The following is a 57,671-nucleotide window of genomic DNA, read 5'->3' as shown; positions in this document are numbered from 1 at the left end:
AAGCTATGTTCTGGACCAACACCTGGATAATCAAGTCCTGCTGAAATAGAGTGTGCTTCTTGAATTTGTCCTTCTTCGTTTTGCAGAAGATACATCATTGATCCGTGGAGAACGCCAACGCTTCCTTTCGTTAAAGTTGCTGCATGCTTTTCTGTATGAACGCCTTTTCCAGCTGCTTCTACGCCGTAAAGAGCAACTTCTTCATCGTGTACGAACGGATAAAACATCCCCATCGCATTACTACCACCGCCAATACAAGCAACGACTGCTTCTGGTAACTTTCCTTCTAACGCCTCATATTGTTTTTTCGTTTCATTTCCAATTACACTTTGGAAATCACGGACAATTTGCGGGAATGGATGTGGTCCGAGAACAGATCCCATAATGTAGTGCGTATCATGCACATGTGAAACCCAGTAACGAAGCGCCTCGTTTACCGCATCTTTTAATGTACCGCTACCTGCCGCTACACTTTCTACTTTCGCTCCGAGTAATTCCATTCGGAACACATTTAATTTTTGACGTCTTACATCTTCTTCTCCCATAAAAATGACGCATTCTAATCCGAGAAGAGCACATACAGTAGCTGTTGCAACTCCGTGTTGTCCAGCTCCTGTTTCAGCGACAACTTTTTTCTTGCCCATTCGCACTGCAAGTAGTGCCTGACCGATTGTATTGTTAATTTTATGAGCTCCTGTATGATTCAAATCTTCACGTTTTAAATAAATCTTTGCACCACCGCAATACTTCGTCATATTTTCAGCATAATATAGCGGTGTTTCTCTTCCGACGTACGTTTTTAAATAATGATTTAATTCCTTTTGAAATGCTTCATCTTGCATCGCTTCTTTATATGCTTCTTCTAGTTCTAGTACAGATTGCATTAACGTTTCTGGAACGTATCGTCCTCCGTATATACCGTAATGTCCTTTTTCATCTGGATATGCGTAGTTCATTTGGAACACTCCTTCGCTTTTATAATAAATTGTTTTATTTTCTCTACATCTTTCTTTCCTTCTGTCTCTACTCCGCTGCTCACATCGACCATATATGGCCGAACAGTTCGAATTGCTTCTTCTATATTAAGAGCGTTTAATCCACCAGCTAATATCATTTTCTTTCGCAATTCTTTTGGCATATCTCTAAGTAGTTCCCATGAAAATGTCTTTCCATTTCCTCCATGAAACTTTTCTTTCGGGCTATCAAATAATATATAATCCGCTTCATACCCTTGGGCGTTTTTCATATCACTCTCTGAAGTTACTCCTAGTGACTTTATAGACGGAATATTCAATCTTCTAATTTGATAATTGTCTTCATCCCCATGTAGTTGTACATGTGTTAACCCGCACTCATCTGCAATTTTCTGGATCACTTCTACTGATTCATTTACGAAAACACCGATTTTTAACACGTTGGCTGGAAGCTCCTGAATGATTTCTTCCGCTCTCTTTGGAGTAATCTCCCGCTTACTTTCTGCAAAAACAAATCCGAGTGCATCTGCGCCATATTCGCACGCACTTTTCGCTGTTTCCACATCAGTGATGCCGCAAATTTTCACTTTCATATATTCACCTTACAATCTTCAAAAAAACTACTAATAGAAGATGATGTCATAAGCGCCTCTCCAACTAATACACCTTTGGCTCCAGCTCTTTTAACACGAATAATATCTTCTTTTGAATGAATGCCACTTTCACTAATCCAAAGTAGTTTCTCCTCATTCAATCTTTTTCCAAGCTTTTCAGTTTGGCTTAAATCTACTTCGAACGTTTTTAAATTACGATTATTAATGCCAATAACGTGCGGATTTAATACAATCGCAGTTTCTAATTCCTGTTCATCATGAACTTCAACAATCGCTTCTAATCCTTTTTCTAACACGTAGCTATACAGCTCTTTTAACTTCTCTTTCGTTAACGCTGCTACGATTAGTAAAATAATATCTGCTCCCGCTTCATACGCTCTATCGATTTGAATCTTATCGATTATGAAATCTTTACATAAAAGCGGAATGTTACTTTCTTCTCTTGCTGTTTGTAAATCGTGAAACGATCCTTTAAAAAATTGACCATCTGTTAAAACAGATACTGCTCCTGCACCACATTTCTCATATGTTCCCACTTGTTTTCGTACGTCAACGTGTAAATTGATATCTCCTTTTGATGGTGATGCTCGCTTTACTTCTGCAATGACAGTAAACTGCTGTAACGCTTCTACAAGTGAATGTGTCTTTCTTTTTGTTTTTACTGGTGTATATATTTCATATAACTCCGCAACTTCCTTTTTCTTCTGTTCTACAATTTTATCTAAAATCGTCCCCACTTTAGTTCACCCTTTCTAATTTTTCGTTGCTTGCTACAATTAATAAGTTTAATTTGGCTAATGCTTTTCCAGAGTCAATGCTATGTGCCGCGAGTTTAATTCCTTCTTCAATCGTTTCTGTTTTTCCATTTGCGAAAAGAGCTAGACCTGCATTTAATAAAACGGTATCGCGATAAACACTCTTTTCTCCGCTCAATACGCCGACCGTAATCTTTGCATTTTCTTTTGAATTCCCTCCTCTAATCTCTTCATTTTTCACTCTTGAAAAACCATACTTTTCTGGATCAATACTCATTTCTACTATTTCATTATCTTTTAAAATGACAACATGATTCTCTCCTTGTAATGATGCTTCATCTAAAAATCCACTTCCGTTTACGACAAGCGCTTGTTTCCGGCCTAACTTTTGTAATACTTGCGCAACTGGTAATAACATATCTCGTTTATAAATACCGACAAATTGTGTTTCTAAATTCACTGGATTTGTTAAAGGACCAATTAAATTAAAGATCGTCGGCACGTTTAACTCTTTTCTTATTTTCATAATGCGCCTTAGTGCTGGATGCATCGCTGGTGCAAATAAAAATGCAATGCCGACATGCTCTAATAAATAATCAATTTCGTTTGGCGTACTGCTAATATTTACACCTAATTCTTCTAATAAGTCCGCACTTCCTGTTTTACTAGAAACAGCTCGATTACCATGTTTTGCAACCTTTACGCCAGCTCCTGCCAGTACAAATGCCGATGTTGTACTAATATTAAACGTTTGGGCACCGTCACCACCCGTTCCGCAATTGTCCATCGCTCCTTGTATATGGTTCGAAAATGGTAGTGCCTTTTCGTGAAGAGCTCGAACAAGGCCGTATATTTCTTCTGCAGTTTCACCTTTCGCTTTCAGTAAGACTAAGAAAGCTGCAATTTCACTTTCCAATATGTTTTCATTTAATAAAAGAAGCCCTGCTCTATACATTTCCTCTTCTGTTAAATGTTTCCCCTCCACTAATTTACGAAGATAGCTATTCATACTCTTTCCTCCTCCTTCACTTCTGTTAAAAAGGCACATATTAACTTTCCGCCTTCTTCTGTCGCGATTGATTCCGGATGAAACTGTAATCCGAAGAGCGGATAATAATTGTGACGGACTGCCATTATTTCTCCATCGTCCATCGCTGTCGCTAGTATGTCAAAACACTTTGGCAAGCTCGTGTGCTCTGCAACAAGGGAATGATAGCGCATCGCCGTTAGCGGCTGTGTAGCGTATGAAAAAATTGACGTTCCGTTATGTTTCACACGTGATGTTTTCCCATGTTTAATACGTTCTGCTCTAACAATGTCTCCTCCAAATGCAGCTATGATCGCTTGGTGGCCTAGACAAATCCCTAATATGGGAACGTTCTTATAAAAATGGCGGATGACATCGATACAAATGCCAGCATCCTCTGGTTTTCCTGGTCCTGGTGAAAGTACAATTCCTCTTGGATTCATCTCTTCTAGCTGTTCTATCGTTATTTGATCATTTCTTACGACTATAATATCTTCTTCGTATTCACCTAACAGTTGATACAAGTTATAAGTAAATGAATCATAATTATCAATTAGTACAATCATTTCATTACCTCCAATAGTGCTCTCGCTTTATTTAACGTTTCTTCATATTCAGCTACTGGGTCTGAATCATAAACAATTCCCGCTCCTGCCTGAACGTATGCTTTTTCACCCTTTACGACCATCGTTCGAATAGCGAGCGCCATATCAAGATTCCCTGAAAAACTAACGTATCCAACTGCACCCGCGTATACATTTCTTTTTTCATTCTCTAGCTCATTTATAATTTCCATCGCTCTAATTTTCGGAGCTCCCGACACTGTTCCTGCTGGTAGACAATACGCTAATGCATCAAATTCACTCATTTGTTTTCGCAATGTTCCGTAAACTTCAGATACAATGTGCATAACGTGAGAGTATTTTTCTACTTTCATATATTTATCTATCGTAACCGAGCCGATTTCGCTCACTCTACCAATATCGTTTCGCCCAAGATCTACAAGCATCATATGCTCTGCTCGCTCTTTCTCATTGTCTAACAGTTCTTTTGCGATTTCCTCATCTTCCCTCTTCGTTTTCCCTCTCGGTCTTGTACCAGCAATTGGATTCGTCATCACTTTATCCTCCCTTACTGATAGTAAACTTTCTGGCGAAGAACCGAGTACAACATAATCTTGAAAATCGATATAGAACATATATGGTGATGGATTTGCAATTCGAAGTTTTCGATATAACGCGAATGGATCACCAATACATTCACTTTGTAAACGCTGTGACAGTACGACTTGGAATATGTCTCCGGCTCTTATATGTTCTTTCGCCATTTCTACCATCCCACAAAACTCTTTTTCCGTTATAGAAGAAGTGAATGATAATGTGGATTGTATTGCATTTACTTCAGTTTCTTCTCCTTGTAGCACTTCCTCTTTGTATAATCGTAGCCTTTCGTATACTTCCTCATAATCTGCTGAATCATCTTCCCTGCATACATATACAAACGACAACCTTTGGCGCAAATGATCGTAAACGATAAACTCACGATATAGTAAGAGGTGTACTTCCGGAATATTTAATGGGTCGTGTAAATCCGCTCCAATGTTTTCATACTGCCGAATGACATCATATCCAATATAACCAACTGCTCCTCCGCAAAATGGAAATGGGCTGTCTACTTGTGATGATGCGATTATTTCTTCTAACACTTGTAGTACGTTACCTTGTAACTTTTCTGCCCGGCCGAAAATCGTTCGTTCTACTTCCGTACCAACGCTTTTTACTTCTCCATAAGGATTACATCCTAAGTAAGAATAACGCCCTTTATCTTGATGAAGCTGTGAACTTTCTAATAAAAATTTCTTCTTTCCTTTCATACGTCTATATAAAGAAATTGGCGTAATGCTATCTCCTTCTTCTTCAGTAATTACTAAAAATGTCTTTCTCTCTCTTTTTTGTTTTATAAATTCTTCTTTCGTCATCATGTCCTTCACCTCACTCTGAAAAATAAAAAAGTCCCCTACATATCGAAAATATGTAGAGGACGATAAATATACCGCGGTACCACCTCGTGTTGGATGCAAAAGCATCCCGCTTTGTTCAGGTACAAAATTTATACCTTATCCTTGTAACGGCGGAACCCGGGTTGCCTACTGAAAACAATTGTTCAGCATACCTCTCGTAAGCCCATTCCGTATATGGCACCGTACCGGGCTCCCACCTATTCCCGGCTCTCTGTAACGTCTCCAATATACGTACTCTTCTTACTTAAACGATTTCATTTATTTAATTTTTTATACACAAAAAGGGAGTACTCATCCTATAGAAAGGACGGGTACTCCCGTGGTGCCACCTTAATTCGTTACAAATGTAACGCACTTTACCGTATCAAAAACAATACGTGTCTCTTGTATCGATGAGATCATGTCGCCAAAGCCTACTTCTTTCGTTTCGGTTTGGAAGCTCCGAAGCCCATTCCACATCAATTCCATACTGATTCGCACCAACCATCAGCTCTCTGACATGTTCATCATGTGTACTCTTCTTCATCAACGCTTGCATTTTTTTAAGTTGCACTCATTATAGACCTGACTTTTTTCACAAGTCAATACTTTTTTAAAAATTTTATTTTTCTTTCCTTTCAATATTATATTGACAAAACAACCTCTTTTTATGTAAATATAATAAATACTCTATTAAAAATAAGGTTTTTTGTATGAATATTATATATTAAAAAAGTAAAATGACATCAAAAAACGCTTACATTTCTGAAAATTCGTATTTCTATATGGATTTTTCAGAATAATCATGATAGATTATAAAGTGAAACTTTAATAAGTAGAGGGGATTCATCCCCACTGATTATTAGTTGAACCAATCGGGCATTTTCGGACAGTTGATCTCCCACCTAACTTCCTTGCCCAGCCAATTTTAAGGTGGGGGTTTTACTGCCCGTTAATGCGGGATAAATATGCATAACGCATCAAAAGACCTGACAAAAGAAAGGGGAACTACATGAGTACGCAGATGTTAACTTTAACTTCTATCTCTATTTACATGCTCGGGATGTTAGTAATCGGCTATTTCGCCTACAAACGAACGTCCAACTTAACAGATTATATGCTTGGCGGGCGTACACTAGGCCCCGCAGTAACAGCATTAAGTGCTGGAGCATCCGATATGAGTGGTTGGCTTTTAATGGGATTACCCGGTGCAATGTTTAGCGTTGGATTAAGTAGTAGTTGGATTGCGATCGGCCTAACACTAGGCGCATATGCAAACTGGCTTTATGTCGCTCCTCGCTTACGTACCTACTCAGAAATTGCAAGCAACTCTATTACTATTCCAGAATTTTTGGAACACCGTTTCCACGACAAATCTCATATGCTACGCTTAGTATCCGGACTTGTTATTATGATTTTCTTTACTTTTTATGTAGCTTCAGGATTAGTTTCAGGCGCTGTATTATTTGAAAATTCATTTGGCATGAACTATCATGTTGGATTATTCATTGTTGCAGGCGTTGTTGTCGCTTACACATTATTTGGTGGTTTCTTAGCAGTAAGTTGGACAGACTTCGTACAAGGAATCATTATGGTAGTCGCTCTTATTCTTGTTCCTATCGTAACAATTATGAATTCGAACGGACTTGGACCTGCATTTGATACAATTCGATCTGTAGATCCAACACGTCTAGATATTTTTAAAGGTGCCTCTACTTTAGGAATGATTTCTCTATTCGCATGGGGCCTTGGTTATGTCGGACAACCTCATATTATCGTACGCTTTATGGCAATTTCTTCTGTAAAAGAACTTAAAAGTGCACGAAGAATTGGTATGAGCTGGATGATTTTCTCTGTTGTTGGAGCTATGTTTACTGGTCTTATTGGTATTGCTTACTATTCACAACAAGAGTTAACATTATCTAACCCAGAAACAATTTTCCTTGAACTTGGAAAAATTTTATTCCACCCACTTATTACTGGATTTTTATTAGCCGCTATTTTAGCAGCGATCATGAGTACAATCTCATCTCAGTTACTCGTTACTTCTAGTGCCGTAACGGAAGACTTATATCGTACATTCTTCAAACGTTCTGCATCTGATAAAGAACTTGTATTTGTCGGTCGTATGGCTGTGCTTGTTATTGCCTTAGTTGGGTGCGCTTTAGCGTTTAAACAAAATGATACGATTTTAGCTCTTGTTGGGTACGCTTGGGCTGGTTTTGGTTCTTCATTTGGACCTGCTATTTTATTAAGCTTATATTGGAAACGTATGACGAAATGGGGCGCGCTTGCTGGTATGATTTCTGGTGCCGCTACTGTTATTATATGGACTCAATTCAAATTCTTAAAAGATTTCTTATATGAAATGATTCCAGGTTTCGCTATTAGTTTACTAGCTATCGTAATTGTTAGTTTACTAACACAACCTTCAAAAGAAGTTGAAGAGCAATTTGAGGATTTCGAAAAACAACATCGTCATAATTTATAAAAAAATCTCTGCTGTTATCGTAACAGCAGAGATTTTTTACAGTTCGACAATCTTCTTATCAAATTTAACAAATTCTTTATGTTTCGTTAAATTTAACATAACACTACTCCTTTATAGTATGAGTATCAGCACTTATACAGAAAGGGGACTCCAACATGTTAGCAGCTTTCCAGCAACAACAAACACGAAAATTTTCACCTATCACAAATACTTCTGCGTCTTGTTTAAACATGCAACCTAACCCGCCTAAAATTTCAATTGCTCCTTCTGTTATTTCAGTCATCGGTGTTCATATGGAAAAACATAAATTAAAAATAAAAACGGGACAAAACATTGTGTTATCAGCTTCCATTTTGCCAATACAAGCAACGCATAAAGAGCTTATTTGGTCAAATATGAATTCTGATATCATCACCATATATCCAAAAGGCGACACCGTGACAATTACTGGAAAAAACGCAGGTAGAGCAGTCGTAATTGTCACAACTGCTGAAGGCAAATTCCGTGACCTATGTGTCATTCATGTACAACCTTATATGACAAATCCAAAGTAAAAGAGTGGCTTTGTAGCCACTCTTTTACTTGATTTCAATATTTGAGTTTTTACTTTTTACAAGATTAATGAATTGTTCTTTATTTCTTGGAGAAATAATTTCTGTTTTATGTGTATCGTAAACAATTTCAAGTCGGTCAAATGATAATGCATGGGCTGCTATTTGAAATTTGTTTTATATCTCGTATAAATATACGTTTTGTAACGAGACCCGATCTAATCGTAATTATTTCTTCCCGGGCAATATATTTTGCCAAAAAGCAACTCCAGCTAAACAACATTGCTAATGGAATTGTAAAAAGCAAAAGAAAATATTCTCTCCCTACAAAAATTGGTGCAAAACAAGCACCCAAAACAATAAAAAAATTGGATATAACCATGTATCTTTTTTGATGGAAACTCCATTTCCCTCCCCCTTCTACGCCCGTATTTCTATAAAACAAAAAGAGAAGTATCACAACTTCTCTTTTCTCCCCTAACACTATAATTCCTGTGTATACACCGGCTCGTTTACGACATTTTTTGACGTTCGCTTTTGTTGCTGTAATAAGAAAACAGATACACCAAACAATACGAGCATGCTACCGATGATTTGCATTGCATTTAATTTTTCTCCAAGTAAGAAGAACGCAAGTATAGATGCTCCAACAGGTTCTCCTAAAATACTCATTGAAATTGTCGTTGCATTTACATAATTTAACAGCCAGTTATTAATTACATGTGACACTGTCGGCACAACCGCAAGTAAAAGAAAAACGGTCCAATCCCACTTCGTATAACCTGTAAAGGGTACTTGCAATATGACATTATAAATCCCCATAAAAAGACCTGCGAATGCAAAGACTGTAAAGCTATAAATCCAGTGTGATACTTTCTTTACTGTCGTTTGCCCGATAAATAAATAACCGACAACTGCTATTACACTTAGAAAGGATAATATGTCTCCATAAATTGCTTGCTTACTTAAACCTAAATCTCCCCAACCAATGCACATTACGCCTAGAATAGCGATTCCCATCGTTGCAATGGCTGAATATGTTGTTCTTTCTTTGAACAGAAAAAAACCTCCAACTAAAGATACGATCGGTTGAAGTGCCAAAATAATTGTTGAACTAGCAACTGTTGTATGCTTTAAAGATTCAAACCATAAAAGAAAATGAAGTGCTAAAAAGAAACCAGATCCAATTAAAAAGCCCCAATCTTTCATTTGAATCCTATTAAATTCCTCTCTTTTTTTCCATACGATAGGCAGCATAATAAGTACGATAATCCATAAGCGGTACATACTTAATATTGAAGATGGTGCTGAGGACATCTTTACAAAAACTGCTGCAAAAGAAATAGCAATTATAGAAATAGCCAATGGTAGTGCGATTGATTTTTCTTGTTTCAAATCCTGTCTCCCCTCTCACCTGTCAAAAATCCCACTTCATTATATCCGTTTTCTTTCGTAACTTAAATACTAATTTTTTAGATTCTTCGTACCATTATGGTAAAATAGAAATTAAGGCACCAATTAGTGAATATTTATTTCCTTTTTCACTACAAGCGTCGCTCTTACAATCATTACAGTAAATTTTTATTTAGGGGGATCTACATGAGTCAAACAATAGGGAGAATTGAAGAAATTTCATTTTATAGCGCATCACTTCAAGAAGACGTTACGCTTCTCGTTTATTTGCCAGTAAATTACACACCACTGCACAAACATACAGTTGTAATTGCACAAGATGGTAGAGATTATTTTCAGCTTGGTAAAGCGCACCGTGTAATTGAGCGCCTTCGTGAAACTGAAGAAATTGACCGTACAATTATTGTCGGTATTCCATATAAAAATGTACAGGATCGTAAAGAAAAATATTTCCCAAATGAAGTAAAAAATGCTGCATATATTCGTTTCCTTGCTCATGAACTTGCACCATATATTGATGAAAATTATCCAACGTACCAAATGGGAAAAGGTCGTGTTTTAATTGGTGATTCTCTTGGCGGAACAGTTTCCTTTATGACTGCGCTTATGTATCCGCATACATTCGGTAAAGTCGTTATGCAATCACCATTTGTGGATGAGACAGTGATGAACTTAGCAAAAGACTTCAAAGATCCACAAGCATTAGAACTGTATCACGTCATTGGTACAGAAGAAACGGCTGTAAAGCGTACTGATGGACAAGTATCTGATTTCGTAGAACCAAACCGTGAGTTAAATACACTTCTCACAGATAGAAATTTCATTACGCATTACGAGGAGTTTGAAGGTAATCATACTTGGAAATATTGGCAAACTGATTTACCGAAAGCCTTCTCTCATATTCTATCAATGAAATAATAGAGAGCAGTATTCAGAATAATTTGATATAATAGATAAAGAGATTTATTTATCTCAAAATCTAACTAGACTTACAAAGGGAGGAATTGGAACATGAAATTAGGCATTGTAATTTTTCCATCTAAAATGATTCAAGATAAAGCGAACGGATTGCGTAAGCGTTATGACCCGCACTACGCATTAGTTCCGCCACATATTACATTGAAAACACCCTTTGAGACGCAAGATGAACAATTAGAATCGATTGTAAACGAGCTACATACAATCGCAGGTAAAACGAATCCTTTCACCCTTCATGTTGGGAAAGTTGGTTCATTCGCACCTGTTAATAACGTCCTTTATTTTAAAGTAGAAAAAACACCTGAACTTACTTTCTTAAATGAAGAAATGCATGGCGGGTTATTCACACAAGAACGCGAATATGCTTTCGTACCTCACTTAACAATCGGACAAGGCTTATCAGATGCAGAGCATGCTGATGTATTGGGTCGATTACGTATGAAAGATTTCTATTATGAACAACCAATTGATCGTTTCCATCTTCTATATCAATTAGAAAATGGAACATGGACTGTACACGAAACATTCCACCTTGGAAAGGGGAACAACTAATTTGCACGCACAGATTGTACAAACGGACGAACAACTAAGAGATGCATTCTCTGTACGTAAACAAGTGTTTGTAAATGAACAACGTGTCTCTGCTGAAGAAGAGTACGATGAGTTTGAAGAAACTTCAACACACGTTGTTATATATGACGATGATGTTCCAGTTGGTGCTGGACGTTTTCGCACTCTTGATGGTATAGGGAAAATGGAACGCATTTGCGTGCTAGGTTCCCATCGTAAAAAAGGTATCGGAAAAATTGTTATGGATGCGCTTGAAGCGTATGCAAAAGAAAATTCGCTACCAAAATTGAAACTTCATGCTCAAACACATGCTGAAGATTTCTATAAAAAACTTGGCTATGTAACGAGTTCTGATGTATTTATGGAAGCAAATATCCCGCACGTCGTAATGATAAAAGAATTGTAATTTGAAAGCAGGAGGTGACCCCTCCTGTTTTTTACATTGCTATTTTCTTTTTCTTCCGCTAAAGTTAAATGTTGATGCTATAGTTTTGAAGGTGAACATATGACACAAGAAAAATTTTCACAAAAATCGTTAACACACGCTGATATTCCGCGTGCGACATATCATATTCCGAAAACATCTACCCATTTAATTATGGAAGAAGATGTAGATGCGGCTTATTTCCGCGCTCTCGAACAACAAAATGTTTTTTTAAACGAAAAACAATTAGAAGCCGTGCGCACAACAGAAGGTCCTGTTCTCACACTAGCTGGTGCTGGAAGCGGGAAAACATCTGTTTTAACAACTCGCGTTGGTTATTTAGTAAATGTAAAACAAGTTCATCCACGAAATATTTTATTACTTACATTTACACAAAAAGCAGCTGAAGAAATCCGAAGTCGTGTTGCGAAGTTACCAGGTATGAATCATGCAGCAAGTAGCTATGTTGTTGCTGGTACATTCCACTCTGTTTTCTTAAAATTGCTTCGTAGTCAAGGGTATAATCAGCAAATTTTAGCAAATGAAAAACATAAACAAATTATGATAAAGAAAATCTTAAAAGAATTGCGTTTAAAAGACGATTATGATGCGGAAACGATACTCGCGATGATTTCACTTGAGAAAAACAAATTAAATCGTCCGAAAGATGTAAAAGCGAAAACACCAGTGGAACAAGAATTTAAAGAAGTATATGAACGTTTTGAAGAAGTAAAACAACGATACAATTATATTGATTTCGATGACATCTTATTGGAAACATATTATATGTTAGAAAATAATGCTCCTTTACTAACTCAATTACAACAACGTTTTCACTACATTGAAGTAGATGAGTTTCAAGATACATCGTATGCACAATATGAAATTGTAAAATTGTTAGCTTCGCCAAGAAATAATTTGTTCATCGCAGGTGATGATGATCAAGCTATCTATGGCTGGCGAGGGGCAAGTCACCAAATTATTTTATCTTTTCCAAAAGAATTTGATAACACAACAATTATTGCACTAAATACGAATTATCGATCCAATCCCTTTATCGTCGGGCTTGGAAATGAAGTTATAAAATTAAATCAAGAACGTTTTGATAAAGAGCTATACTCCGTTCGTGAGGAAGGTGTACAACCTTTTTATGCAAGACCTGCTACGACTCTTGATGAAGCAAATCAAATTTTACAGCTCATTCAAGAAAAAGTGGATAGCGGTGAACGAAACTATAAAGATTTTTGTTTACTGTATCGCACACATTCTGTAAGCCGTTCGTTACTTGATCAGCTTACCATTCATAAAATCCCGTTTATTAAACACGGGGCGAGCCAATCATTTTATGAACATTCTTTAATTAAGCCTGTATTAGATCATTTAAGACTCGTGATTGAGCCGTTTCGACTAGAATCACTTTCAAACATATTGCCGACGATGTATATCGGACGTGATGATTGTATTTCATTTATTGAGCGTGAACAATGGAAATATGGTGAAGGCCGTTTTCCTTCTCTTCTTCATTTCTTATTATTAAATCCGAGCTTAAAACCTTTTCAAGTGAAAAAGGTAAATGAGCGTATTGATTTTATTAAATTTATTAAAGAATTAGAACCGAAAAAAGCATTAAAAGAAATCATTCATGGTAAAGGAAAATATTTAGAGTACTTACAAAGTAACGATCGTTCTTCCTTTACGATGCATAAAGACATACAAGAAGAAATGTTGGAAGAATTAATGGAGTCTGCAACTCGTTTCACCGATATTCCAGCTTATTTACAATTTATTGACGAAGCGATTCAAGGTCAAAAAGAAATGGAAGCATTAAAAACAATGCCGCAAAAAGATGCCGTTTCACTTATGTCAATTCATAACGCAAAAGGCCTTGAATTTCCGTGTGTCTTTTTACTTGGAGCGAGTGATGGGATCCTGCCGCATACTTCTTCTTTAAAAGATGCAAATGATCGTGTTACGGAAACTTCTGAAGCGTTAGAAGAAGAACGCCGATTACTTTATGTCGCCATTACACGTGCGAAAGAAGAACTTTACATTTCTTCTCCGCAATTTTTCAGAGGAAAGAAATTAGATATATCTCGTTTTTTATATACTGTGCGAAAAGATTTACCTGAAAAGACATCCACTAAATAAGGATGTCTTTTTTTATAATGCGTTATGTACATCCCTTCTATATAAATTCCTTGTTTTTATCATAAGAATTAACGTAATATCAACCATATCCCACTCATATTGTAATAGTGTATGTCAGAACTCACGAGAAGGAGTGAACATAATGAGCTGCAATTGTAATGAAGATCATCAACATGAGTGTGATTTCAACTGTGTATCGAATGTTGTTCGTTTTATACATGAACTACAAGAATGTGCAACGACAACATGTGGATCTGGTTGCGAAGTTCCATTTTTAGGTGCACATAACAATGCATCAGTAGCGAATACACGTCCTTTTATTTTATACACAAAAACTGGAGAACCTTTTGAAGCATTCGCACCATCTTCAAGCCTTACTAGTTGCCGATCTCCTATTTTCCGCGTAGAAAGTATAGATGATGATGACTGTGCTGTATTACGTGTATTAACTGTAGTTTTAGGTGATGGTACCGCTGTACCACCTGGTGACGACCCAATCTGTACGTTTTTAGCTGTACCAAACGCAAGACTAATATCAACCTCCACTTGTCTTACTGTTGATTTAAGTTGCTTCTGCGCTATTCAATGCTTACGCGATGTTTCTATATAAAACTAAATAATGAGTTAAGCATGGATTGGGTGGCAGATAATTCTGCCACCCAATCCATGCTTAAAGAGTATTATTATGTAAATTTCTTAAAATTGGGAACTTGTCTAGAACATAGAACCTGTCCTTTTCATTAACTGAAAGTAGAAACAGATAAAGGAGTGAAAAACATGTTCTCTTCTGATTGCGAATTTACTAAAATTGATTGCGAGGCGAAGCCAGCTAGTACACTACCTGCCTTTGGTTTTGCTTTCAATGCTTCTGCACCTCAGTTCGCTTCACTATTTACACCACTACTATTACCTAGCGTAAGTCCAAATCCAAATATTACTGTTCCTGTAATCAACGATACAGTAAGTGTCGGAGATGGCATTCGAATTCTACGAGCTGGTATTTATCAAATCAGTTATACATTAACAATTAGTCTTGATAACTCACCTGTTGCACCAGAAGCTGGTCGTTTCTTCTTATCATTAGGTACACCAGCTAACATTATTCCTGGATCAGGTACAGCAGTTCGTTCTAACGTTATTGGTACTGGTGAAGTAGACGTATCCAGTGGGGTTATTCTTATTAACTTAAATCCTGGTGACTTAATTCAAATTGTGCCAGTTCAGTTAATTGGAACTGTAGACATCCGCGCAGCAGCATTAACAGTTGCACAAATTAGTTAGTAAAAAGCGGTATTTCTAATACAGAAATACCGCTTTTTATATATAATAAAAAACACTCACAGTAGCATGAGTGTTTCATTCTTCATATTGTTTTATTGCGTTCTTCTTTTTCCCACAATTGCATCCCTTTTTCTTCACAAATCCTTGTTGTTGTAATTGTTCTTGATATGCCTGTTGTTGTGCTTGGTGTTGTTGCTGTATATGATACCACTGCTGCAGGTCATATGAATTTTGCCTTGGATTATTGCTCACAGCAAACATCTCCTCTACTGTCAATTCTGTCTATTTACTATATGAACAACTCTTTATTTCCGTTCCCTCATTCTTTTAAACTCCGCTTTTTCTCGTATTATGAAAATATATTATTCTCCCATAAAATATCCTGTAATTGTTTCAATGATTGCTGCTGCTCCTGCAATGGCTAATAATGCAAGTAACGGCTCCGCAACGATAGGAATCCAATTATATAAAACTAATAAAAAAGCACTAACCCATACACCTGTACACCAATAACAGCTTAATAATTCGCCAATCCACTTTCTTAATCCATTACCTTTAACTTTTGTAAACGTTGATACACTTCCATCCGGCTCCGTAATCTCTAATTCATCAATAAATGGTCTTCGCAAAAAGGCTGTTATTTTATCATATACAATTAAACGAGTGAGCCTAAAAGCAGCTAACGCAAAAATAAAAAATAAAAGCCAGCTTGTAAACAGCATAATTCCACCTTCCCTTATCCTCTTTCGCCTATTTAAAAAAAAAGGTCTTGAGATTGTGACCAAATCTCCTCGACTCCAATATCTTATTAATGTAAATACAAACAAGAAGATAAGGAGTGACATTAATGAGTTGTAACGAAAATAAACACCATGGCTCTTCTCATTGTGTAGTTGACGTTGTAAAATTCATCAATGAATTACAAGATTGTTCTACAACAACATGTGGATCTGGTTGTGAAATCCCATTCTTAGGTGCACATAATACTGCATCAGTAGCAAATACACGCCCTTTTATTTTATACACAAAAACTGGAGAACCTTTTGAAGCATTTGCACCATCAGCAAGCCTTACTAGCTGCCGATCTCCAATTTTCCGTGTGGAAAGCGTAGATGATGATAGCTGTGCTGTGCTACGTGTATTAACTGTAGTATTAGGTGACGGTACTCCAGTACCACCTGGTGACGATCCAATTTGTACGTTTTTAGCTGTACCAAATGCAAGATTAATATCGACAACTACTTGCCTTACTGTTGACTTAAGCTGTTTCTGTGCGATTCAATGCTTACGCGACGTTTCTATCGTAAAGTAAACTAAAAAACTATTGGGGTGGTAGAAGCATTCTACCACCTTTACATATTTAAAAGCCGGCCATACTAATCGATTGGATATCATCTATAGACAACCTAATATCTCTCATACTATTTTGCGGCATAATAGATACAATGCCATTACGATACGATATGATCGATCCAACATAAGAAACTGTAGCTGTTTTTATTCTGCACCTTACTTTCGGAATGTAATGAGGGCGGTTTAATAAAAAATGAATTTTTTCATCATTATTCATATCCTTAAATGATTTATTATACGGGACAGTTCTTACTGGCTCTTGCTGTTCTTGCTCTGGCTGTTCTTCTTTTTCCTCTTCTTCTATTTTTTCTTCCACTTGCTGCTCTTCTTGTTGTTCTTGCTCTATTACCTCTTCCACAGCACTGCTTACAATATTTTCTTGTCTATTACTTTGCTCTTTTTGATCTTCATTTTCAAAGTTTGTCAGGATAATCCTTTTTATTTTCGGTGCAGCAAGTTCTAAACTCACTTGCGCAATATATAACAACGGTTTTCCAACTGTTGAACTTTTATTTTTATTCTTCACACTCGTCCCTCCCACTTCCATACGTAGCTGAATAAATCGTGTACTATTATAGTTATATTCATCACGTGGTAAGAACTTTCGTTAAAAATCGTTCTTTCTCAGAACAAATAAAAAGGACAATCTCAGCATTTAGAGATTGTCCTTTAAAAATTAATATTATATTTATCCTAGGATATGATACCCTGAATCAACGTGAATGTTTTCTCCTGTTACACCGCGTGCTAAATCACTGAATAGGAATACTGCTGTATCGCCAACTTCTTCTGGAGTTGTTGTACGACGAAGTGGTGCGCGCTCCTCAATTTCTCTTAAGATTGAGTTGAAATCGCCTACACCTTTTGCAGATAACGTACGAATTGGTCCTGCAGAAATAGCGTTGACGCGAATACCATGTTGACCTAAATCGTTCGCTAAATATTTCACGCTCGCTTCTAATGAAGCTTTCGCAACACCCATAACGTTATAATTTTTCACAACGCGCTCGCCGCCAAGGTATGTTAACGTTAAAATATTTCCGCCTTCTGTCATTACTTTCTTCGCTTCTCTTGCTACAGCTGTTAAAGAGAATGCACTAATATTTTGTGCAAGTAAAAATCCATCGCGAGAAGTATCTACAAATTCACCTTTTAAGTCATCGCGATTTGCAAAAGCAATACAATGTGCTACACCGTGAATAGTACCTACTTCTTGTTTAATTGTTTCAAAGCAAGCTGTAAGTTCCTCATCATTCGTTACATCACAAGGTAATACAAGTGATTCTTGTCCTTCTAATGTGTCCGCTAATTCACGAACATTTCTTTCTAAACGTTCTCCTGCATATGTGAATATTAATTTTGCACCTGCATTATGCAAAGAGCGAGCAATTCCCCATGCAATACTTCTTTGGTTCGCAACGCCCATAACGACAAATGTTTTCCCTTGTAATAGTTCCATGATATATCCTCCCAGAAATACTTATACTTGTTATTAGTACCTGATACTATAATTATAGTACCATAAAACCGCTTAAAGGCAAACAAAAAAGTCATTAACAGAAATTTGTTAATGACTTTTGGTTTCTATAAAAAACCGCTCTAATCCTTCTTCCCAAGACGGCATTTGTAAAAAACCATTTAATCGTAGCATGTTATGTTGAAAAATAGAATATTTTGGCCTCGCAGCCGCAGCCCCGAATTCTTCGGTTGAAACAGGTAATACATTCACTTTCATATTGGCATACGAAAATATCTTTTGTGCAAATTCAAACCAAGAGCATGAACCTCTGTTTGATACGTGGTATGTACCGTATAAAGAAGTATGAATGAGCTTATTAATAACCATATTTAAATCCGCCACATACGTAGGAGAGCCAACTTGATCCGCTACAACAGATATTTCATCTCTTTCTTTCCCTAATCGCATCATCGTTTTCACGAAATTGTTTCCATATTTACCATATAGCCACGATGTGCGAACGATAAAATATTTATTATGTAACTCTTTGACGAACTGCTCCCCCGCATACTTAGAGGCTCCATATATATTTATCGGCGCTGGACTATGAAATTCGCCGTATCCATCTGGTCTGGCGCCTTGAAATACATAATCAGTACTAATATAAACTAGCTTCGCCCCTACTAATTGTGAAGCAACCGCTACATTTCGAGCTCCGATTGCATTTATTCTATATGCAAGATCCTGCTCTTTCTCCGCATGATCTACTTTCGTATAGGCAGCACAATGAATAATTATATGTGGTTTTATTTCTTGTACTACTTGTTGTATTCGAGATATATTTGTCACATCTAATAACTTTTTATCAAATGGATATATATCATATTCTTCAGAGTTTAACTCTTCAAATAGTTGCTTTCCTAATTGACCGTTTGCTCCTGTTATGATAACCCTCTCTTTCATGTAACATGCCCCTTACTGGTCTTTTAGTGGTTTCCACCATTCCTTATTCTTTTCATACCATTTCACCGTCTCTTGTAATCCTTGTTCAAACGTATATTTCGGTTCCCAATCAAATTCATTCTTCATTTTCTCTGCATCAATCGCATAACGACGATCGTGTCCTAAACGATCTGTAACATATTCAATGTCTTTTTTTGTTTTTCCTAAAAGAGTAATAATTTGTTCCACAACTTCTACATTTGTTTTTTCATTATTTCCACCTATATTATATACTTCTCCTACACGTCCCTTATGCAAAACAACGTCAATCGCACTGCAATGATCTGTTACATGTAACCAATCTCTTACATTTAAACCATCACCATATAACGGTAGTTTTTTTCCTTCCAGTGCATTCGTAACCATTAACGGAATTAATTTTTCGGGATACTGGTACGGCCCATAATTGTTAGAACAACGCGTTACTATAACTGGTAATTGATATGTTTTATAGTAAGATAAAGCTATCATGTCCGCGCTCGCCTTACTTGAAGAATATGGACTATTTGGAGCTAACGGTGTTGTCTCTGTAAACTTCCCTGTTTTCCCTAAAGAGCCATACACTTCATCCGTTGATACTTGCACAAGTTTTATATGCGAATATTTTTTAACTAGTTCTAATAAAGTGACCGTCCCAATTACATTTGTATCATAAAAAGGAATCGGATTTTCAATACTACGGTCCACATGTGATTCAGCTGCAAAATTTACAATCACTTGTACGTCTCGCTCTTTTATAACGTATTCTAACAGCTCTCCATTTTGAATTTCTCCTTTTACAAAAGAGTAATTCGGGTGATTCTGAAGAGATTTTACGTTATTTAAATTCCCGCTATATGTTAATGCATCGTAATTAATAATTTTATATGATTCATAACTTTGTAGCATGTAATGAACGAAATTACTTCCAATAAATCCAGCCCCACCTGTTACTAATATATTCATAAACAACTCTCCTACTTAAAAACTATCTTCATATTCCTCTAGTAATGGCAATATCTGATCCTTATCGGACAATATAGGATCTGTTACTGGCCAAGGAATTGCTAAATCTTTATCTTCCCAAAGTAATCCAGAGTCGTGCTTTGCGCTATAATATTCATCTACTTTATACATAACGATAGTATGCGGGACAAGCGTGCAAAATCCATGCGCAAATCCTTTTGGCACTAGTAACTGCCGATGGTTATCTGCACTTAAAATATATCCTTTCCATTGTTTAAATGTTGGTGATTTTTTTCGTAAATCAACGATAACATCATAAATTGCCCCTTGCATAACTTGAATGAGTTTCGTTTGTGCTTTCGGTTTTTTTTGAAAGTGTAGTCCCCGAATCGTTCCTGCCTTAGCCGAATAAGATACGTTATCCTGTACAAATGAATACGTTATCCCTAATGTTTCTAGCACCTGCTTATTATAGCTCTCTGAAAAAAAGCCACGCTCGTCTCCAAACAACCTCGGTTCTAACAATTTTGCATCGGTAAAATTTGTTTCTACAACTTTCATATTCTCACCTATTCTCCGTTAAACTGTTTCCCAAAATTAATACCCCGTGCTAACGTATTCGCCTTTTGAAGCGAAGCATGAGTTCCCGCATCAGTCCACCAGCCGCTCATTTCATTATAAGTAAGTACCCCTCGTTTTAAATACCAATTATTTATATCTGTAATTTCAAGTTCTCCCCGTGCAGAAGGTTTTAATTCTTTAATATAAGAAAAGACTTTCGAATCATACAAATAAATTCCCGTAACCGCATAAGAACTTTTCGGCTCTTTCGGCTTTTCTTCAATTTCAACTATTTTTCGGTTTTGAATATTTGCTACGCCAAATCTTTCGGGATCTTCTACAGATTGCAATAGCACTTTCGCACCTTCTTTTTGATTTGCAAACTCTTTAACATACGGAAGAATATCATCTGAAAAAATATTATCCCCTAATATAACTACCATACGATCATTCCCGACGAAATCTTCACAAAGCCCTAACGCCTGTGCAATACCGCCTGCTTTATCTTGCACACGATACGTAAAGGACACGCCAAATTCATGACCGCTTCCTAAAAAGCTAACAACATCCCCCATATGCTCTTTACCTGTAATAATCATAATATCTGTAATATCACATTGTTTTAGCTTATATACCGCATGATAAATCATCGGATACCGACCAACAGGAAGTAAATGTTTATTCGTTACTTTCGTTATTGGATATAATCTAGATCCAGTACCACCTGCTAAAATAATTCCTTTCACTTTGCATCTCTCCTTTATGATGGAGATAATATATCTTTGTAATGTTCTACAAACACTTTCCGGTACTTCTCATATGTATCCGCATCAAACTCATCCCCGTTGTAATGAATACACCATAAATTTGCTTGATTTGGGATACCGATTAAATAACCAGCCCTTTGAAACTCTAAAGACTGTGACACATCATAAAAGTGAAACCCTTGAAACAAATCTTCTCGCCACGGAATATCATACTGCGTTGCCATGAATAAACCATCAATTGCCTGAACTGAAAAAAATGGTTGATTACCATAAAAAACCTGATCTAAATTTAATAATTGATAATTCTGTCTTCTGTACTCAATCACTTTCCCTACTAAATTTTTTCCTTCCCACCATATCCCGTTATTCGGTAAAAACTGAGCTCCAGCGACTCCTATTAAACCAAGCTTTTCATTTTCTTTAAAAAGAGATATAAGTGTAGAAAACATGTCTCGATTAATAAGATATGTATCTTGATGTATATACACTTTGTATTTCGCTGGATATGAAAGGGCTCGGTTGTATGCACTCGCCATACTTTGTGCATCTCGTATCGGAAAAATTTGTACGACATAACCAGGGGGAACAAAAATGTTTCTTATTTGGCTCTCACATTGTTTGAAAAGCTCCTCATTATTTACACAAACAACGACTAATATTGTATGATCTTTCATTTTTGTCCCCCCTTTTATTCTTCCTTATTTACATCTGACATATAGTGTTCCACAAATATTTTTCGATACTTTTCATAGTTCGTCATATTCACATCAAAATGATAATGGATACACCAAGCATCGCGCTGTACAGGTACACCAACTGTATATCCTGCTTTTTTAAATTCAAACGATTGAGATACATCATAAAAATCAAATCCGTCAAATAAGTCTTCTCGCCACGGAACATCATATTGTGTCGCCATTAATAAACCATCAATACATTCTACAGGAATAAATGTTTTTGATTCATGATACGGTTGTTCTAAACTTGCCATATAAAACAAATCATTCATATAACCAATGACCTTTCCTACAATTCCACGCCCTTCGTTCCATACACCAGTTGGAGGAACATATTGCGCTCCAACCATCCCAATCATACCAAGATGTTCATGTTCCTCAAATAATTGAAGTAATCCGTATAAAAAGGCTCTATTTATAATAAAAACATCTTGATGTATATACACTTTATACTTTGCTGGATGCGAAATGGCTTGATTGTATCCACTCGTCATACTTTTCGCATTTCGAATCGGCATAAATTGGACAATATATCCTGGCGGTACTAACAATTGCAATATATGTCGCACGCAGTTTGCATACAATTTCCGATCATTTATACATGTAACAAATAATATTGTTTTGTCTGCAGCACTCATAATTGTGATTTTTCAGCTTCAATAATATACTGAAATACAACTGTCTCAGCCATGAAGCCACTTCCAAGACGATATTTTTTACAAATTCCATATAACTCCTCAATAAGTGGCTCATACATTTTATGATCAACATATACACGATCTACTTTACTAATTGAATATCCTGCTTTTAAAAACATTCTTAGCATTTCATTGAATGTAAAGAAACGAATATGTGTTTTATCTAATAAACCATATTCTGTATACGTCCAATTTCCAGCAAGCAAGGGAGCTAATACTGAAATATGAGCAACGTTTGGTATACTTGCTAAAATCACACCATTTTGCTTTATATATGGCTTTACTTTTTCTATTACAGCCCATGGATTAAATAAATGCTCTAATACATCCCCAAATATGACGCAATCAAATTGCCCCTCCTCATAAGGAAGATCTATTTTTTCTATATCCCCTAACATAACATGATCTAGTCTTTCCTTCGCTTTTTCTGCCGCCTCTGGAAATGCCTCAATTCCTGATACACGTGTACCGTTTTCTTTAATAGCTGCTCCCAATGCACCGCTTGAGCAACCAATATCAAGAACTTCTTTCCATTCCTTTTTTATATGCTTTAATAAATTCGGATTCGCTGCATTATAATAATGCTCGGATTTTTCTTCATATAAAGAACTTTTTTCGCGACTCATTTCACACACTCCTTATGCAAATTGAATTAGAAATATAAATCTCATATGAATTCTATAAAGTGCAGATTTTGTTCATCCCCCACTGATTATTAGCCCAAAAATAGTAGTATAAAACCTTTTATTTATATTGGTTACGTTACTGATACTCTAATATATAACCAATCTATTAGAGTTAGAATAACGATAAATCATTTCTAAAAAACGAAACCTATTACACTTTATATGGTTTATCAAAAACTCCCCGAAAATATTTACGGTTATATTCAATTGCAGCATTATTCGGAACATAAGAAGCTGCTAATTCATTGTAATAATACGCTTTATCCTGCTCCCCTAACCTGCTATAACAAATACACATTTGTAAATAGGGTAGCCATGTGTAGCTAGCTGGACTATGGAAAGGACTCTCCGTTTCCATTGGTACTTCCGTTGCAAGTTTAAACCAAAATATCGCTTCATTATATTTTTCTTGTTCCATATATATATATCCTATTCTTGTACAATTCTCTCCTCTAGGGACGCCATACCGAAACGACTTCACACAAGATTCGATTGCCTTCTCCCACATTCCGAGCTTTGCATAGCAATCTCCTAACTTACCACATGCATAAATTTTTTCTTCATACCATCCTTCGTCTTGATTAAGAAATGTTTCATATAGAAGAACTGCATCATCATATTTTTGGTTATCCGTAGATTCATTTGCGTAATAAAATAAATCTCTTGGACTCAATTCTTCTCCTGCCGCTACAGTATTTTGAAAAATTTTCAAATTACGATTTGTTACTTTTTTTTCTTTTTTATGTGTAATAGCAACATTACTACTAAAAACCTCACCAGAAATAGCTAAATACTCATGAACCTTTCCAAACCATTGGAATTGTTTTTCACGCTTTACAAGTCGATTTCTTTTTGTACAATATAAAGGTTTCCCGTTAGAATCCATCGCAAGATGATAAGGCATCGAAACAGCATCAATTTTAGGATCTAATTCTCTTTTTAAAAGTTTCAATGCTTCTTGAGCATCTTCTAATAATACGTCATCTGCATCTAGCCACAATATATACTCTTGCGTCGCTTTTGAAAAAGAAAAATTTCTTGCTGCCGCAAAATCATCAATCCACTGGAAATCATATATGTTAGAAGTGTATTTCTCTACGATTTCTTTCGTTCGATCGACGGAACCTGTATCAACTACTATAATTTCATCCACAATTTTCTCAACTGTGTCTAAACAACGGGCTATTGTCTCCTCCTCATCTCGAACAATCATACATAAACTAATTGTAATTCCTTGCTTGTTCAACATAATCACCCTCTTCCAAATCAATCATATGTTATACATATACTAAACTTTCCATTTTTTTAAATTGTTCAAGCAGTTTAAGATTTCTTTTCAATAATTCAAATGTCCGTGTCATTTTCTTTCGGTTTTGCATCTACTATATAATGAACGCTTTATGGAGGTGAATTTATGTCAAATAATAATTATTCAAATGGATTAAATCCCGATGAATCTTTATCAGCTAGTGCATTTGACCCTAATCTTGTAGGACCTACTTTACCACCGATACCACCGTTTACCCTTCCGACTGGGCCTACTGGGCCTACTGGACCTACTGGACCTACCGGGCCTACTGGACCTACCGGGCCTACCGGGCCTACTGGACCTACCGGGCCTACCGGGCCTACTGGACCTACTGGACCTACTGGTGACACTGGGACTACTGGACCTACCGGGCCTACTGGTGACACTGGGGCTACTGGACCTACCGGGCCTACTGGTGACACTGGGGCTACTGGACCTACCGGGCCTACTGGTGACACTGGGGCTACTGGACCTACCGGGCCTACTGGTGACACTGGAGCTACTGGACCTACCGGGCCTACTGGGGCTACTGGACCGACTGGACCGACTGGACCATCCGGACTAGGACTTCCAGCAGGATTGTATGCATTTAACTCCGCTGGAATTTCTTTAGATCTTGGACTTAATGCTCCAGTACCATTTAATACTGTTGGATCTCAGTTTGGTACAGCAATTTCTCAATTAGATGCTGATACTTTCGTTATTGCTGAAACTGGATTCTATAAAATCACTGTTATCGTATATACTGCGGCAATAAGTGTATTAGGGGGGCTTACAATCCAAGTAAATGGGGTATCTGTACCAGGTACTGGGGCTACTTTAATCTCAGTTGGAGCACCTATCGTTGTTCAAGCAATTACGCAAATTACGACAACTCCATCATTAGTTGAAGTAATCGTTACAGGACTTGGGCTATCATTGGCTCTTGGTACAAATGCATCTATTATTATTGAAAAAGTTGCTTAATTTTTTACTTAGCAGTAAAACTGTTATCAGTTTTACTGCTTTTTCAATTTTAAATTCAATCATGAAACATTCGCTATCTACATAATCATATTGTTGTATGACATTTTGCAGGAGGCACAAATATGGAAAGTAAATCTGCTATTCAGCTTTATCTCGAATTGCTAAAGAAGACAATTTTATTTGAAATATGGTTGGAATATGAGGCATACTTACCCGCATCTCTACATATTTCGAAAGAACTAGAATTCGAACCAGTTACAGTCCCCCTCCCTTTATTCATTAAGCAATATGCTGAAAACCATAACTTAAAAATTGTAAAACCAAATGTTTCAAAAAGTGAACGTCATGATGGAATGGATTGGCCAAGAGCAGCACATAGCATGATTGGTCGAGAACGTATGAACCAATTACAAGAGGCAATGGAAACCGTTGTTCGTGAAAATATAGAAGGAGATTTTATTGAAACAGGTGTATGGCGCGGAGGATCATGCATTTTTATGAATGGTTTTTTACAAGCAAACAACATTACGAATCGTAACGTGTGGGTCGCAGATTCATTTGAAGGTTTGCCAGCACCGAATCTAGAACAATATCCAAAAGATTACGGTGATTATTTACACACATTCGATTACTTACGCGTCTCTTTAGAACAAGTACAAGAGAATTTCAAAAAATATGATTTACTAAATGATCAAGTGAAATTTTTAAAAGGTTGGTTTAAAGATACTTTACCAACAGCACCAATTGAAAAAATAGCAATTGCACGGCTTGATGGTGATATGTACGAATCCACAATGGATGGTCTCGTGAACTTATATGATAAAGTTTCTAAAGGTGGCTATATAATTATCGATGACTACGGGCTACCGCCATGCGCTGAGGCTGTGACAGACTTTAGAAATCAACGGAATTTAAAAGCCCCTATTACTAAAATTGATGTATTTGGCGTTTATTGGAGAAAAGAATAAAAAAAGATTTAATCTATAGGAGATTCTATTTTCACTCATCCTTCTCTCACTTCTAATCCAATTAAGTATTCTTTTTCGGAATCTCCTTACATATAACAATTGTTTTCCTGTGTTCTCTCACTACAAATTGAAAATTTTATTAATAGATTTACTGCATCTTCTCATACAAGAAAGGGGTATACTCATGAGCGAACTTAACAAAGAAATGACTTTACTCCCCCCTCCTGAACTCGTCCAATATGTAGGTGGCGACTTCAAAAAAGTTGGAAAAGAGTTCCTAAAGTATTTTATTCAAATTGGCGCTTTAAAATCAAATGAAAAAGTATTAGATGTAGGCTGCGGCGTCGGCCGAATGGCTGTACCATTATTGAATTACTTAAATGATGATGGAGCGTATTATGGATTTGATTTGTTTAAAGATGGAATTATTTGGTGTCAAAATAACATTTCAACTATGCGTAATAATTTTCACTTTGAACATGTTGACATATACAATCAATTCTATAATCCGGAAGGAAAAGAAGATGCCTCTCAATATCGTTTTCCCTATGAAGACGAAACATTCGATTTTATCTTTTTAACTTCTGTATTTACACATCTTCTCCCAAAAGAATTAGAACATTACGTATCTGAAATTGTACGTGTATTAAAAAAAGACGGGAGATGTTTCATTACATTCTTTCTTATAAACCCTGAATCGGCCTATTATTTAAATGCAGGACAAAGTACATTAGGTTTTTATCATCGAATCGAAAATTGCTACGTTGTAAATAAAGATATTCCGAATTTCGCAGTTGCTTATCCTGAGACAGATATTTGCAATCTATTGAATAAGTACGGCCTAGAAATAATTAATAAGCCGCATTACGGTTTATGGTGCGGCAGAAATGAATATACAAGTTACCAAGATATTGTTCTTACAAAAAAAAGCTTCTGAAAGGAAGTTATGTATGATGAATGAAAAAAATCCACCTCTCGTTTCCATCCTTATTCCCACTTATAATCGGCCTCATTATTTCAAAATTGCTCTAGAAAGTGCATTGGCACAAACTTATTCAAATATTGAAATCATCATCGGAGATGATAGTACAAATGATGAAACAGCAACTTTAATACGCGAACAATACTTACCAAATTATAAAAATATAACATACATTCGAAATATCCCTACTCTAGGACAATTTCACAATGACCTTATGCTCATAGAAAAATCAAATGGTGAGTATATAAATTTTTTAATGGACGATGACGTGTTTTATAAGCATAAAATACAAAAAATGATGGCCTATTTTGAGCAAGATCCCAATAAAAATCTTGCTCTTGTTACTTCTTATCGAGTACGTATTGATGATCATGGAAATCTAATCGGTGATTCCCATCCAACACAAAGGTTATATAGTGAAGACACTCCATTAAACGGGATATTTTTAGGTAATTGGATGTTAAAAGGTGGGCACAACATTATCGGTGAGCCTACAACTACTTTGTTCCGAAAAGAATTGCTCACTGATCCTTTTGGTACCCTTAAAGAGCGACAATATTCTTGTAGTGTTGATATGGCCTCATGGATTTCTTTACTTTCTAAAGGAAATGCAATATACATTTCTGAGCCTTTAAGTCAATTTCGCTACCATGCTGGACAACAAATACACAATAAGCTCCTTCAAGGTTGTGAAGATTTCACACACCTCGTTATAACAGCAAAAGAATATGGCTTTTTACAAAATACTACGGACTATAGAGCAGCTCTACTTAGTGCTTACCAATGGTGTAAAAGTTCCTTAAAATACTATCTTCATCAACTAGATATTTTTCCTGACGCACATGTACGTCTTTCCCATTGTTTGGATATAATTATTAAAGAGTTAAACAATTAAACTACTCTGCAAAATCAAAAGTGTATGGGCTATATGCGAATCATTCGTATAGTTCATACATTCTTTCTCATACTATAAAATCCATTACTATAAAGAGCAGTAGAAAGGAATACCTACATTGAAAGATCCAAATTCTCAATATCAAATAGACTACGTATTACTATTTATTTTATTTGCCATTGGGATTGTTAGTTGTTGTGCTATTGCAAGTGCGCAAGCCTCTTTACCACCATTTTTACAAAACGTCAATTTTGTACTAAAGCAAATCCAATGGTACTTCATTGGATTTATAGCCATTGGTGTTATTATGATTATCGATTTCGATCGTTATCAAAAAATTGCTTGGTATTTGTATAGCTTTGCAATGGTACTACTTATAGGACTAGAACTTCAAGTACCAGGTGCCGTTACAATTAAAGGCGCTACTGCTTGGTACAGGCTCTCAGGCATCGGAAATTTTCAGCCTTCTGAAATTATGAAATTATTTTTAATTATCGTCATTGGACGAATTATAGCAAATCATAATGAGAAATATTTTTCCAGAACAGTGCGTGACGATTTTTTATTACTTGGAAAAATATTTGCGACAAGTTTGCCACCACTACTACTTATTGCAAAAGAACCAGATTTAGGAAACACAATGGTCATTTCAGCGATGCTTGCAGCAATGATACTAGTTTCTGGCATACGATGGCGTTTTATTTTCGGATTAGTTTCAGGTACTTTCGTCGCTGGATCTACATTAATATATATTTTTTTTACTCACACAGATTTCTTTAAAGCACACATTTTAAAAGAATATCAACTAAATCGCTTCTACGGATGGTTAGCACCTTACAAATATGATGCACAAGGCTATCAATTAAGACAAGCATTCTTAGCGACTGGATCCGGAGAAATGCAAGGAAAAGGATGGGAAAATGGACAAGTATATTTTCCAGAACCACATACAGATTTTATTTTCACTAATGTCGCTGAACAATTTGGATTTCTAGGCGCAAGTGTCATTATTTCACTTTTTTTCTTACTCATTTTTCGAATGATTCATATCGCTTTAGAAAGTAATGACCCTTTCGGTAGTTACATTTGCGCTGGTACAATCGGAATGTTTACTTTCCAAGTATTCCAAAATATCGGGATGACAATCGGATTACTTCCCATTACAGGGATAACATTACCTCTTATGAGCTACGGAGGAAGTTCACTACTTACATACATGATTGCGATTGGATTCATTTTAAATGTTCGCTCAAGAACGAAAATCTTTATGTTTAAATGAACAACAAAAAAACGCTATATTTTTATCTCTATCCTTTTTTAGATATACTAATGAAAAATACGATGGAGGTTTAAATATGAAATATGACATTATAGGAGATATTCATGGATGCTTCCAAGAGTTTCAAAATTTAACAGAGAAGCTAGGATATAACTGGAGTAGCGGTCTACCGGTTCACCCTGACCAACGTAAACTTGCATTCGTTGGCGATATTACAGACCGTGGTCCTCATTCATTACGTATGATCGAAATTGTATGGGAACTTGTCATACATAAAAAAGAAGCTTATTACGCTCCTGGAAATCACTGTAATAAACTATATCGATTTTTCCTTGGACGTAATGTAACAGTTGCTCACGGACTTGAAACAACTGTTGCTGAATATGAAGCACTTCCTTCTCATAAGCAAAACATTATAAAAGAAAAGTTTACCACTCTTTATGAACAATCACCGCTCTACCACATACTAGATGAAAAAAGAGTAATCGTATGTCACGCTGGGATTCGGCAAGATTACATAGGAAGACGAGATAAAAAAGTACAAACCTTTGTATTATATGGCGATATTACAGGAGAAAAGCATGCCGATGGCTCACCTGTCCGTCGTGATTGGGCGCAAGAATACAAGGGGCAAGCTTGGATTGTATATGGACATACACCAGTAGCAGAACCTCGATTCGTCAATCAGACAGTCAATATTGATACTGGTGCTGTATTTGGTGGCAAATTAACCGGATTACGTTATCCTGAAATGGAGACTATCTCTGTCCCTTCTTCGTTACCTTTTGCCGCTGAGAAATTCCGTCCAATTTCATAACTACCTTACTTAGCATTATTTAGGCAGATCTCATATAAAACTAGGTAAAGTAATTAAAAAAAGATGCAATAAAGTGCATCTTTTTTTAATTACCCTACATATAATGTCGCAGGAGGTGACAGAATGAAGAAAAAATCTTCTAAACAAAAAAGAAAATTTCCCCCTTTATATCTGCCCATGTACGGAATTAACAACTGGTGTAGTATTCGAGCTGCAGCGATAGAAGAACTGGAAGAACAAGAGTCATCAAAAAAAAGCAAAGTAAAACCAACATATGTCTCTTTAGAAAATGCTGTGATGAGCCGCATAATCGATCGTAAAAAAATAAAGATGCAACAAAAAAATAAACAGCTCTCAAATCAAGATGAACAGGTACTACATTCTAACCAAACAGAAGAAAAGGCGGAAGAAAATATTTCTGTAGCAATAAATAAAAAAGTGGAACCAGAAATTCCAGCTGCTATTATAAACAAAGTAAAAAAAATAAAAGAAGCATTAGCTTCATCGAATGATATACAAACTGAAAAACCACTCATAATTGAGACACCTACACCTGAAAATACAAAAGTTAAAAGGGGCGGCCGATATGCATATGCGGAGGGGCTTCACTCTCATGCGGAAGGCATGGCAGCACATGCGGAAGGCTTATTAACGCACGCAAAAGGTTCTTTCTCTCATGCAGAAGGATCAAACTCAAAAGCAACTGGACATAGTTCGCATAGTGAGGGAAGTGAAACGACAGCAGGCGGTGCTTATTCTCATGCGGAGGGTAAACAGACGATTGCTTTAGGCGAAGCAGCACACGCAGAAGGAACCGCAACTATCGCTAACGGATCCTCTTCTCATGCGGAAGGTCATCATACATCAACAGCTCATTTTGCAGGTAGCCATATTATGGGGCGCTTCGGCACTGCAGAAGAAGCTTATTCTTGGTTTATTGCAAATGGTGTAAACGACACCGACCATAATATCGGTGCTAAATGGCTTGCCCATAATGGAGAAATGTACATTGAGGGCGCGTCTTACAATGCAAGCGGAACGGATTTTGCACAAATGTTTGAAACAGAAGGTCATAAACCTATTGATGTCGGTTATTTCGTTACATTTAGTAGCGAAGAAAAAATTCGGATAGCTACTTCACACGATTCGTTCATTTTAGGAATATCTAGTGCAACCCCTGCACTTATAGGAAATAGCGGGGCTTTAAGTTGGCAAAAACGCTATAAAACAGATAACTTTGGGAAACGCCAATATGTATGGACGGAAACAGAAGAAATACAACCTCTTTTAAATACAGAATGGGATCCAGCTTGCAAATATGTAGCAAGAAAAGATCGCGCCGAGTGGCTTCCTGTCGGATTAATTGGGCAAATGTTAGTACGTGATGACAGCACTTGCGAAACTCATGGATATTGTCGTCCAAATGACAATGGCATTGCTACAAAAGCCGAAAGTGGATTTTTCGTTATAAAGCGTACGGGTGAAAACCAAATTTTAATATTATTCCGCTAAGAAAAAAGGGAACAAAATTCTTTATAATATAAGAATTTTGTTCCTTTTTTAAGCATTCCTAAGTAGCTCTTGCATATCGCTTGGAATTTTTATAGTGAAAGACATTTCTTTCTCTAAAATAGGATGATAAAACGTCAAAGATTTACTATGAAGTGCTTGCCGTTTCATTTCATCCCTTCTTCCTCCATATAAGTTATCACCAAGTAATGGATGTCCTATATGAGCCATATGCACACGAATTTGATGCGTTCTTCCTGTCTCAAGCTCCAGCGCTACATGTGTCTTATCATATGTACTATCAATTACTTTAAAATGAGTAACTGCCCTTTGTCCATCCTCACAAACCGTTCGCTCAATAATGCTATCAGATTTCCGACCAATTGGTGCATCAATTATTCCTTCTCGTTCTACCATCTCACCGTGAACAATTGCTTCATACGTTCGTTTCACAGCTTTTTGTTGATGCTGCTTAGATAAAAGATGATGCACGAAACGATTTTTTGCAATAAGCATAAGCCCTGAAGTATCACGATCTAACCGTGTTACAATGTGCACTGTACTTGCAAGATGCTGCTTATCATAATGAGATAAAATCGCATTGGCAACACTCCCTGCCGGATGTTCTCTAGATGGAATCGTTGACATGTTCGCCTCTTTATCAATGATAAGAACCGCATCATCTTCATATACAATGCATAAAGGGATATCTTCTGCCATCATCCCTTCACTTCTTTCCTCGACTGGAAAAAAGACACTTAATTCTTCACCAGCGCGCAACTGATGACGAACACTCGCATGTTGACTATTTACTTCAATTGCCCCGCCGTGAAACTTTATATCCGTTAAAGCGGCTTTAGAAATACCTTTCGTTTTCAAAAATTCCCTAACTAAAGTTCCCTCTTCAGCCAGCCCTATATCCCATTTCAATGTAAATCTGTTCAAATATATAACCCTTTCTATTTATCTGCAACAAACGAGTCACGAACTCGTTTCCAGAACGGGAACGGGCGGAAACGAACAAATCGTACTTTCTCGTTTGCTACGCGATACTGGATTGATTTCACATCTTGATGGACCATTGTTAAATGATCCACTGTAATTTGTAAGTTCATTCCTGCAGCCGGCTTTAACACACATGTATGATGCTTCGGCAATACGAGTGGCGATCCTACAGTACGAAACACACGATTGTTAATGGACGCCATTTCTGCAATTTGAATCGCTTCAATAGATGGGTGAATAATTGCTCCGCCAAGCGCTTTATTATACGCAGTACTTCCTGAAGGAGTAGAAATACAAAGGCCGTCCCCGCGGAATGTTTCAAAATATTCTCCGCGTATTTCTACTTCTGTTACTAATGTACCTTCTGCACTTTTTACAGTCGCCTCATTCATCGCTAAATACTGTGACTCTTTACTTCCATTCACATAGCGAATAATAACTTCTAAAAGCGGATATTCCACCACTTGGAATGGTGTTTTTGCAATCGCAATTACTAATTTCTCTACTTCTGTCGGTAACCAATCTGCATAGAAACCTAAATGTCCTGTATGTACACCAACAAATGCTGTTTCATCCAATCGATTATAATAACGATGAAACGCATACAAAAGCGTTCCATCTCCCCCAACAGAAATTACAATATCGGGTTCCTTTTCATCCATTATAAATCCAAAATCTAGCAAGTACTCTTTCATCGTGCTTGCCAGTGTATCTGATGATTGATCTCCCTTTGACATAATTGTAAATTTCATCGCCCAACACCCTTTAGTTTATGATTCGGAATCTTTCGTTTCTTGCTTTCTTGAAAAAGCCTTTTGCGCTTCTTGAATTTCAAGACGAATAGAAGACATTTCTTCATCTAATAAAAACGCCGCTTCAGCTGCACGTTGCAAGCGTATTTTAATATCTTCAGGAAAACGTCCACTATATTTATAATTTAAAGAATGCTCAATTGTTGCCCAAAAGTTCATTGCTAGCGTGCGTATTTGGATTTCTACCAATACTTTTTGTTCACCCTGAATCGTTTGAACAGGATAACTAATGACAACATGATAAGAACGATAACCGCTATCTTTCTTTTGCGTGACATAATCACGTTCTTCCACGATTTCAAAGTCATTTCGTTTTCGAAGATATTCTACAACAGGCTTAATCTCATCAACAAATTGACACATCATTCTAAGCCCAGCAATATCCTGCATATCTTCTCTCAATCGGTCTAGCGGTACATTTCTCTTCTCCGCTTTATCAATAATACTTGCAACCGACTTTACCCTTCCTGTTACAAACTCAATTGGAGAATGCTCTGTTAACATTGCAAATTGAGTACGCATTCCTTTTAGTTTCACTTTCAGCTCTGCCACCGCTTGGTGGTAAGGTGCTAAAAATTCTTCCCAATTTCGATTCATTTCAACCACCACCAAAATCAATCCATTTGCTTATAGAAATACTTTTTCTACAGCAGTTACTAATTCTTCTCCGTAATTTGCATTACCTTCAATATTTTCAACTAAATATTCTACTTCTTCTTTTAATCCTTCTAATTCCATTTCAATGTCATTCACGCTAACGAACATAACCACATCGTTATTCATCGCTTCATGCATTGCTTCCCAGCATGTGTGCGGAATACTTACATAAATGAAAGATGATTCATTTTCTAAGATATATAAAAATGATAAATTGTCTGAGTCTACAAGTACGTGATTACGTGCACTTAACTCCTTTACCTCTATTTCACTATTTTCCGCACAAAAAATAAGAGCATTCTCTCTCTTTTCTACGCTCTTAACTTGGATTTTATTTTGCATGCTCTAACTCCTCCATCTCAACTTCCTGTCTTACTTAACAGTATTATTGTATCATAACATGGACGCAAACAAATAAAACATTGAACCAAATTTATGAAAAAGCGATAATGTGTAAAGAATTATTTTTCAAAAGGAGATTATACAATGACACAAGAAATTGAAATTGAATTCAAAAATATCGTTACAAAAGAAGAATTCGATACATTATGTAAATCGTTTTCTATTGAAGCATTTACGAAACAAGTGAATCACTACTTTGAAACACCTGACTTCTCGTTAAAAGAAGCTGGCTCTGCACTTCGTATTCGTCATAAAGGAGAAACTTATACGTTAACGTTGAAACAACCTGCAGAAATCGGTTTATTAGAAACGCATCAAGTCGTAACAGAAGACGAAGCAAAAATGATGATGGAATCAAACACAATCATTCAAGGAGCAGTAGTAGATCAATTACACAAATTACAAATTCCTGTTTCTGCTTTAACATATATGGGTAGTTTAACAACAGAAAGAGCAGAAACATTATTTAAAGGCGGAACGCTTGTCTTTGATCATAGTTTCTATTACAATCACGATGATTATGAAATTGAATTTGAAGTACAAGATGAAGAAACAGGAAAAGCTGCATTTATTCATTTATTAACGCAACATAACATACCTGTTCGCCATACAAATAACAAAGTAAAACGCTTTTTCCTTGCCAAACAAAACAAAGCACGCTAAAGTGAAAATTCCACTAGTGAATATGTTTCACTAGTGGATACATCTCACTAAAAAAGTTTACACCCGTAGAATAAGCAAAGAATCTTTGAAAAGGCTGTTTATTTGCCCTCTCGAACATTCCATTGCTACAATAGATATACATTTCATGGAAAAAGGAGTTTATAAAGGATGAGCAAGCAACCGATGACACCATTTGAAGCAATTGGCGGTGAACAATGCATTGCAATATTAGTAGATACATTTTATTCCTATGTCAGTAAACACCCTGACTTATCTCCCATCTTCCCGGAAGATTTAACAGAAACCGCTAGGAAGCAGAAGCAATTTTTAACACAATATTTAGGTGGTCCTAATTTGTACACTGAAGAACATGGTCATCCTATGTTAAGAGCACGCCATCTTCCGTTTGAGATTACTCCAAAACGAGCAGAGGCTTGGCTATCATGCATGGAGCAAGCAATGGATGATACTGGAGTGCATGGTCATATAAGAGAGTTTGTCTTTGAACGTTTAGCATTAACCGCTCAGCATATGGTTAATACTCCAAACGAAACAGGTGAAGTGTAATGGATAAGCAGGAAGCAAAGCATATAAATATGCCATCTCCTTCCGCATGTGAGCATAAGTCTGTAGAAGCATATTTATTTATTGATCCACTTTGTAAAGATTGCTGGGAAATTGAGCCTTTTATTATTAAACTATGGCTTGAATACGGGAAATACTTCTCTATTCGTCATATCGTAACAGGAAAAGTGGATGGAACGAACGCTTCCTCACACAAATGGAATAAACCTGCTAATATTCGATTTGTGTGGGAAAAGACAACAAGTTTACAAGGTTTTTCATGCGATGGAAAGGTACATATGCAAGAAGCATCGTCAACACCATATTTAGTTTCGATGGCAATTAAGGCAGCGGAGTTGCAAGGCCGAAAAGCAGGTTCGAAGTTTTTGCGAAAACTCCAAGAATACATTTTCCTTGAAAATGCATCAAGCCCTGACTGCGAACTATTACTTGCATGTGCGAAAGATAGCAATATTGATGTAGAAGAATTTAAAAAAGATCTACATTCTGCTAGTGCAAAAAAAGCTTTCCAATGTGACTTGAAATTCACGAATGAAATGCATATTACAGAAATACCCTCCCTCGTCTTTTTTCATGCGAACTCAGATGAAGAAGGTATTAAAATCGCTGGAAATTATTCCTACGATGTATACGTACAATTATTGAAAGAACTTGTAAAATGTGAAATTGAGCCAGAACCATTACCACCTTTAGAAGCGCTACTAGAAGCAACACAATTTATATCTTCAAAAGAAGTAGCATTTATTTATGACTGTTCGCAACAAGAAATTGAGCGCGAACTTAAAAAATTACAACTGAAACGAAAAGTACAAATGATAGAAGTAAAATGCCAACGTTATTGGAAATGGATAGCAAAAGAAAAAGACCTGGTGTAAACACCAGGTCTTCTTCTTTACGGCTTATAAAAATATTAAAGGGGATGGGAGAAATTTTCACGTTCAAACAAAGGGGTATATGTTTGTATGTGAATTCGTTCACGCTTATTATATTACAAGATTCGACGTCAGATGACAACCCCTTTTGTCGAATTTCACACTTTTGTCACATTCTAAACGTTTTCATTTTTGAATAAGCTATAAAAAAGGTCATTTAGGGGGTTTATTTATGAAAAAATCTTATATTGCTCTTCTCTTTCTAGCTGTCATCGTTTCTTTTTTCTTGTACATCCTCTCTCTACTACAAGCTTTTCCTAAAATTATTGCCTTACCTCTTTTATTCGGAATCATTGTTATCACTCTCTCTTATTTCAATCATAAAAAACGATTCAAAGGGTTTTAATTTCAAAAATCAGCCGTAAAACTATCCTTTCAGTTAGAAAAAACAAAGAAATCCATCTTGTTTTTTCGACATATATCGACATTTAATCTATTCAAAAAAAGACGAGGATACAATCCCTCGTCTTTTTTCATTACTTTTCTTCAAATAATAATGCTTCTAATTCATTTAATTTCTCTTCAAATACTTGTAGTGCCTCTTTTACTGGTTCAGGAGATGCCATATCTACTCCTGCTTTTTTCAGCACTTCAATTGGATAATCAGAGCTTCCTGCTTTTAAGAACTCGTTAATATAACGTTCTACTGCTGGTTGTCCTTCTTCTAAAATCTGTTTAGATAGAGCAGTCGCTGCACTAAATCCTGTTGCGTATTGATATACGTAATAGTTGTAGTAGAAGTGTGGAATACGAGACCATTCTAAACCAATCTCTTCGTCGATTACTAAAGCGTCACCGAAATATTTCTTATTTAAATCATAGTAGATTTCCGTTAGCATATCTGGCGTAACAGCATGTCCTTCTTGTACTTTCTTATGAATAATATGTTCAAACTCTGCAAACATCGTTTGACGGAATACAGTACCACGGAACCCTTCTAAATAATGATTTAATAAATATAGACGCTCTTTCTTATCTTCTGTCGTTTTTAATAAATAATCATTTAGAAGCGCTTCATTACAAGTAGATGCCACTTCTGCTACAAAGATGGAATAATCACCATATACGTGCGGTTGTGTTTTTCTTGTATAGTAACTATGCACCGAATGACCAAACTCATGAGCAAGTGTAAATAAGTTATTTACATTATCATGCCAGTTCATTAAAATATACGGATTTGTTCCATATGCACCAGATGAGTATGCCCCGCTTCGTTTTCCTTTATTCTCATACACATCTACCCAGCGATTTTCATATGCCTCTTTCAAAATATCAACATATTCATCACCAAGTACGTTTAAAGATTTTAATAAAAGGTCTTGTGCTTCTTCGTATTTCACATTCATTTTCACTTCTGGTACAAGTGGTGTATATAAATCATACATATGAAGCTCATCAAGTCCTAATGCACGCTTACGAATATCGATGTAACGGTGTAATAAATGTAAGTTGTCATTTACCGTTTCAACGAGTTGATCGTATACTGCTTCCGGAATATTATTATTGCTCAGTGCAGCTTGGCGAGCAGAATCATATTTACGAACACGCGCATTGAAATTATTACGTTTTACTGCTCCACTTAACGTACTTGCGAATGTATTTTTAAATTTCCCATACGTTTCATATACAGCTTTAAATGCATCTTCGCGAACACGAGGATCATCACTTTCTAAAAACTGAATGTAACGGCCATGTGTAATTTCTATTTCTTCTCCGTCTTCACCTTTAATAGATGGGAATTTTAAATCCGCGTTATTCAACATACCGAATGTATTGCTTGATGAACTCATTACTTCAGATGCTTCCGCTAATAAAGCCTCCTCAGCTTCTGATAATACGTGCGGGCGTTGACGTGTAATTTCTTCTAATGCATGTTCATATACACTTAAATCTCTATTTTCCTTCAAGAATGTTTGCATTGTATCTTCTGAAATCGATAAAATTTCAGGCACAATATACGCTGTGCTACTAGATACTTGTGAATATAAATTTGTTGCGCGATCATTTAATGCTTGATATACAGAGTTTGTTGTATCTTGATCGTAACGCATATGAGCATATGTATATAGCTTACCTAATCGCATTGAAATTTCATCTTCATATTGCAATGCCTCAAGTAAATTGTCCGCAGAGTCACCAAGTTTCCCTTTAAATTCAGTTAACTTCGGTAATAGCTCTTTAATAGCCTGGAATTCTTTTTCCCATTCTGCATCCGTTTGGAAAATATCTTCTAATCGCCACGTACTTGCTTCTTCAATCTCGTTGCGATCTGGTAATGCTTTCGCTTTGTTTTGTTCAGACATTCTTTAAGCCCTCCTTTAAATATCTCTACTTAAGTACAATTCGTTTTTTCTTATGTAATTCCTTCACAATCATTCTTTATTATATCCCCTTTTCCTCCTCTCATGTTAAAATTTGCCTCAAATAAAGATAGCGCATGTATTAAGCAAATCTCATCATGTTTCATAATTTCCTCCTCTGTTTTTAACATCACTACATCCCTTATTTTTCGGTACGTATAACTTCCCGCTTTATGCAATACACCTATATAGCATAAAAATGTCATATATTCAGTAACTGCCACTTTCCATGTGTGCTGTGAAAAGTACGGAAGTATCCGCCTTTTCGTATACCTTTTTACATAACTACACACATATTGAAGAGAAATACACTCTCCTACTGCAAGCCCCCCTATACACTTCATATATAAAAAAGCTTGCCATATAAATGGGTTTGTTTGAAAAGCAAATCCAGAAGGGAGTGGAACACCAATTTCAGAAGGAAAGCTCGCTGGGGTACATTTAAATTGATATAAGAGGCGTAATAATGACTTATAATTATAATTCCAAATCGGCAGGGCATTTTTGCGGAAGTAGTTCTTTCTCTTCTTCCACTCTTCCCTTAGTATCTCTTTCTCGAAAGGAACGGGAGAAAAAAGCATTTCAAAAGTAGTTTTATCGATTGGTAAATATACAGTATGCGCGAAAAAGATGTTTGTAGAAAATGGAGTGACAAATGCACATTTCATAAATGATTTCTCTTTCGAACAGAAGAAAATAAGAAATGGTTGAGGATAAGATTGTAAGGAGAAAGCCATAAGTGAGGAGAATTTCATCCAATATGCAGATTGCTTTTTCAATTGATTTCCACCAACGATCCAAATGACCTGTATACCAGCTCGCCAATATGAATAGGTTCTTTTGTACAGCTGCTCTATAGCAAGGTTTGCACATTGGTATTCAATTGCAATTTTTCTGCCCGCCCTCTCTACAAAAATATCTGGTCGTTGCTTAATTTCCGGAAGGTAGTACTCTATATCCACCTGAAAGTTTTGACGTTTGAACCATCTATATAACAATTCTTTACCGTGCATATGATACGTTGATTCCGCTTCATAAAAGGCAAGACATGAATCCACTTTTTTATGAGCAAAATGCCAACTTTTTTGTTTCCCTAATTTCATTTGCACTTCCTTTCCACAAGCTACACAAAAGAATCGTTCCTGTTGGCGCATACGGCGCAAAAGCTCTTCATTACAATTATAGAGTAAATGAATTTTTTCTCCGTTTTCTCTTTTAGCTATAAATATCGGAATCACACCCTTTCAGCTCCTTATATTCTACAATTTATTACAAATTCCTTTTAAAAAAGAGATGTCCCAATTTCGGACATCTCTTTTTATAATAATGGCGATAATAACCGGTACGTTGATTCAACAATTCGTCTATGCAGACGCCTTTTATGAAAACGATCGACGTGAATTTCACTGGATTCTTCTAAATCGTCTTTAAAGTCTTGAACAAGTCTTTTAATGCTATCTGTATCATATAAAAAGGCATTTACTTCAAAATTCAAATGAAAACTTCTCATATCCATATTAGCTGTCCCAATTGAAGCTAAATCAGAATCAACGATGACAATTTTACTATGAAGAAAACCTTTTTCGTATTCATATATCTTTACTCCTGCGTCTAAAAGCTCTGGGAAGTACGATCTCGATGCGTAAAAGACAGTACGCTTATCAGGTTTACTCGGCATTAATAAACGAACATCAATACCAGCAAGTGCAGCAACCTTTAATGCGGATAAAATATCATCATCCGGAATAAAATACGGCGTTGCAATCCAAATAGATTTCCGAGCAGACGCAATCATTGCGAAATATAAATGCTTAATCGTTTCCCACTTATTATCGGGGCCGCCTGCGACAAGCTGTACTCCTCCCCAATGATCACCCTCAACTGCTTTTGCTTGTAAATATTCCGGAGCTAGCACAGCCTCTCCAGTCATATAAAACCAATCTTGAAGGAAAATAAGCTGTAAACTTTGAACCGCTTCACCACGTAAATACAAATGCGTGTCTCGCCAAAAGCCAAAATATTTACTTTTTCCTAAATACTCATCACCGATATTTAATCCGCCTACAAACCCTTCGTTCCCATCAATCACAACAATTTTCCTATGATTTCGATAATTAATCTTATCGTTTAAAATCGGAAAGCGCACAGGAAAGAACGGAATCATTTCTACACCTGCATCGTTTAATTCTTCAATATACGATTTCGATAACTTAAAACTTCCAACCGCATCATATAAAAAGCGAACAACAACGCCCTCTTTTGATTTTTGTATTAAAATATCTTTAATTTCTGTTCCTAATTTATCATCACGCACAATGTAATATTCCATATGAATGTGATGTTTCGCTCGTTTTAACCCATTTAAAATGGCCTGAAACGTTTCATCTCCATTTGTTAATGTCCTCGTTTCAGTTTGAAATGAAATATTTAAAGCACCTAATCGATCCGCTAAACGAAATAACAGTTCTTGATGCTTATGATTGCGTAAAATTCGTTCTTCGTAATCTTCATGCCCTTTATATTGTAAAAACGCCTGTTCATCAAGTAACGCCTTCTTTTGAAACATTCTTTTTCTCCGAAAATTTTGCCCAAATAATAAATAAGCAAAGAAGCCAAATACCGGAAAAATCCCTAACACAATTAACCATGTAAGTGTTTTAGATGGATGGCGATTTTCTAAGAAAATAACGCAACCAATTAAAAACGCAGATACTGTAAATAAAATACTAATAATACCTAAAATCGAAACATCTTTTATCCCAATCACATCTGAATAAAATGCTACATCAATAAACATACGTAACGAAACAAATAATGCGAACAATAGCAGGATAAAGAAAATCAGCTTTAACGTATTTTTCATCTCTTACCTCCTAACTAAGAAAGCTTTCCTATTCTTCATATAAAAAGCCGATTTCATACTACAGAAATCGGCCTACGTTTTAGCAGGAAAATTATTGCGAATCGTTTCAAGCGCATGCTCTTTCACAATTTGTTTTCCATACTCACTTACACGATGAATTGTTAAAGTTGATTCTTCCCCATATTCTAAAACAATACTTAAAATACGATCGATTTCTTCTTCATCATGTAGCACTTCATCGAATTCCACATATACATAATAGCGGTCCTCAAATGAATACAGCTCATCTTTTATATCTTCAAAGATAAGACGATGACTTAATGAAATGACATCTTCAAAATCATTAAATTTAATTAAAAAGCCAAACGTACCATCTTCATTAAAGTTTGTTCCTGTTTGTTCTTCTACCTCTTCGACTAACTCTTGTTGGAATAATGATTCAATGCCTTCATCTAGAGGAATATCTATAATTTTGTCTACCCCTATCGGTAGTTCCAGCTTTTGCCCATCCTTTGAAAGCTCTGCTTTCGTGACAAGTACTTCAATCCCTTTATCGACTGCTTGCACTTGGATCCATAACGGCCCATCAATAAAGAAATCGTCATGATCACGAGCTTCGTCCATCATCTCCCAAAAGAGCTCTTCACTTCGTTCGCGATCATACCAAATTTCTTCACGATTAAATCCTCTATCCTCTATATCAATGTACGTAATAAAAAATTTCATCGTATGATCATTAATTCTTTCAATATCCAAAATACAACTCTCCCTTCCTGCTTAGAATTGTTATGAAGGGATTCCCCACTCATATGACAAATCAATAGATTCTTGTACTCTCATTTTATGATAAGATTCTCCAGAATGGAAATAAAATCGATTTATTTTACAAAAATAGTTATATGCCTATCTTTACTCGATCAACTACATAAATATATTATTATAGCGATTTCTTACTTACAAAAAATTTGGACATACATTTCCACATTCCCCCGTACACTGTAATAAGGTGAAACTTCTATTAGAAGAGATTATTTAACAACAACTTTCTTCATCACATACATACAGTTCGCTTATTAAAACATCATAAATGGAGGCAGACGAATGGACTTAGAGTTTTTAACATCCGTACTAATGATTGTCGGTATCGATGTTGTATTAGGTGGTGACAATGCAATCGTCATCGCACTAGCTAGCCGAAATTTACCTGAATCGAAACGAAATAAAGCTATTTTGATCGGTACTCTTTTAGCAATCGTACTAAGAATTGTCCTTACTATACTAGCTGTCTATTTACTCGACATTCCATTTCTACAATTGATTGGCGGGGTTTTACTTACATTAATTGCAGTCAATTTATTAACTGATGATAGCAACGACCTTTCTGCCATTCAAGGAAAAACAACTTTATTTCAAGCTGTACGAACAATTGTTTTCGCGGATCTCGTTATGGGGTTTGATAATGTTATTGCCATTGCAGGTGCAGCTCACGGGAGATTTTTACTCGTCATAATCGGCTTACTCATTTCTATCCCTATTATTATTTGGGGCAGTAAACTTATTTTAATACTTATGGAACGATTTCCATTCCTCATTTATTGCGGTGCAGCAATTCTTGCCTATACTGCAGGGAAAATGGTTACACATGAAGACAGACTTGCAATCTTTTTTCATAACAACCCAAGTTTCACCGCAAGCATTCCTTATTTGTTCATTTTCACTATTTTATGCATCGGCTTTATCGTAAAACAAGTTCGATTACGCAATGTGAAACATTAAAAAAAACCTTCTACTATATAATAGGTAGAAGGTTTTCATATTATTATAATTAATTCACAAGACGTTGTGCTTCACGTAATTGGAACGTTCTTACTGTACGTGGTAAGAAACGACGAATTTCGTCTTCGTTGTAACCAACTTGAAGACGTTTCTCGTCAATCATAATTGGACGACGTAAAATTCCTGGATAGTCACGAATCATCTTATATAAATCTTGAAGTGGTAAAGACTCTAAGTTTACATTCAATTCTTGGAAAACTTTCGAACGAGTAGAAATAATCTCATCCGTTCCGCTTTCTGTCATACGTAAAATCTCTTTAATTTCCTCAATCGTTAATGGATCTGAGAAGATATTACGTTCTGTATAGGGAATATGATTTTCCTCTAGCCATAATTTCGCCTTTCTACAAGACGTACAGCTTGGAGAACTATATAATGTTACCATACAAAGCTCACTCTCCTTAAAGAGTACAAATTCTGTACTACATACAGTTTTAATTTCTAACTTCAGCAATTTTTCGCGATAACTTGTCTTATTGAAAAGTACAAAAATCGCATTTCATGTAAGCAACAACTTATAATAAACAACAATTACTTTTAATAAGTAACTTCTATAATCATTATACAATAGATTTTGCAAGAAATATACAGCAAATTTCCTGCTAGTTGAGAAAACTCTTCCGTGTATTTCACTGCTATGTAACATGATTACGCTCACTTCAGCTGTACTTTAACAATAACTTTCAATCCTTTTACTACTCACTTCTCATAGATTTTTCATATAATATATAGTTATTTATCTATAATCTTCCCTATGAAAAAGAGAACGTTTTCTTACTTTTTCTTGATAAATCAATTAAGAAATGTAAGACTATACAAATGAGAATAAAAAGGAACATTTGTTCTTATTTTAACAAATATCCTTCCTCCTGTCTACACGATTTCTAAAGTAAATTAAATATTTTTCTGACATTTCTTTCTTTTTCATTTTTTATCTCATACAATAAACATACAGACAGGCAAAGGGGGAGTTTTCAAATGATTGCTTTTTTTATTGATTTTATTACGGTTGCTGCCCTCATCATCGGAATAACAGCATTGATTGGTGTCATTACAAATAGCATCGGCGAAAAGCTCTTTGGTGGAAAAGAAAAAATGAAGTTTGTTAACAAAAGTTTGGATGTACAATCTGGCTGGAACCAAGTTGGCGGAAAAGGCATTTATAAGAAACGAACGTATTAAAAAAAAGCAGGCGATCACCTGCTTTTTTTCTTATTTCTCTACTGACGCCCATTTAAAGCTTAAATCGCCGCCATATTTATGGTTATACATATTTTTAATTGAATCTCTTTGTAAATATGCTCTACCACGTTGATATACTGGAACGATCGCAGCATCATCAAGTAACATTTTTTCTGCTTCTAATAAGTTCTTCCAACGAGCATTTACATCGCTTCCATCTTTTTTCGCCTTCATAATGATTTCATCGTATTTTGGATTAGAGTACTTCATCTTATTTTGTGACCCATCTGTTACAAACATATCAAGATATGTAATTGGATCTGGGAAGTCCGCACTCCATCCAGAGAATGACATGACATAATCGCCCGCATCTTCTAATTTTAGTTTTTGTGCGAATGGTTGTTGTTTAATTTTTACTGTTAAACCTGGTAAATTCTTTTCTAATTCACCTTTTAAATATTCACCAGTTTTCTTTGATAACTCTACATCTTCATTTAATAATTCTAATTCGATTTCATTTTTACCAAGTTCTTTTTTACCAGCTTCCCAATATTTCTTCGCTTCTTTCACGTTCGGTTTTACAATATCCCCGTTTACAGCACGGAAATCTTTTTTATCTGGTCCTTTAATGAAGTTATCAGGAATTAATCCTGTCGCTGGCTTAGAACCGTTGTTTAATAATGTATCCACGAATGGCTTACGGTCAAAAGCAAGTGAAATTGCTTTACGAATATTTTTATTTGCTAAAGCTGGATCTTTTTGATTTAAACGTAGGAAGAATACAGATGTATCTTCTACTGTTTGGAAATCTGGTTTTCCTTTATATTTATCGATAAACTCCGCTAATAACGACGCTCGATCAATTGCATTTGTTTCATATAAGTTAATTGGCGTAGATGTATCTTTTACAATATTAAAGTTTACTTCTTCAATCTTCACTTCTTTATTGTCCCAATATGATGGGTTCTTTGTCATTTTAAAGCTACGTTCATGCTGCCAATCGCTTAATGTAAATGGTCCGTTATAAAGTGTAGTATTTGCTTCTAAACCAAACTTTGCACCTTGCTCTTTAACAAATTTCTCATTCACAGGATAGAAGATTGGATATACCATTAAATCTACAAGATATGGAATGGAATTGTCTAATTCAACTTCTAATGTGTAATCATCAATTGCTTTTACACCTAGTTGATCAGGACTCATCTCTTTTTTATTAATTTTCTCTGCATTTTTTATATCGTACATAATATAAGCTGATTTCGCAGCTGTATCTGGATTAATCGCTCTTTGCCATGCGTATACGAAATCTTTCGCTGTCACAGGCTCACCGTTTGACCATTTCGCGTCTTCACGTAACTTAAACGTATACTTTTTACCGTCTTCTGACTTTTTAAATTCCTTCGCTACACCTGGAACTAGCTTATCATCTTTTCCTAAACTGTATAAGCCTTCCATCGTATTGTTCATTACTCTTGAAGAAACTGCGTCAGCTGATAATGCTGTGTCCATCGTTGGAATTTCTTGTGTTTCAATTAAGTTAATAACTTGCTTCGCACCGCTTTTCCCGCTATCCCCTTTTGCGTTTGCTTGCGGTTCATCTTTTTGATAGCTACATGCCCCTAACATCATGCTCATCGCTACTGTTGATGCTACAAAAACTGGTATCTTTTTTTTCATACTTCCACCCTCCAAAAAAATGTTAGCCCTTTCATTTTCAAACAGAAAGAAATATATATATGTTCTAATAATTCATATTATACACACAAATATATTTTTTGTATATTTATATTTCTATTTCATTAAAATTTCCTGTTAAAAAATAAATCTTTGTAAACGTTTCATATTGCTGATTATTCTTACTAAAGTGTTAAAAACAATATTTTTTATACTTTTCTAAATTATCAGAGAAAAATGAATTTTATATTTTATAATACTTTATGTATAATTATCCCAACCTTTTTAACATAAAATAGCAGTCCCTTCATATTAAAAATATGTAGGCTAAAATGAGTGCAAAGGATAAGAAAGTATGTTACGATACATTTTGCTAAAAATAGATATCGGTAAAGAGGGGACGGACATGACAGCAATTCAGGAAAAAAATGGGCCGACAGAGAAATTAAGTTTATTCTTATTAACATGGCCTATTTTTCTAGAAGTTTTTCTTTTTATGTTGATGGGGATCGCTGATACTTTCATGTTAAGTGTATTATCAGACGATGCTGTATCTGGGGTTGGTGCAGCGAATCAATATCTCCATATTGCGATTTTGGTATTAGAAGTCATCGGGAACGGCGCTGCTATCGTTGTATCTCAATACCTCGGTTCCAGACGCTTTATGGAAGCATCTAAAATATCAGCATTAGCCGTCACATTAAATTTAATAGTTGGGCTCGTTATAAGCGCTGGTTTTCTTTTATTTTCGAAACATATGATGCTCGCAATGAACTTACAAGGCGATGTACTAACGTATGCGCAAAACTACTTATCTATCGTCGGAGGAGCTATCTTCCTGCAAGCTATCATTAACTCATTAGCCGCAATTATCCGTGTACATGGTTTTACAAAGCAAGCGATGTTTATTTCACTCGGAATGAATATTATTCATATCGCTGGAAACTACGTACTCATTTTCGGAAAATTTGGTTTCCCTGAGCTCGGTGTACAAGGGGCTGCAATTTCTTCCGCTATCAGTCGATTGATTGCACTTATTGTTTTCTTCTGGTTACTATACCGCGTTATGGAATATCGCGTGAAATTACAATATTACTTCACCTTATCCAAAGAATACATTGGGAAAATTTTAAAAATCGGTATTCCATCTGCATTTGAACAAGTGATGTATCAAGCTTGTCAAATCGTCTTCCTTTATTACGCAACGTACTTAGGAACGGAATCATTAGCTGCTAGACAATACGCTACTAACATTTCCATGTTCACTTATTTATTTGCAATTGCGATTGGTATGGGAACAGCCATTATTATTGGCCGCCTTGTTGGTGGTGGCGAAAAGGATGAAGCATACGAACGCTTGTGGAAAAGTGTAAAATGGGCGATTGGTGTAACTCTATGTATGGTCGCTCTCGTTATTACATTCCGTACACAATTAATGGGACTGTTTACAGATAATCCGCACATTATCGGGTTAGGCGCAAGTGTTCTTTTACTAAGTGTACTACTTGAAACGGGACGTACGATGAATATCGTCATCATTAATTCGCTTCGAGCAGCTGGCGATGCAAAATATCCTGTTTTAATCGGTGCATTCTCTATGGTGTTAATGAGTTTACCACTAGGTTACTTTTTCGCCTTTCATTTAGATATGGGGCTCGTTGGTATTTGGCTAGCGATCGCCATCGACGAATGGACGCGTGCCATTATTATGTTCTTCCGCTGGAAAAGCAGGGCGTGGGAACGTTACGCACTTGTGAAACCAGAAGAGCAAGACGAGATTGGTTCTGTTCAGGCACAGTAGTACTTGTTTGATCATGATGTATTTATTAATAAATGCAATTTATATCGACTTACCGACAACTCATTTATATAGTATAGAAAAAAGCCATCCTTCCTTAATGGAAGAATGGCTTTTTTTATTATTGATAAATCTCTTTATATTTCTTATACTCTGCTTCAGAACATAGTACGAAATGTCCTGGGCGAATTTCACGCATTGTTGGCACTTCGCTACCGTAATCATGCTGCGATGGATCGTATACGATACGTTTACGATTGCGCTCATAATCTGGATCTGGTAGCGGAATTGCTGATAATAGTGATTTCGTATATGGATGAACTGGATTCGCATATAACTCTTCACTTGTTGTTAGCTCAACGATTTGACCACGGTACATTACACCGATGCGGTCACTAATGTATTTTACCATTGATAAATCATGGGCAATGAATAAGTATGTTAGACCTTTTTCTTTTTGTAGCTTTTTCAGTAAGTTTACAACTTGCGCCTGAATCGATACGTCAAGTGCTGAGATCGGCTCATCCGCAATGATAAATTCTGGTTCTACAGCAAGCGCTCGAGCGATACCGATACGCTGACGTTGTCCACCTGAGAATTCGTGCGGGAAACGGTTCGCGTGCTCTTTATTTAAACCAACTGTGTTTAATAGTTCATGAACACGGTCCATGCGCTCTTTTTTACTTTTCGCTAATCCGTGAATATCAATACCTTCTGCGATAATATCCCCTACTGTCATACGAGGATTTAATGATGCGTATGGATCTTGGAAAATCATTTGCATTTTACGGTTGAATTTCTTCAATTCTGCGCGTGATTTCTTACCATGTACGTTTTCACCATCGAACAATACTTCACCAGCAGTTGCATCATATAAACGAATAATCGTTCTTCCAGTAGTTGATTTACCACAACCTGATTCTCCTACAAGACCAAATGTTTCTCCGCGGTAAATATCAAATGAAATATCATTAACCGCTTTGACAACACCACCACTCACGTCGAAGTGCTGCTTTACATTTTTTACTTCAATTAATTTCTCACGTTGTTTAGTCATGTTGTTCACCTGCTTTCATTTGAAGAATACGTTTTTCAACGACTGCCGGCGGTTTTACCTCTGGAGCTTGCTCGTGAAGTAACCAAGTTGCCGCATAGTGTGTATCACTTACTTTAAATAAAGGTGGGTCCATTTCAAAATCAATTTTTAGTGCCTGTGGGTTACGTGGTGCAAAAGCATCACCCTTTGGCGGCTTTAATAAATCCGGAGGCGTTCCAGGAATTGCATATAACTCTTCCTCTGAGCCATCTAAACTTGGCATAGATGCGATTAAGCCCCAAGTATATGGATGTTTCGGATTATAGAAAATTTCATCTACAGTTCCAATTTCAACAACTTTACCAGCGTACATAACTGCCACTCGGTCAGCAACGTTTGCTACTACACCTAAGTCATGCGTAATGAAAATAATTGCCGCTTCTGTTTTTTGCTGAATGTCTTTCATAAGTTCTAAAATTTGCGCCTGAATCGTAACGTCTAGCGCTGTTGTCGGCTCATCGGCAATTAATAATTTCGGGTTACAAGCTAACGCCATCGCAATAACTACACGCTGTCTCATACCACCTGAGAATTGGTGAGGATATTGTTTTAAACGAGCTTCTGGATTTGGAATACCTACAAGGTCGATTAATTCTAACGCAACTTTACGTGCGTCTGCTTTACTCATCCCTTGGTGTTTAATAAGGCCTTCCATAATTTGATTTCCAATTGTCATCGTTGGGTTTAATGATGTCATTGGATCTTGGAAAATCATCGCGATATCTTTACCACGTACTTGCTGCATTTCTTTTTCTGTTAATTTCGTTAAGTCACGACCTTCAAATACGATCTCACCATTTTTAATGCGTCCAGGAGGATTCGGAATTAATCCCATTAACGCTTTAGAAGTAACTGATTTCCCTGAACCAGATTCTCCTACAATCGCCAATGTCTCTCCTTTTTTCAAATCAAAAGTAACGCCGCGTACAGCTTGTACTTCACCTGCATGTGTATCAAAGGAGACTTGTAAATCTTTTACCTCTAACAATGTTTTCATCTTTGCCTCTCCCCTCTTTTACTTACGCATTTTTGGATCTAACGCGTCGCGTAATCCGTCTGCCATTAAGTTAAACGCTAAAATTAATATACTGATGACAACCGCAGGGATGAACATCATATGCGGATACGTTTGAATAGATTTATAACCATCATTTACAAGAGAACCTAGTGACGCAAATGGTGGCTGAATTCCTAAACCGATGAAACTTAAGAACGCTTCACCAAACACCGCTGATGGAATTGTAAACATTGTCATTACGATAATAGGTCCCATTACGTTTGGAATTAAATGTTTCACAATTAATTGTGTATTTGTTGCACCTAATGTACGAGATGCTAATACATATTCTTGGTTTTTTAATTTCAGGATTTGTCCACGAACGATACGCGACATCCCTATCCAACCTGTAATTGCCATTGCGAGTGTAATTGACCATATACCAGATCCCATAATGATTACCATTAAGATAACGATGATTAAGTATGGAATACCGTTAATAATCTCCATAATACGTTGCATAATATTATCTACTCTGCCGCCATAAAACGCTGAAATACCTCCGTATGCAACCCCAATTACTAAGTCAATTGCTGCTGCTAAAAGAGCGATATATAATGATACGCGTGTACCTTCCCATGTTCTTGTCCATAAATCACGACCAAGATCATCTGTACCAAACCAGAAGTACTCTTTAATATCACGTTTTTCATATTGGTCAACACCATATTGATCTGTACCGTCAAATGGTAACCAATGAACATTTTCAATAACAGGAATTTTCGGTGGCATTTTCGCACGACCTAAATCTTGCTCTTTATACGAGTGTTTACTTACCATCGGTCCAAAAATCGCTAGTAATATAATAAGACTTAATAATACGAAACCAATCATCGCACCTTTATGTTGGAATAAACGTCTTCTTACATCTTGCCAAAACGTTAAGCTTGGACGGGCAATGACTTCATTATCAACATTATTTTGATTGGCTTGTTGAAATAAATCTGGAGATAATTTTTGTACATCTTTCATCATTTTTTCCCTCCCGCTAAACGAATACGAGGATCAATAATTCCGTATAAAATATCGACAATGAAAATAACTAAAATGAAGATCGCACTATAGAAAATCGTAGTTCCCATAATAACTGTATAGTCATTCACTGTAATAGATTTAACGAATTGTTCCCCAAGTCCTGGTACAGCATAAATTTGCTCGATAACAAGTGTTCCTGTAATTAATGCCGCAACCATTGGTCCTAAAATTGTTACTACTGGAATTAATGCGTTACGAAGTGCGTGTTTGACAATGATAACGCCTTGGCTAATTCCTTTAGCTTTTGCTGTTAAAATGTAATCGGCTTGCATAACTTCAATTAATTCTGCACGAGAGAAACGTGCGATTGTTGCGATAACTGCCATCGATAAAGCAATTGTAGGCATTACTGTAAACTCTGGTCCTTTCCAGAACGCTACTGGGAACCAACCAAGTTTTACCCCTACGAAATATTGTAGTAAAGCGGCGAATACGAATGATGGTACCGACATCCCGAGTACGGAAATAATTGTCGCTCCATAATCGACCCACGTATTGTTACGAAGTGCCGCAACGATTCCTAAAATTAAACCGATAAATGTTCCTAATATAATCGCTTGTAAACCAAGCTGTGCTGATGGTCCAATACGATCCACAATCATATCTGTTACTGGACGGTTATCATATTGGAATGATACCCCTAAATCACCTTTTGCTAAGTTACCTAAGTAACGTGCGTATTGAACTGGTACCGGATCATTCAATCCGTATTTTTCAAGAATGATTTCTTTTTGTGCCGGTGATAGCTTCTCCTGGTTTTTAAGCGGAGAACCCGGAAGTAATTTCATCAAAAAGAAAGTCAGCGTAGTAATTAAAAATAATGTCAAAGCCATGTACACGAAACGTTTTAATACATAACGTCCCATAGTCAAGCACCTCCCCGTTTTTCTCAAAAGCAATAAGATAGTTTAAAATATTCTTACTTTTATTTTTTTAAAATAAGAGCATATGCCCATCATAGGCATATACCCCTGTAAACGATGGAAAAAAAGATTATTTTTGTTCAACAGATGCCCATTTGTAAGTTAATCTACCACCATAGTTGATTGGTATAATATCTTTTACAGCATCTTTTACTATATATGCTGAACCTTTTTGGAAGATTGGAGTGATAACTGCATCCTCTTTAATTAACATCTTCTCTACTTCTAAAAGGTTGTTCCAGCGTGCTTGTAAATCTTTTGTATCTGTTTTAGCTTTTAGAATTAACTCATCATATTTCTGATTAGAATACCCTGTTTTATTTTGAGAACCATTTGTAACAAACATATCTAAATATGAGATTGGATCTGGGAAATCTGGGCCCCAAATACCAAACGCAATATCATATTGCTGAGAATCTTCTAATTTATTTTTTTGTGCAAATGGCTGCTGTTTAATTTTAATTGATAAACCAGGTAAGTTTTTTTCCATCTCACCTTTTAAGAATTCACCAACCTTTTTTGCATCTTCATTATCAAAGTTTAAGAATTCTAGTTCGATTTTATCAGTGCCAAGCTCTTTCTTCGCTGTTTCCCAAAGCTTTTTCGCTTCTTTTGGATTCGTTTCAACTAGCTTTCCATTTTCAGCTCGGAAATCTTTTTTATTCGGACCTTCAGCGAAATCTTTTCCAACAAATCCATAAGCTCCAATCGCACCATTATTTAAAATAACTTTCGCAATGTTATCACGATCAAAGGACATTGAAATTGCTTTTCTTAAGTTTTTATTACTTAAGTATTGATTACTTTGATTAAATCTTAGGTAAGCAACCCCTGCTTCTTTTCTTGTGTGGAATTCTGAGCTTTGTCTAAACTTATCAACAAATTCTGAAGTTAGAGCCGCACGATCAATCGAGTTTGTCTCATATAAATTTACATCAGTTGACGTATTTTTTACAATATTAAAGTTAATCTCTTCGATTTTAACCGTTTTATTATCCCAATATGATGGGTTCTTCTTAAACTGGAAGCTTTGCTCATGTTTCCAATCACTCATAACAAATGGTCCATTATATAATGTTGTATTTGCCTCTAACCCAAACTTATCACCTTGTGCTTTTACAAAGTTTTCATTTAGTGGGTAAAATACCGGATAAACTGTTAAATCAACAAAGTAAGGAACGGGATTGTCTAATTCCACTTCTAATGTATAATCATCAATCGCTTTTACACCTAATTGGTCAGCAGGTAATTCTTTTTTATGAATTTTCTCTGCATTTTTAATATCAAACATAATGTACGAATACGTCGCTTTTGTATCTGGATTTACTGCTCTTTTCCATGAATACACAAAGTCTTTTGCTGTTACAGGCTCCCCATTCGACCATTTTGCATCTTTTCTTAATTTAAATATGTATTTCTTTCCGTCATCTAGCTTTTGAACATCTTCTGCAATTCCAGGCACTCTCTTTTGATCTTTGCCGATACGATATAAACCTTCCATCGTATTATTTAATGCTGTAGAAGATGCAGAGTCAGATGCTAGCGATGCATCCATTGACGGAATTTCAGATAACTCTGTTAAATTAAGAACCTGCTTTCCGTTACTACTACTCGTAGTGTTTTCTTTCCCTTTTGCTTTTGCGTCATCTTTTTGGTAGCTACACGCACCCAGCAACATACTTGCAGTTAAAGTCGATGCAAGTAATAACGGTATCTTTTTCTTCATGTTGTGTTGCCTCCCCTAATTGCACTTCCTGTACCCTCACTTGTTAAAAAGTAGAATTGAAAGAATAATCTCCAAGTTTCTACAATTTTCATTATACATATAATATAACAATTGTGAATATAGTTTTTTGTTTTTTTGTTAAAATTTTTAATAAAATGTTTATATTTTTATTTTTTTGTAAAGGGATACGTTAACATTGATACCATCATCTTGAAATCAGACCTTTAATTGCGTATAATTTTCAAAAAATTAATTCTAGTACATATTATAGCTTTTATAGTATAATAATTCTAGTAATATTTTGACGGAGGGGAACATTTTGAATAAAGTTTTTTTTCATACTTGTATACTAATTTTCATAGCGATAATCGCTTCTAGTATTGGCGCATTCCTCATTTCATCGCAATTTTTGTTGAATTTTGTCAACATCTTGTTTTATATTGCACTGTTTTTTATTCTTATCGGCGGTTTTTTATACATATTTCAAAATGGTTTTTTCAATGTAACCATTTACGCATTCCAAAGAGTATTTGGTACGAATAAAAAGATTGACTCTTTAATTGAAGAAGTCGAGGAACCTACAGATAAGAAAGAACGTATTTATAAAACATATTCATTCAAATGGACATATCCAATTTGTATTACAGGTATCGTTCTTGGGTTGTTCTCGACCCTTATTAGCTTTACTATTTTGATGTAGTTTGCAAACACTATCCCATATGATATAATAATCAGCAAAACATTTTGTTATAAAACTTTAGTTCTTTCATATTAAAAGAGCTCAAGTAACAATAAATAAATTTATATGTATGCGATGATAAAGAAGAGTACATATTGAGGCAATTTCAGAGAGCTTGTGGTCGGTGTGAACAAGTAATTGTACAGTATGGAATGGGCTTTTGAGCACCAAACCGAACCGAAAGTAGTAGGCTTTGGCGTTATATCCAAACGTTATTATGGATTAGAGAGATTTCACAGTAGTGAAATAATTAGGGTGGTACCGCGGTCCATTCGTCCCTATAGTTTTTGGGATGAATGGGCTTTTTTGTTTGCCTTCTCTTCCCCCATCACGCATTCAATTTTAGGAGGAATTACTTATGTCAGTTATCTTTTCTGGTATTCAGCCAAGTGGAACGATTACACTTGGAAACTATTTAGGAGCAATGAAGCAGTTTACAGAGCTTCAAAATGAACACGACTGTTATTTCTGTATTGTAAACCAACATGCGATTACAGTACCTCAAGATCCCGTACAACTTCGTAAAAACATCCGCAGTCTTGCTGCACTTTATGTGGCATGTGGCATTGACCCTGAAAAAGCTACTTTATTTGTACAATCAGAAGTACCAGCACACGCTCAACTAGGTTGGATCATGCAATCTGTTGCTTACGTTGGAGAATTAGAGCGTATGACGCAATATAAAGATAAAGCTTCTGGTAGAGATTCAGTTCCAGCTGGATTACTTACGTATCCACCATTAATGGCTGCTGATATTTTACTTTACAATACTGAAATCGTGCCGGTTGGTGATGATCAAAAGCAACATATCGAATTAACACGTGACCTAGCAGAGCGTTTCAACAAACGTTACCGTGAAATCTTTACAATGCCTGAAATTCGTATTCCAAAAGTAGGAGCTCGCGTTATGTCATTAACAGAACCTACGAAAAAAATGAGCAAATCTGATCCGAATCCAAAATCAATGATTAGTATGCTTGATGAGCCAAAAACAATTGAAAAGAAAATTAAGAGTGCTGTTACTGACTCTGAAGGTATTGTGAAATTTGATAAAGAAAACAAACCTGGTATCTCTAACTTATTAACAATCTACTCTTCATTCTCTGGAAAAACAGTTGAAGAAATTGAAGCAATGTACGAAGGAAAAGGATACGGCGACTTCAAAGGCGACCTAGCGCAAGTAGTCGTAGAAGCAATTCGTCCAATCCAAGACAAATATAACGAACTAATCAACTCACCAGAACTAGACGAAATTCTAGACAAAGGTGCAGAAAAAGCAAACCGCGTTGCATTCAAACAACTACGCAAAGTAGAAAATGCAATGGGGTTAAGTAGAAAACGTAGGTAACATATAAAGCGAAGGGCTAGGAGCCGGAGCTAGATTACTACAAAATTAAAAAACCGCCAATTGGCGGTTTTTTAATTTACCTTTTGCTCATTTTCCATTTCCCATAACTTTTCAAAAAATGGCTGTCCTTTTACGAGACGCTCGCATAATTGTTCATGTTTCTCAGACCAGCCAGCTTTCGCTTCATCATACAGTCTAGCCCAAATATCCTCGAACTCCATATGTTGAACCGTTCCATATGCTGATGGATCCCACTCTGTGTACCAATAGCGAATCTCTGCTGTATTTTTCGTTGTATGTAATTGATCTAACGCCATAAATAATAATTGTTTTAGCTGTCTTTCTTTACGAGTCAAGCCATTCATAATGAAAGGCGATGGTGATAAAATGTGATGTTCTTTTTCTGTTTCTTCTACTTGGAACTCATACTTTTCTGCTTGTACGTTTTCTACCATCTCATATACCATCTGCTCTTGGCGTGGTATAAGTCTGCTTTTGCGAATTGGTACATTGTAACCAATTGTGTCAATCGCAATAATTCCTTTTCCATCTGTAACAACAAAGCAATACTCTTGCTGCAAACGTTCATGATTTTTACGAATATAAGCCTTATGATGTACGTCTTCCAGCATTTTTTGCGGAAGCTCTAACAATTCGTTCTCGATGTAATGATATAATGTGGCATCTACTTTTAATAATGGCACTTGATCTAATAGCTCAATCGTATCATCTTTCCGCCATTCGTAAAAATGACAAACGTTATACCCATTCTCTTCACCTTCAAACCAATTTACCCATACATCATGTAGATATAACATTC

60 protein-coding genes, 1 pseudogene and 3 other annotated features (1 of these 64 cut by a window edge) are annotated in these 57,671 nt (G+C 36.1%); of the genes and pseudogenes, 25 read left to right on the top strand and 36 right to left on the bottom strand.

The window, feature by feature from the left end; translation table 11 throughout:
• The 6 genes in view from trpB to trpE are tightly spaced (at most 1 nt apart) and all read right to left on the bottom strand, a layout consistent with a single transcriptional unit that may run on beyond the window.
• Window positions 1–956, bottom strand: partial view of a tryptophan synthase subunit beta gene (trpB, locus tag N2V79_RS06480; RefSeq protein WP_001105035.1) — the 5' portion only. It extends 238 nt beyond the left edge of the window; only the first 956 of its 1,194 coding nucleotides appear in the window; it begins with the start codon at window positions 954–956; its stop codon lies off the left edge, out of view.
• On the bottom strand, window positions 953–1,567 hold the full coding sequence (locus tag N2V79_RS06475; protein WP_000865141.1) for a phosphoribosylanthranilate isomerase: 615 nt from the start codon (window positions 1,565–1,567) through the stop codon (window positions 953–955). Before N2V79_RS06475 ends, trpB begins: the two co-directional genes overlap by 4 nt.
• The gene (trpC, locus tag N2V79_RS06470; protein ID WP_000536699.1) at window positions 1,564–2,325 is read right to left on the bottom strand and encodes an indole-3-glycerol phosphate synthase TrpC; all 762 of its coding nucleotides are present in this window, start codon (window positions 2,323–2,325) and stop codon (window positions 1,564–1,566) included. Before trpC ends, N2V79_RS06475 begins: the two co-directional genes overlap by 4 nt.
• Window position 2,326: 1 nt before the next feature.
• Window positions 2,327–3,352 carry an anthranilate phosphoribosyltransferase gene (gene trpD / locus N2V79_RS06465; RefSeq protein ID WP_340719720.1) on the bottom strand — a complete coding sequence of 342 codons (1,026 nt, stop codon included), beginning with the start codon at window positions 3,350–3,352 and terminating at the stop codon, window positions 2,327–2,329.
• On the bottom strand, window positions 3,349–3,936 hold the full coding sequence (locus N2V79_RS06460) for an aminodeoxychorismate/anthranilate synthase component II (RefSeq protein WP_340719719.1): 588 nt from the start codon (window positions 3,934–3,936) through the stop codon (window positions 3,349–3,351). Before N2V79_RS06460 ends, trpD begins: the two co-directional genes overlap by 4 nt.
• The gene (gene trpE / locus N2V79_RS06455) at window positions 3,933–5,351 is read right to left on the bottom strand and encodes an anthranilate synthase component I (RefSeq protein WP_340719718.1); all 1,419 of its coding nucleotides are present in this window, start codon (window positions 5,349–5,351) and stop codon (window positions 3,933–3,935) included. Before trpE ends, N2V79_RS06460 begins: the two co-directional genes overlap by 4 nt.
• A gap of 52 nt (window positions 5,352–5,403) precedes the next feature.
• Window positions 5,404–5,648: a binding site (T-box leader), on the bottom strand.
• Between the two features lie 42 nt (window positions 5,649–5,690).
• Window positions 5,691–5,928 (bottom strand) — a binding site (T-box leader).
• A gap of 453 nt (window positions 5,929–6,381) precedes the next feature.
• On the opposite strand from trpE, the gene putP reads away from it, so the two are divergent.
• Entirely contained in the window at window positions 6,382–7,860 is a 1,479-nt protein-coding gene (putP, locus tag N2V79_RS06450) for a sodium/proline symporter PutP (RefSeq protein WP_053564997.1), read from the top strand.
• 155 nt (window positions 7,861–8,015) lie between these two features.
• Window positions 8,016–8,414 carry an Ig-like domain-containing protein gene (locus N2V79_RS06445; protein ID WP_071730650.1) on the top strand — a complete coding sequence of 133 codons (399 nt, stop codon included), beginning with the start codon at window positions 8,016–8,018 and terminating at the stop codon, window positions 8,412–8,414.
• Window positions 8,415–8,438: 24 nt separating this feature from the next.
• On the opposite strand, the pseudogene N2V79_RS06440 reads toward N2V79_RS06445, so the two are convergent.
• Both N2V79_RS06440 and N2V79_RS06435 read right to left on the bottom strand, forming a co-directional pair.
• Window positions 8,439–8,818, bottom strand: a pseudogene (locus N2V79_RS06440) (PH domain-containing protein).
• Window positions 8,819–8,894: 76 nt separating this feature from the next.
• Window positions 8,895–9,806 (bottom strand): DMT family transporter, encoded by a 912-nt coding sequence (locus tag N2V79_RS06435; protein ID WP_016082441.1) that lies wholly within the window; start codon window positions 9,804–9,806, stop codon window positions 8,895–8,897.
• Window positions 9,807–10,010: 204 nt separating this feature from the next.
• On the opposite strand from N2V79_RS06435, the gene N2V79_RS06430 reads away from it, so the two are divergent.
• The 6 genes from N2V79_RS06430 to exsF all read left to right on the top strand — a co-directional run bounded on the left by N2V79_RS06430 (window position 10,011) and on the right by exsF (window position 15,225).
• Entirely contained in the window at window positions 10,011–10,742 is a 732-nt protein-coding gene (locus tag N2V79_RS06430) for an alpha/beta hydrolase (protein WP_053565000.1), read from the top strand.
• Between the two features lie 93 nt (window positions 10,743–10,835).
• On the top strand, window positions 10,836–11,354 hold the full coding sequence (locus N2V79_RS06425) for a YjcG family protein (RefSeq protein WP_000765871.1): 519 nt from the start codon (window positions 10,836–10,838) through the stop codon (window positions 11,352–11,354).
• Between the two features lies 1 nt (window position 11,355).
• Window positions 11,356–11,778, top strand: coding sequence for a GNAT family N-acetyltransferase (locus tag N2V79_RS06420; protein ID WP_053565001.1), 423 nt, complete (start codon window positions 11,356–11,358; stop codon window positions 11,776–11,778).
• A 99-nt stretch (window positions 11,779–11,877) separates the two neighbouring features.
• The gene (locus N2V79_RS06415) at window positions 11,878–13,944 is read left to right on the top strand and encodes an ATP-dependent helicase (protein ID WP_053565002.1); all 2,067 of its coding nucleotides are present in this window, start codon (window positions 11,878–11,880) and stop codon (window positions 13,942–13,944) included.
• A gap of 142 nt (window positions 13,945–14,086) precedes the next feature.
• Window positions 14,087–14,554 carry a spore coat protein CotY gene (gene cotY / locus N2V79_RS06410; protein WP_016082445.1) on the top strand — a complete coding sequence of 156 codons (468 nt, stop codon included), beginning with the start codon at window positions 14,087–14,089 and terminating at the stop codon, window positions 14,552–14,554.
• A 167-nt stretch (window positions 14,555–14,721) separates the two neighbouring features.
• Window positions 14,722–15,225, top strand: coding sequence for an exosporium protein ExsF (gene exsF / locus N2V79_RS06405; RefSeq protein WP_053565003.1), 504 nt, complete (start codon window positions 14,722–14,724; stop codon window positions 15,223–15,225).
• A gap of 75 nt (window positions 15,226–15,300) precedes the next feature.
• On the opposite strand, the gene N2V79_RS06400 is transcribed toward exsF, so the two are convergent.
• Entirely contained in the window at window positions 15,301–15,486 is a 186-nt protein-coding gene (locus N2V79_RS06400; protein ID WP_023521433.1) for a hypothetical protein, read from the bottom strand.
• A gap of 101 nt (window positions 15,487–15,587) precedes the next feature.
• Window positions 15,588–15,947 carry a DUF1360 domain-containing protein gene (locus N2V79_RS06395; RefSeq protein ID WP_000899664.1) on the bottom strand — a complete coding sequence of 120 codons (360 nt, stop codon included), beginning with the start codon at window positions 15,945–15,947 and terminating at the stop codon, window positions 15,588–15,590.
• A 125-nt stretch (window positions 15,948–16,072) separates the two neighbouring features.
• Here N2V79_RS06395 and exsY point away from each other — a divergent pair, with 125 nt between their 5' ends.
• Window positions 16,073–16,537, top strand: coding sequence for an exosporium assembly protein ExsY (gene exsY / locus N2V79_RS06390; protein WP_001277739.1), 465 nt, complete (start codon window positions 16,073–16,075; stop codon window positions 16,535–16,537).
• 48 nt (window positions 16,538–16,585) lie between these two features.
• On the opposite strand, the gene N2V79_RS06385 is transcribed toward exsY, so the two are convergent.
• From N2V79_RS06385 to N2V79_RS06340, 10 genes are all read right to left on the bottom strand, one after another.
• Window positions 16,586–17,125 (bottom strand): spore coat CotO family protein, encoded by a 540-nt coding sequence (locus tag N2V79_RS06385; RefSeq protein ID WP_340719717.1) that lies wholly within the window; start codon window positions 17,123–17,125, stop codon window positions 16,586–16,588.
• Window positions 17,126–17,266: 141 nt separating this feature from the next.
• The gene (gene fabI, locus N2V79_RS06380; RefSeq protein ID WP_000421885.1) at window positions 17,267–18,037 is read right to left on the bottom strand and encodes an enoyl-ACP reductase FabI; all 771 of its coding nucleotides are present in this window, start codon (window positions 18,035–18,037) and stop codon (window positions 17,267–17,269) included.
• Between the two features lie 108 nt (window positions 18,038–18,145).
• Window positions 18,146–19,000, bottom strand: a complete 855-nt coding sequence (rfbD, locus tag N2V79_RS06375; protein ID WP_000664660.1) for a dTDP-4-dehydrorhamnose reductase — start codon at window positions 18,998–19,000, stop codon at window positions 18,146–18,148.
• A gap of 12 nt (window positions 19,001–19,012) precedes the next feature.
• Window positions 19,013–19,984 carry a dTDP-glucose 4,6-dehydratase gene (rfbB, locus tag N2V79_RS06370; RefSeq protein WP_064532919.1) on the bottom strand — a complete coding sequence of 324 codons (972 nt, stop codon included), beginning with the start codon at window positions 19,982–19,984 and terminating at the stop codon, window positions 19,013–19,015.
• A 15-nt stretch (window positions 19,985–19,999) separates the two neighbouring features.
• Window positions 20,000–20,545, bottom strand: coding sequence for a dTDP-4-dehydrorhamnose 3,5-epimerase (gene rfbC / locus N2V79_RS06365; protein WP_000869417.1), 546 nt, complete (start codon window positions 20,543–20,545; stop codon window positions 20,000–20,002).
• 8 nt (window positions 20,546–20,553) lie between these two features.
• Window positions 20,554–21,291, bottom strand: a complete 738-nt coding sequence (locus N2V79_RS06360) for a sugar phosphate nucleotidyltransferase (RefSeq protein WP_071730641.1) — start codon at window positions 21,289–21,291, stop codon at window positions 20,554–20,556.
• 14 nt (window positions 21,292–21,305) lie between these two features.
• Window positions 21,306–21,986, bottom strand: coding sequence for a glycosyltransferase family protein (locus N2V79_RS06355; protein WP_340719716.1), 681 nt, complete (start codon window positions 21,984–21,986; stop codon window positions 21,306–21,308).
• A gap of 14 nt (window positions 21,987–22,000) precedes the next feature.
• Window positions 22,001–22,687 (bottom strand): glycosyltransferase family protein, encoded by a 687-nt coding sequence (locus N2V79_RS06350; protein ID WP_064532916.1) that lies wholly within the window; start codon window positions 22,685–22,687, stop codon window positions 22,001–22,003.
• A complete protein-coding gene (locus N2V79_RS06345; protein WP_064532914.1) occupies window positions 22,684–23,373 on the bottom strand; it encodes a class I SAM-dependent methyltransferase in 690 nt (229 codons plus the stop codon). Before N2V79_RS06345 ends, N2V79_RS06350 begins: the two co-directional genes overlap by 4 nt.
• Before the next feature lie 211 nt (window positions 23,374–23,584).
• Window positions 23,585–24,682, bottom strand: coding sequence for a glycosyltransferase (locus N2V79_RS06340; protein ID WP_064532912.1), 1,098 nt, complete (start codon window positions 24,680–24,682; stop codon window positions 23,585–23,587).
• 165 nt (window positions 24,683–24,847) lie between these two features.
• Here N2V79_RS06340 and N2V79_RS06335 point away from each other — a divergent pair, with 165 nt between their 5' ends.
• The 7 genes from N2V79_RS06335 (at window position 24,848) to N2V79_RS06305 (ending at window position 32,161) form a co-directional block, all read left to right on the top strand.
• A complete protein-coding gene (locus tag N2V79_RS06335) occupies window positions 24,848–25,708 on the top strand; it encodes a BclA C-terminal domain-containing protein (RefSeq protein ID WP_340719715.1) in 861 nt (286 codons plus the stop codon).
• A gap of 122 nt (window positions 25,709–25,830) precedes the next feature.
• A complete protein-coding gene (locus N2V79_RS06330; protein ID WP_064532909.1) occupies window positions 25,831–26,676 on the top strand; it encodes a TylF/MycF family methyltransferase in 846 nt (281 codons plus the stop codon).
• 184 nt (window positions 26,677–26,860) lie between these two features.
• Window positions 26,861–27,613, top strand: a complete 753-nt coding sequence (locus N2V79_RS06325) for a class I SAM-dependent methyltransferase (protein ID WP_340719714.1) — start codon at window positions 26,861–26,863, stop codon at window positions 27,611–27,613.
• Window positions 27,614–27,626: 13 nt separating this feature from the next.
• Window positions 27,627–28,553: a glycosyltransferase family 2 protein gene (locus tag N2V79_RS06320; protein ID WP_071731617.1), complete on the top strand. Its 927-nt coding sequence runs from the start codon at window positions 27,627–27,629 to the stop codon at window positions 28,551–28,553.
• A 118-nt stretch (window positions 28,554–28,671) separates the two neighbouring features.
• Entirely contained in the window at window positions 28,672–29,832 is a 1,161-nt protein-coding gene (locus N2V79_RS06315) for an FtsW/RodA/SpoVE family cell cycle protein (protein ID WP_053565012.1), read from the top strand.
• 76 nt (window positions 29,833–29,908) lie between these two features.
• Window positions 29,909–30,649, top strand: coding sequence for a bis(5'-nucleosyl)-tetraphosphatase PrpE (gene prpE / locus N2V79_RS06310; protein ID WP_340719713.1), 741 nt, complete (start codon window positions 29,909–29,911; stop codon window positions 30,647–30,649).
• Between the two features lie 123 nt (window positions 30,650–30,772).
• Complete coding sequence (locus N2V79_RS06305; protein WP_075719009.1) at window positions 30,773–32,161, top strand: peptidase G2 autoproteolytic cleavage domain-containing protein; 1,389 nt, start codon at window positions 30,773–30,775, stop codon at window positions 32,159–32,161.
• Window positions 32,162–32,209: 48 nt separating this feature from the next.
• On the opposite strand, the gene N2V79_RS06300 is transcribed toward N2V79_RS06305, so the two are convergent.
• From N2V79_RS06300 to N2V79_RS06285, 4 genes are read right to left on the bottom strand one after another with little or no spacing between them, the layout of a single operon-like run.
• Window positions 32,210–33,103 (bottom strand): RluA family pseudouridine synthase, encoded by an 894-nt coding sequence (locus tag N2V79_RS06300; protein WP_340719711.1) that lies wholly within the window; start codon window positions 33,101–33,103, stop codon window positions 32,210–32,212.
• Between the two features lie 14 nt (window positions 33,104–33,117).
• Window positions 33,118–33,915 (bottom strand): NAD kinase, encoded by a 798-nt coding sequence (locus N2V79_RS06295; RefSeq protein ID WP_000673190.1) that lies wholly within the window; start codon window positions 33,913–33,915, stop codon window positions 33,118–33,120.
• Window positions 33,916–33,933: 18 nt separating this feature from the next.
• Complete coding sequence (locus N2V79_RS06290; protein ID WP_001081482.1) at window positions 33,934–34,572, bottom strand: GTP pyrophosphokinase; 639 nt, start codon at window positions 34,570–34,572, stop codon at window positions 33,934–33,936.
• Window positions 34,573–34,602: 30 nt separating this feature from the next.
• Window positions 34,603–34,974, bottom strand: a complete 372-nt coding sequence (locus tag N2V79_RS06285) for a UPF0738 family protein (protein WP_001180005.1) — start codon at window positions 34,972–34,974, stop codon at window positions 34,603–34,605.
• A gap of 144 nt (window positions 34,975–35,118) precedes the next feature.
• Here N2V79_RS06285 and N2V79_RS06280 point away from each other — a divergent pair, with 144 nt between their 5' ends.
• The 4 genes from N2V79_RS06280 to N2V79_RS06265 all read left to right on the top strand — a co-directional run bounded on the left by N2V79_RS06280 (window position 35,119) and on the right by N2V79_RS06265 (window position 37,560).
• Window positions 35,119–35,697 (top strand): CYTH domain-containing protein, encoded by a 579-nt coding sequence (locus N2V79_RS06280; protein ID WP_000191118.1) that lies wholly within the window; start codon window positions 35,119–35,121, stop codon window positions 35,695–35,697.
• A gap of 168 nt (window positions 35,698–35,865) precedes the next feature.
• Entirely contained in the window at window positions 35,866–36,264 is a 399-nt protein-coding gene (locus N2V79_RS06275; protein WP_000043386.1) for a globin domain-containing protein, read from the top strand.
• A complete protein-coding gene (locus N2V79_RS06270) occupies window positions 36,264–37,157 on the top strand; it encodes a ClpXP adapter SpxH family protein (RefSeq protein WP_340719710.1) in 894 nt (297 codons plus the stop codon). Before N2V79_RS06275 ends, N2V79_RS06270 begins: the two co-directional genes overlap by 1 nt.
• A gap of 229 nt (window positions 37,158–37,386) precedes the next feature.
• On the top strand, window positions 37,387–37,560 hold the full coding sequence (locus N2V79_RS06265) for a hypothetical protein (protein WP_000750354.1): 174 nt from the start codon (window positions 37,387–37,389) through the stop codon (window positions 37,558–37,560).
• A 130-nt stretch (window positions 37,561–37,690) separates the two neighbouring features.
• Here N2V79_RS06265 and pepF read toward each other — a convergent pair whose 3' ends face one another.
• The 4 genes from pepF to mecA all read right to left on the bottom strand — a co-directional run bounded on the left by pepF (window position 37,691) and on the right by mecA (window position 43,193).
• The gene (gene pepF / locus N2V79_RS06260; protein WP_089170608.1) at window positions 37,691–39,517 is read right to left on the bottom strand and encodes an oligoendopeptidase F; all 1,827 of its coding nucleotides are present in this window, start codon (window positions 39,515–39,517) and stop codon (window positions 37,691–37,693) included.
• Window positions 39,518–39,567: 50 nt separating this feature from the next.
• Complete coding sequence (locus N2V79_RS06255) at window positions 39,568–40,812, bottom strand: competence protein CoiA (protein WP_000612280.1); 1,245 nt, start codon at window positions 40,810–40,812, stop codon at window positions 39,568–39,570.
• An 80-nt stretch (window positions 40,813–40,892) separates the two neighbouring features.
• On the bottom strand, window positions 40,893–42,437 hold the full coding sequence (locus N2V79_RS06250) for a cardiolipin synthase (RefSeq protein ID WP_000799191.1): 1,545 nt from the start codon (window positions 42,435–42,437) through the stop codon (window positions 40,893–40,895).
• 72 nt (window positions 42,438–42,509) lie between these two features.
• The gene (gene mecA, locus N2V79_RS06245) at window positions 42,510–43,193 is read right to left on the bottom strand and encodes an adaptor protein MecA (RefSeq protein WP_000350715.1); all 684 of its coding nucleotides are present in this window, start codon (window positions 43,191–43,193) and stop codon (window positions 42,510–42,512) included.
• Between the two features lie 345 nt (window positions 43,194–43,538).
• On the opposite strand from mecA, the gene N2V79_RS06240 reads away from it, so the two are divergent.
• Window positions 43,539–44,213 carry a TerC family protein gene (locus N2V79_RS06240; RefSeq protein WP_069355211.1) on the top strand — a complete coding sequence of 225 codons (675 nt, stop codon included), beginning with the start codon at window positions 43,539–43,541 and terminating at the stop codon, window positions 44,211–44,213.
• 49 nt (window positions 44,214–44,262) lie between these two features.
• On the opposite strand, the gene spx is transcribed toward N2V79_RS06240, so the two are convergent.
• Entirely contained in the window at window positions 44,263–44,658 is a 396-nt protein-coding gene (spx, locus tag N2V79_RS06235; RefSeq protein ID WP_000258267.1) for a transcriptional regulator Spx, read from the bottom strand.
• A gap of 593 nt (window positions 44,659–45,251) precedes the next feature.
• Here spx and N2V79_RS06230 point away from each other — a divergent pair.
• On the top strand, window positions 45,252–45,455 hold the full coding sequence (locus N2V79_RS06230) for a hypothetical protein (RefSeq protein WP_000559971.1): 204 nt from the start codon (window positions 45,252–45,254) through the stop codon (window positions 45,453–45,455).
• Window positions 45,456–45,485: 30 nt separating this feature from the next.
• On the opposite strand, the gene N2V79_RS06225 is transcribed toward N2V79_RS06230, so the two are convergent.
• Window positions 45,486–47,132 carry a peptide ABC transporter substrate-binding protein gene (locus N2V79_RS06225; RefSeq protein WP_053565020.1) on the bottom strand — a complete coding sequence of 549 codons (1,647 nt, stop codon included), beginning with the start codon at window positions 47,130–47,132 and terminating at the stop codon, window positions 45,486–45,488.
• A 352-nt stretch (window positions 47,133–47,484) separates the two neighbouring features.
• Between N2V79_RS06225 and N2V79_RS06220 the strand changes: the two genes are divergently transcribed.
• Window positions 47,485–48,930 (top strand): MATE family efflux transporter, encoded by a 1,446-nt coding sequence (locus tag N2V79_RS06220; RefSeq protein ID WP_340719709.1) that lies wholly within the window; start codon window positions 47,485–47,487, stop codon window positions 48,928–48,930.
• A gap of 118 nt (window positions 48,931–49,048) precedes the next feature.
• Here the strand turns inward: N2V79_RS06220 and N2V79_RS06215 are convergent, their stop codons facing one another.
• From N2V79_RS06215 to N2V79_RS06195, 5 genes are all read right to left on the bottom strand, one after another.
• Window positions 49,049–49,984 carry an ABC transporter ATP-binding protein gene (locus N2V79_RS06215; RefSeq protein WP_016082471.1) on the bottom strand — a complete coding sequence of 312 codons (936 nt, stop codon included), beginning with the start codon at window positions 49,982–49,984 and terminating at the stop codon, window positions 49,049–49,051.
• Window positions 49,977–51,020 (bottom strand): ABC transporter ATP-binding protein, encoded by a 1,044-nt coding sequence (locus tag N2V79_RS06210; RefSeq protein WP_000854346.1) that lies wholly within the window; start codon window positions 51,018–51,020, stop codon window positions 49,977–49,979. The genes N2V79_RS06215 and N2V79_RS06210 overlap by 8 nt, the downstream gene beginning before the upstream one ends.
• Window positions 51,021–51,038: 18 nt before the next feature.
• The gene (gene opp3C / locus N2V79_RS06205) at window positions 51,039–52,055 is read right to left on the bottom strand and encodes an oligopeptide ABC transporter permease (RefSeq protein ID WP_000974103.1); all 1,017 of its coding nucleotides are present in this window, start codon (window positions 52,053–52,055) and stop codon (window positions 51,039–51,041) included.
• Window positions 52,052–52,981: an oligopeptide ABC transporter permease gene (opp3b, locus tag N2V79_RS06200; RefSeq protein ID WP_000534166.1), complete on the bottom strand. Its 930-nt coding sequence runs from the start codon at window positions 52,979–52,981 to the stop codon at window positions 52,052–52,054. Before opp3b ends, opp3C begins: the two co-directional genes overlap by 4 nt.
• 127 nt (window positions 52,982–53,108) lie before the next feature.
• On the bottom strand, window positions 53,109–54,764 hold the full coding sequence (locus N2V79_RS06195) for a peptide ABC transporter substrate-binding protein (protein WP_000727213.1): 1,656 nt from the start codon (window positions 54,762–54,764) through the stop codon (window positions 53,109–53,111).
• Window positions 54,765–55,083: 319 nt separating this feature from the next.
• Between N2V79_RS06195 and N2V79_RS06190 the strand changes: the two genes are divergently transcribed.
• Window positions 55,084–55,464 (top strand): DUF3899 domain-containing protein, encoded by a 381-nt coding sequence (locus N2V79_RS06190; protein WP_001044985.1) that lies wholly within the window; start codon window positions 55,084–55,086, stop codon window positions 55,462–55,464.
• A gap of 105 nt (window positions 55,465–55,569) precedes the next feature.
• Window positions 55,570–55,786: a binding site (T-box leader), on the top strand.
• A gap of 75 nt (window positions 55,787–55,861) precedes the next feature.
• Window positions 55,862–56,851, top strand: a complete 990-nt coding sequence (gene trpS / locus N2V79_RS06185; RefSeq protein ID WP_063546790.1) for a tryptophan--tRNA ligase — start codon at window positions 55,862–55,864, stop codon at window positions 56,849–56,851.
• 71 nt (window positions 56,852–56,922) lie between these two features.
• On the opposite strand, the gene N2V79_RS06180 is transcribed toward trpS, so the two are convergent.
• Complete coding sequence (locus N2V79_RS06180) at window positions 56,923–57,669, bottom strand: YjbA family protein (protein ID WP_000966129.1); 747 nt, start codon at window positions 57,667–57,669, stop codon at window positions 56,923–56,925.
• Window positions 57,670–57,671: the final 2 nt, after the last annotated feature.

The organism is Bacillus sp. CH_70 (assembly GCF_038007045.1).
GTDB classification, from domain to species: domain Bacteria; phylum Bacillota; class Bacilli; order Bacillales; family Bacillaceae_G; genus Bacillus_A; species Bacillus_A cereus.
Note: the sequence above shows the minus strand (reverse complement) of the source record. Positions and strands in the feature narration are given on the sequence as shown.

What these genes read in the sequence shown, in the direction of transcription:
- N2V79_RS06475 (WP_000865141.1), bottom strand. Translation starts at nt 1,567, where the DNA reads ATGAAAGTGAAAATTTGCGGCATCACTGATGTGGAAACAGCGAAAAGT.
- trpD (WP_340719720.1), bottom strand. Translation starts at nt 3,352, where the DNA reads ATGAATAGCTATCTTCGTAAATTAGTGGAGGGGAAACATTTAACAGAA.
- N2V79_RS06460 (WP_340719719.1), bottom strand. Translation starts at nt 3,936, where the DNA reads ATGATTGTACTAATTGATAATTATGATTCATTTACTTATAACTTGTAT.
- trpE (WP_340719718.1), bottom strand. Translation starts at nt 5,351, where the DNA reads ATGATGACGAAAGAAGAATTTATAAAACAAAAAAGAGAGAGAAAGACA.
- putP (WP_053564997.1), top strand. Translation starts at nt 6,382, where the DNA reads ATGAGTACGCAGATGTTAACTTTAACTTCTATCTCTATTTACATGCTC.
- N2V79_RS06445 (WP_071730650.1), top strand. Translation starts at nt 8,016, where the DNA reads ATGTTAGCAGCTTTCCAGCAACAACAAACACGAAAATTTTCACCTATC.
- N2V79_RS06430 (WP_053565000.1), top strand. Translation starts at nt 10,011, where the DNA reads ATGAGTCAAACAATAGGGAGAATTGAAGAAATTTCATTTTATAGCGCA.
- N2V79_RS06425 (WP_000765871.1), top strand. Translation starts at nt 10,836, where the DNA reads ATGAAATTAGGCATTGTAATTTTTCCATCTAAAATGATTCAAGATAAA.
- N2V79_RS06415 (WP_053565002.1), top strand. Translation starts at nt 11,878, where the DNA reads ATGACACAAGAAAAATTTTCACAAAAATCGTTAACACACGCTGATATT.
- cotY (WP_016082445.1), top strand. Translation starts at nt 14,087, where the DNA reads ATGAGCTGCAATTGTAATGAAGATCATCAACATGAGTGTGATTTCAAC.
- exsF (WP_053565003.1), top strand. Translation starts at nt 14,722, where the DNA reads ATGTTCTCTTCTGATTGCGAATTTACTAAAATTGATTGCGAGGCGAAG.
- N2V79_RS06400 (WP_023521433.1), bottom strand. Translation starts at nt 15,486, where the DNA reads ATGTTTGCTGTGAGCAATAATCCAAGGCAAAATTCATATGACCTGCAG.
- N2V79_RS06395 (WP_000899664.1), bottom strand. Translation starts at nt 15,947, where the DNA reads ATGCTGTTTACAAGCTGGCTTTTATTTTTTATTTTTGCGTTAGCTGCT.
- exsY (WP_001277739.1), top strand. Translation starts at nt 16,073, where the DNA reads ATGAGTTGTAACGAAAATAAACACCATGGCTCTTCTCATTGTGTAGTT.
- N2V79_RS06385 (WP_340719717.1), bottom strand. Translation starts at nt 17,125, where the DNA reads ATGGAAGTGGGAGGGACGAGTGTGAAGAATAAAAATAAAAGTTCAACA.
- fabI (WP_000421885.1), bottom strand. Translation starts at nt 18,037, where the DNA reads ATGGAACTATTACAAGGGAAAACATTTGTCGTTATGGGCGTTGCGAAC.
- rfbD (WP_000664660.1), bottom strand. Translation starts at nt 19,000, where the DNA reads ATGAAAGAGAGGGTTATCATAACAGGAGCAAACGGTCAATTAGGAAAG.
- rfbB (WP_064532919.1), bottom strand. Translation starts at nt 19,984, where the DNA reads ATGAATATATTAGTAACAGGTGGGGCTGGATTTATTGGAAGTAATTTC.
- rfbC (WP_000869417.1), bottom strand. Translation starts at nt 20,545, where the DNA reads ATGAAAGTTGTAGAAACAAATTTTACCGATGCAAAATTGTTAGAACCG.
- N2V79_RS06355 (WP_340719716.1), bottom strand. Translation starts at nt 21,986, where the DNA reads ATGAAAGATCATACAATATTAGTCGTTGTTTGTGTAAATAATGAGGAG.
- N2V79_RS06350 (WP_064532916.1), bottom strand. Translation starts at nt 22,687, where the DNA reads ATGAGTGCTGCAGACAAAACAATATTATTTGTTACATGTATAAATGAT.
- N2V79_RS06345 (WP_064532914.1), bottom strand. Translation starts at nt 23,373, where the DNA reads ATGAGTCGCGAAAAAAGTTCTTTATATGAAGAAAAATCCGAGCATTAT.
- N2V79_RS06340 (WP_064532912.1), bottom strand. Translation starts at nt 24,682, where the DNA reads ATGTTGAACAAGCAAGGAATTACAATTAGTTTATGTATGATTGTTCGA.
- N2V79_RS06335 (WP_340719715.1), top strand. Translation starts at nt 24,848, where the DNA reads ATGTCAAATAATAATTATTCAAATGGATTAAATCCCGATGAATCTTTA.
- N2V79_RS06330 (WP_064532909.1), top strand. Translation starts at nt 25,831, where the DNA reads ATGGAAAGTAAATCTGCTATTCAGCTTTATCTCGAATTGCTAAAGAAG.
- N2V79_RS06325 (WP_340719714.1), top strand. Translation starts at nt 26,861, where the DNA reads ATGAGCGAACTTAACAAAGAAATGACTTTACTCCCCCCTCCTGAACTC.
- N2V79_RS06320 (WP_071731617.1), top strand. Translation starts at nt 27,627, where the DNA reads ATGATGAATGAAAAAAATCCACCTCTCGTTTCCATCCTTATTCCCACT.
- prpE (WP_340719713.1), top strand. Translation starts at nt 29,909, where the DNA reads ATGAAATATGACATTATAGGAGATATTCATGGATGCTTCCAAGAGTTT.
- N2V79_RS06305 (WP_075719009.1), top strand. Translation starts at nt 30,773, where the DNA reads ATGAAGAAAAAATCTTCTAAACAAAAAAGAAAATTTCCCCCTTTATAT.
- N2V79_RS06295 (WP_000673190.1), bottom strand. Translation starts at nt 33,915, where the DNA reads ATGAAATTTACAATTATGTCAAAGGGAGATCAATCATCAGATACACTG.
- N2V79_RS06290 (WP_001081482.1), bottom strand. Translation starts at nt 34,572, where the DNA reads ATGAATCGAAATTGGGAAGAATTTTTAGCACCTTACCACCAAGCGGTG.
- N2V79_RS06285 (WP_001180005.1), bottom strand. Translation starts at nt 34,974, where the DNA reads ATGCAAAATAAAATCCAAGTTAAGAGCGTAGAAAAGAGAGAGAATGCT.
- N2V79_RS06280 (WP_000191118.1), top strand. Translation starts at nt 35,119, where the DNA reads ATGACACAAGAAATTGAAATTGAATTCAAAAATATCGTTACAAAAGAA.
- N2V79_RS06275 (WP_000043386.1), top strand. Translation starts at nt 35,866, where the DNA reads ATGAGCAAGCAACCGATGACACCATTTGAAGCAATTGGCGGTGAACAA.
- N2V79_RS06270 (WP_340719710.1), top strand. Translation starts at nt 36,264, where the DNA reads ATGGATAAGCAGGAAGCAAAGCATATAAATATGCCATCTCCTTCCGCA.
- N2V79_RS06265 (WP_000750354.1), top strand. Translation starts at nt 37,387, where the DNA reads ATGAAAAAATCTTATATTGCTCTTCTCTTTCTAGCTGTCATCGTTTCT.
- pepF (WP_089170608.1), bottom strand. Translation starts at nt 39,517, where the DNA reads ATGTCTGAACAAAACAAAGCGAAAGCATTACCAGATCGCAACGAGATT.
- N2V79_RS06250 (WP_000799191.1), bottom strand. Translation starts at nt 42,437, where the DNA reads ATGAAAAATACGTTAAAGCTGATTTTCTTTATCCTGCTATTGTTCGCA.
- N2V79_RS06240 (WP_069355211.1), top strand. Translation starts at nt 43,539, where the DNA reads ATGGACTTAGAGTTTTTAACATCCGTACTAATGATTGTCGGTATCGAT.
- spx (WP_000258267.1), bottom strand. Translation starts at nt 44,658, where the DNA reads ATGGTAACATTATATAGTTCTCCAAGCTGTACGTCTTGTAGAAAGGCG.
- N2V79_RS06230 (WP_000559971.1), top strand. Translation starts at nt 45,252, where the DNA reads ATGATTGCTTTTTTTATTGATTTTATTACGGTTGCTGCCCTCATCATC.
- N2V79_RS06225 (WP_053565020.1), bottom strand. Translation starts at nt 47,132, where the DNA reads ATGAAAAAAAAGATACCAGTTTTTGTAGCATCAACAGTAGCGATGAGC.
- N2V79_RS06220 (WP_340719709.1), top strand. Translation starts at nt 47,485, where the DNA reads ATGTTACGATACATTTTGCTAAAAATAGATATCGGTAAAGAGGGGACG.
- N2V79_RS06215 (WP_016082471.1), bottom strand. Translation starts at nt 49,984, where the DNA reads ATGACTAAACAACGTGAGAAATTAATTGAAGTAAAAAATGTAAAGCAG.
- N2V79_RS06210 (WP_000854346.1), bottom strand. Translation starts at nt 51,020, where the DNA reads ATGAAAACATTGTTAGAGGTAAAAGATTTACAAGTCTCCTTTGATACA.
- opp3C (WP_000974103.1), bottom strand. Translation starts at nt 52,055, where the DNA reads ATGATGAAAGATGTACAAAAATTATCTCCAGATTTATTTCAACAAGCC.
- opp3b (WP_000534166.1), bottom strand. Translation starts at nt 52,981, where the DNA reads ATGGGACGTTATGTATTAAAACGTTTCGTGTACATGGCTTTGACATTA.
- N2V79_RS06195 (WP_000727213.1), bottom strand. Translation starts at nt 54,764, where the DNA reads ATGAAGAAAAAGATACCGTTATTACTTGCATCGACTTTAACTGCAAGT.
- trpS (WP_063546790.1), top strand. Translation starts at nt 55,862, where the DNA reads ATGTCAGTTATCTTTTCTGGTATTCAGCCAAGTGGAACGATTACACTT.
- N2V79_RS06180 (WP_000966129.1), bottom strand. Translation starts at nt 57,669, where the DNA reads ATGTTATATCTACATGATGTATGGGTAAATTGGTTTGAAGGTGAAGAG.